Annotated in this window: 49 protein-coding genes and 1 pseudogene; 29 read left to right on the top strand and 21 right to left on the bottom strand. The window is 39.9% G+C overall.

The features are described 5' to 3' along the window. Nucleotides 1-1,126, top strand: a 1,126-nt coding sequence (locus F3H01_RS02585) for an MBL fold metallo-hydrolase (protein WP_223155333.1), incomplete at its 5' end; no start/stop codon positions are given. Nucleotides 1,127-1,170: 44 nt separating this feature from the next. Continuing rightward, nucleotides 1,171-1,458 (top strand): hypothetical protein, encoded by a 288-nt coding sequence (locus F3H01_RS02580; RefSeq protein WP_021091759.1) that lies wholly within the window; start codon nt 1,171-1,173, stop codon nt 1,456-1,458. Between the two features lie 705 nt (nt 1,459-2,163). On the opposite strand, the gene F3H01_RS02575 is transcribed toward F3H01_RS02580, so the two are convergent. From F3H01_RS02575 to mnmG, 4 genes are all read right to left on the bottom strand, one after another. Continuing rightward, entirely contained in the window at nt 2,164-3,207 is a 1,044-nt protein-coding gene (locus tag F3H01_RS02575) for a c-type cytochrome (protein ID WP_107709691.1), read from the bottom strand. A gap of 2 nt (nt 3,208-3,209) precedes the next feature. Beyond that, on the bottom strand, nt 3,210-4,454 hold the full coding sequence (locus F3H01_RS02570) for a cytochrome b (RefSeq protein WP_072594554.1): 1,245 nt from the start codon (nt 4,452-4,454) through the stop codon (nt 3,210-3,212). Between the two features lie 10 nt (nt 4,455-4,464). After that, nucleotides 4,465-4,968, bottom strand: a complete 504-nt coding sequence (gene petA / locus F3H01_RS02565; RefSeq protein ID WP_021091707.1) for a ubiquinol-cytochrome c reductase iron-sulfur subunit — start codon at nt 4,966-4,968, stop codon at nt 4,465-4,467. Between the two features lie 174 nt (nt 4,969-5,142). Then, a complete protein-coding gene (gene mnmG, locus F3H01_RS02560; RefSeq protein WP_149724733.1) occupies nt 5,143-7,008 on the bottom strand; it encodes a tRNA uridine-5-carboxymethylaminomethyl(34) synthesis enzyme MnmG in 1,866 nt (621 codons plus the stop codon). A 168-nt stretch (nt 7,009-7,176) separates the two neighbouring features. Here mnmG and F3H01_RS02555 point away from each other — a divergent pair, with 168 nt between their 5' ends. The 6 genes from F3H01_RS02555 to F3H01_RS02530 all read left to right on the top strand — a co-directional run bounded on the left by F3H01_RS02555 (nt 7,177) and on the right by F3H01_RS02530 (nt 13,965). Continuing rightward, the gene (locus tag F3H01_RS02555) at nt 7,177-10,629 is read left to right on the top strand and encodes an acyl-[ACP]--phospholipid O-acyltransferase (protein ID WP_149724732.1); all 3,453 of its coding nucleotides are present in this window, start codon (nt 7,177-7,179) and stop codon (nt 10,627-10,629) included. Nucleotides 10,630-10,880: 251 nt separating this feature from the next. Beyond that, nucleotides 10,881-11,012 carry a transporter substrate-binding domain-containing protein gene (locus F3H01_RS02550; RefSeq protein WP_223155332.1) on the top strand — a complete coding sequence of 44 codons (132 nt, stop codon included), beginning with the start codon at nt 10,881-10,883 and terminating at the stop codon, nt 11,010-11,012. Between the two features lie 9 nt (nt 11,013-11,021). Beyond that, complete coding sequence (locus tag F3H01_RS02545) at nt 11,022-11,774, top strand: amino acid ABC transporter substrate-binding protein (protein WP_084041921.1); 753 nt, start codon at nt 11,022-11,024, stop codon at nt 11,772-11,774. A gap of 9 nt (nt 11,775-11,783) precedes the next feature. Further along, a complete protein-coding gene (locus F3H01_RS02540; RefSeq protein ID WP_149724731.1) occupies nt 11,784-12,536 on the top strand; it encodes an amino acid ABC transporter substrate-binding protein in 753 nt (250 codons plus the stop codon). Between the two features lie 23 nt (nt 12,537-12,559). Further along, entirely contained in the window at nt 12,560-13,228 is a 669-nt protein-coding gene (locus F3H01_RS02535; RefSeq protein WP_149724730.1) for an amino acid ABC transporter permease, read from the top strand. Further along, on the top strand, nt 13,228-13,965 hold the full coding sequence (locus F3H01_RS02530; protein ID WP_149724729.1) for an amino acid ABC transporter ATP-binding protein: 738 nt from the start codon (nt 13,228-13,230) through the stop codon (nt 13,963-13,965). Before F3H01_RS02535 ends, F3H01_RS02530 begins: the two co-directional genes overlap by 1 nt. A 33-nt stretch (nt 13,966-13,998) precedes the next feature. On the opposite strand, the gene fldA is transcribed toward F3H01_RS02530, so the two are convergent. The 4 genes from fldA to F3H01_RS02510 all read right to left on the bottom strand — a co-directional run bounded on the left by fldA (nt 13,999) and on the right by F3H01_RS02510 (nt 16,826). After that, entirely contained in the window at nt 13,999-14,490 is a 492-nt protein-coding gene (gene fldA / locus F3H01_RS02525; protein WP_149724728.1) for a flavodoxin FldA, read from the bottom strand. Between the two features lie 11 nt (nt 14,491-14,501). Further along, a complete protein-coding gene (locus F3H01_RS02520) occupies nt 14,502-15,215 on the bottom strand; it encodes a UDP-N-acetylmuramate--alanine ligase (RefSeq protein WP_149724727.1) in 714 nt (237 codons plus the stop codon). Between the two features lie 3 nt (nt 15,216-15,218). After that, entirely contained in the window at nt 15,219-15,530 is a 312-nt protein-coding gene (locus F3H01_RS02515) for a DUF2325 domain-containing protein (protein WP_002939277.1), read from the bottom strand. A gap of 132 nt (nt 15,531-15,662) precedes the next feature. Continuing rightward, nucleotides 15,663-16,826 carry a sugar transporter gene (locus F3H01_RS02510; RefSeq protein ID WP_149724726.1) on the bottom strand — a complete coding sequence of 388 codons (1,164 nt, stop codon included), beginning with the start codon at nt 16,824-16,826 and terminating at the stop codon, nt 15,663-15,665. 169 nt (nt 16,827-16,995) lie between these two features. Here F3H01_RS02510 and nifJ point away from each other — a divergent pair, with 169 nt between their 5' ends. The 5 genes from nifJ (at nt 16,996) to F3H01_RS02485 (ending at nt 24,634) form a co-directional block, all read left to right on the top strand. After that, nucleotides 16,996-20,598 carry a pyruvate:ferredoxin (flavodoxin) oxidoreductase gene (nifJ, locus tag F3H01_RS02505; RefSeq protein WP_149724725.1) on the top strand — a complete coding sequence of 1,201 codons (3,603 nt, stop codon included), beginning with the start codon at nt 16,996-16,998 and terminating at the stop codon, nt 20,596-20,598. A 176-nt stretch (nt 20,599-20,774) separates the two neighbouring features. Further along, nucleotides 20,775-21,380, top strand: a complete 606-nt coding sequence (locus tag F3H01_RS02500; protein WP_103624140.1) for a LemA family protein — start codon at nt 20,775-20,777, stop codon at nt 21,378-21,380. 53 nt (nt 21,381-21,433) lie between these two features. Then, nucleotides 21,434-21,940 carry a DNA-deoxyinosine glycosylase gene (locus tag F3H01_RS02495; protein ID WP_149724724.1) on the top strand — a complete coding sequence of 169 codons (507 nt, stop codon included), beginning with the start codon at nt 21,434-21,436 and terminating at the stop codon, nt 21,938-21,940. 107 nt (nt 21,941-22,047) lie between these two features. Further along, a complete protein-coding gene (locus F3H01_RS02490; RefSeq protein ID WP_149724723.1) occupies nt 22,048-23,193 on the top strand; it encodes a toxin-antitoxin system YwqK family antitoxin in 1,146 nt (381 codons plus the stop codon). A gap of 730 nt (nt 23,194-23,923) precedes the next feature. Continuing rightward, nucleotides 23,924-24,634: an aspartate/glutamate racemase family protein gene (locus F3H01_RS02485; RefSeq protein WP_149724722.1), complete on the top strand. Its 711-nt coding sequence runs from the start codon at nt 23,924-23,926 to the stop codon at nt 24,632-24,634. A gap of 58 nt (nt 24,635-24,692) precedes the next feature. Here F3H01_RS02485 and F3H01_RS02480 read toward each other — a convergent pair whose 3' ends face one another. After that, nucleotides 24,693-25,118: an HAD family hydrolase gene (locus F3H01_RS02480; RefSeq protein WP_410470345.1), complete on the bottom strand. Its 426-nt coding sequence runs from the start codon at nt 25,116-25,118 to the stop codon at nt 24,693-24,695. Between the two features lie 308 nt (nt 25,119-25,426). On the opposite strand from F3H01_RS02480, the gene F3H01_RS02475 reads away from it, so the two are divergent. Beyond that, nucleotides 25,427-26,134, top strand: a complete 708-nt coding sequence (locus tag F3H01_RS02475) for a M3 family metallopeptidase (RefSeq protein ID WP_223155330.1) — start codon at nt 25,427-25,429, stop codon at nt 26,132-26,134. A 68-nt stretch (nt 26,135-26,202) separates the two neighbouring features. On the opposite strand, the gene F3H01_RS02470 is transcribed toward F3H01_RS02475, so the two are convergent. From F3H01_RS02470 to F3H01_RS02430, 9 genes are all read right to left on the bottom strand, one after another. Continuing rightward, on the bottom strand, nt 26,203-26,625 hold the full coding sequence (locus F3H01_RS02470) for a Sua5 YciO YrdC YwlC family protein (RefSeq protein WP_149724721.1): 423 nt from the start codon (nt 26,623-26,625) through the stop codon (nt 26,203-26,205). Then, the gene (locus tag F3H01_RS02465; RefSeq protein ID WP_149724720.1) at nt 26,622-27,509 is read right to left on the bottom strand and encodes a DMT family transporter; all 888 of its coding nucleotides are present in this window, start codon (nt 27,507-27,509) and stop codon (nt 26,622-26,624) included. Before F3H01_RS02465 ends, F3H01_RS02470 begins: the two co-directional genes overlap by 4 nt. A 5-nt stretch (nt 27,510-27,514) precedes the next feature. Further along, nucleotides 27,515-28,192, bottom strand: a complete 678-nt coding sequence (locus tag F3H01_RS02460) for a DUF799 domain-containing protein (RefSeq protein WP_149724719.1) — start codon at nt 28,190-28,192, stop codon at nt 27,515-27,517. Beyond that, a complete protein-coding gene (locus tag F3H01_RS02455; protein ID WP_103648689.1) occupies nt 28,182-28,586 on the bottom strand; it encodes a DUF4810 domain-containing protein in 405 nt (134 codons plus the stop codon). The genes F3H01_RS02460 and F3H01_RS02455 overlap by 11 nt, the downstream gene beginning before the upstream one ends. Beyond that, complete coding sequence (locus tag F3H01_RS02450; RefSeq protein WP_149724718.1) at nt 28,571-29,239, bottom strand: CsgG/HfaB family protein; 669 nt, start codon at nt 29,237-29,239, stop codon at nt 28,571-28,573. The genes F3H01_RS02455 and F3H01_RS02450 overlap by 16 nt, the downstream gene beginning before the upstream one ends. A gap of 47 nt (nt 29,240-29,286) precedes the next feature. Beyond that, on the bottom strand, nt 29,287-30,645 hold the full coding sequence (locus F3H01_RS02445; protein WP_149724717.1) for an MATE family efflux transporter: 1,359 nt from the start codon (nt 30,643-30,645) through the stop codon (nt 29,287-29,289). A gap of 77 nt (nt 30,646-30,722) precedes the next feature. Continuing rightward, nucleotides 30,723-32,054 (bottom strand): acetyl-CoA carboxylase biotin carboxylase subunit, encoded by a 1,332-nt coding sequence (locus tag F3H01_RS02440; RefSeq protein ID WP_072595397.1) that lies wholly within the window; start codon nt 32,052-32,054, stop codon nt 30,723-30,725. Further along, the gene (accB, locus tag F3H01_RS02435) at nt 32,054-32,500 is read right to left on the bottom strand and encodes an acetyl-CoA carboxylase biotin carboxyl carrier protein (RefSeq protein WP_084041901.1); all 447 of its coding nucleotides are present in this window, start codon (nt 32,498-32,500) and stop codon (nt 32,054-32,056) included. The genes F3H01_RS02440 and accB overlap by 1 nt, the downstream gene beginning before the upstream one ends. A gap of 109 nt (nt 32,501-32,609) precedes the next feature. After that, nucleotides 32,610-33,452, bottom strand: a complete 843-nt coding sequence (locus F3H01_RS02430) for a DUF3737 family protein (protein ID WP_103648686.1) — start codon at nt 33,450-33,452, stop codon at nt 32,610-32,612. Between the two features lie 118 nt (nt 33,453-33,570). Between F3H01_RS02430 and dcd the strand changes: the two genes are divergently transcribed. The 9 genes from dcd to F3H01_RS02385 all read left to right on the top strand — a co-directional run bounded on the left by dcd (nt 33,571) and on the right by F3H01_RS02385 (nt 42,062). Then, on the top strand, nt 33,571-34,131 hold the full coding sequence (dcd, locus tag F3H01_RS02425) for a dCTP deaminase (RefSeq protein WP_021091674.1): 561 nt from the start codon (nt 33,571-33,573) through the stop codon (nt 34,129-34,131). A gap of 4 nt (nt 34,132-34,135) precedes the next feature. Continuing rightward, entirely contained in the window at nt 34,136-34,723 is a 588-nt protein-coding gene (locus F3H01_RS02420; protein WP_103648685.1) for a formyltransferase family protein, read from the top strand. A 181-nt stretch (nt 34,724-34,904) separates the two neighbouring features. After that, the gene (gene pseB, locus F3H01_RS02415; protein WP_084041898.1) at nt 34,905-35,900 is read left to right on the top strand and encodes a UDP-N-acetylglucosamine 4,6-dehydratase (inverting); all 996 of its coding nucleotides are present in this window, start codon (nt 34,905-34,907) and stop codon (nt 35,898-35,900) included. Continuing rightward, nucleotides 35,897-37,009, top strand: a complete 1,113-nt coding sequence (gene pseC / locus F3H01_RS02410; RefSeq protein WP_149724716.1) for a UDP-4-amino-4,6-dideoxy-N-acetyl-beta-L-altrosamine transaminase — start codon at nt 35,897-35,899, stop codon at nt 37,007-37,009. The genes pseB and pseC overlap by 4 nt, the downstream gene beginning before the upstream one ends. Nucleotides 37,010-37,012: 3 nt before the next feature. Then, a complete protein-coding gene (pseF, locus tag F3H01_RS02405; RefSeq protein ID WP_103648682.1) occupies nt 37,013-37,693 on the top strand; it encodes a pseudaminic acid cytidylyltransferase in 681 nt (226 codons plus the stop codon). Beyond that, complete coding sequence (pseG, locus tag F3H01_RS02400; RefSeq protein WP_103648681.1) at nt 37,694-38,566, top strand: UDP-2,4-diacetamido-2,4,6-trideoxy-beta-L-altropyranose hydrolase; 873 nt, start codon at nt 37,694-37,696, stop codon at nt 38,564-38,566. It abuts the gene before it with no gap. After that, nucleotides 38,551-39,009, top strand: coding sequence for a UDP-4-amino-4,6-dideoxy-N-acetyl-beta-L-altrosamine N-acetyltransferase (gene pseH / locus F3H01_RS02395; protein WP_103648680.1), 459 nt, complete (start codon nt 38,551-38,553; stop codon nt 39,007-39,009). Before pseG ends, pseH begins: the two co-directional genes overlap by 16 nt. A gap of 3 nt (nt 39,010-39,012) precedes the next feature. Then, nucleotides 39,013-40,044, top strand: coding sequence for a pseudaminic acid synthase (gene pseI / locus F3H01_RS02390; RefSeq protein WP_103648679.1), 1,032 nt, complete (start codon nt 39,013-39,015; stop codon nt 40,042-40,044). Further along, a complete protein-coding gene (locus F3H01_RS02385; protein WP_103648678.1) occupies nt 40,041-42,062 on the top strand; it encodes a motility associated factor glycosyltransferase family protein in 2,022 nt (673 codons plus the stop codon). The genes pseI and F3H01_RS02385 overlap by 4 nt, the downstream gene beginning before the upstream one ends. Before the next feature lie 279 nt (nt 42,063-42,341). Here the strand turns inward: F3H01_RS02385 and F3H01_RS02380 are convergent, their stop codons facing one another. Then, a complete protein-coding gene (locus F3H01_RS02380; protein WP_149724715.1) occupies nt 42,342-43,835 on the bottom strand; it encodes a flagellin B in 1,494 nt (497 codons plus the stop codon). Nucleotides 43,836-44,023: 188 nt separating this feature from the next. Here F3H01_RS02380 and topA point away from each other — a divergent pair, with 188 nt between their 5' ends. From topA to crcB, 3 genes are all read left to right on the top strand, one after another. Beyond that, nucleotides 44,024-46,141, top strand: a complete 2,118-nt coding sequence (gene topA / locus F3H01_RS02375; RefSeq protein ID WP_188116340.1) for a type I DNA topoisomerase — start codon at nt 44,024-44,026, stop codon at nt 46,139-46,141. 693 nt (nt 46,142-46,834) lie between these two features. Further along, the gene (locus F3H01_RS02365) at nt 46,835-47,674 is read left to right on the top strand and encodes a biotin synthase (protein ID WP_149724713.1); all 840 of its coding nucleotides are present in this window, start codon (nt 46,835-46,837) and stop codon (nt 47,672-47,674) included. After that, nucleotides 47,674-48,027, top strand: coding sequence for a fluoride efflux transporter CrcB (gene crcB, locus F3H01_RS02360; protein WP_149724712.1), 354 nt, complete (start codon nt 47,674-47,676; stop codon nt 48,025-48,027). Before F3H01_RS02365 ends, crcB begins: the two co-directional genes overlap by 1 nt. 411 nt (nt 48,028-48,438) lie before the next feature. Here the strand turns inward: crcB and F3H01_RS02355 are convergent, their stop codons facing one another. Then, a complete protein-coding gene (locus F3H01_RS02355) occupies nt 48,439-48,921 on the bottom strand; it encodes a hypothetical protein (RefSeq protein WP_149724711.1) in 483 nt (160 codons plus the stop codon). A gap of 117 nt (nt 48,922-49,038) precedes the next feature. On the opposite strand from F3H01_RS02355, the gene F3H01_RS02350 reads away from it, so the two are divergent. From F3H01_RS02350 to F3H01_RS02340, 3 genes are read left to right on the top strand one after another with little or no spacing between them, the layout of a single operon-like run. Beyond that, nucleotides 49,039-50,202: a cation:proton antiporter gene (locus tag F3H01_RS02350; protein WP_107770581.1), complete on the top strand. Its 1,164-nt coding sequence runs from the start codon at nt 49,039-49,041 to the stop codon at nt 50,200-50,202. A 2-nt stretch (nt 50,203-50,204) separates the two neighbouring features. Beyond that, nucleotides 50,205-51,482, top strand: a complete 1,278-nt coding sequence (locus tag F3H01_RS02345) for a citrate synthase (protein WP_149724710.1) — start codon at nt 50,205-50,207, stop codon at nt 51,480-51,482. Beyond that, the gene (locus tag F3H01_RS02340; RefSeq protein ID WP_149724709.1) at nt 51,479-52,285 is read left to right on the top strand and encodes a 3'(2'),5'-bisphosphate nucleotidase CysQ family protein; all 807 of its coding nucleotides are present in this window, start codon (nt 51,479-51,481) and stop codon (nt 52,283-52,285) included. Before F3H01_RS02345 ends, F3H01_RS02340 begins: the two co-directional genes overlap by 4 nt. 3 nt (nt 52,286-52,288) lie before the next feature. Here F3H01_RS02340 and F3H01_RS09150 read toward each other — a convergent pair. Next, nucleotides 52,289-52,554, bottom strand: a pseudogene (locus F3H01_RS09150) (class I SAM-dependent methyltransferase); the annotation flags it as partial.

Here is a 52,554-nt window from a genome sequence, read left to right as displayed (position 1 = left end):
TCTAAAATATAATCCGACCTTTAAATTTAAAAGGCTTTTTATGGGAATTTTTATAGCTATAGTTTTGTTTATTGTTGTAGTTTTTATTTTTATAAAATTTGCCCCAGTTTTTGGTGGCACACCAGATGCTAAGAGTCAAAAGCTGATAGAATCTTCGCCAAATTTTAACGGCAAAGTTTTTATAAATTTAGAGCCAACGATTGATATGGTAAAAAATAATCCGCAAGCATCTATGCTAAATTTCGTCCGCCAAGCACTTTTTCCACCAAAAGGTAAGCTACCAACTAAGCCTTTACCAAATTTAAAATTTGACGCAAATGCCTTGAAAAACGGCGAGTTTATCTGGCTAGGGCACGTTAGCCTCATCTGTAAGCTTGATGACAAAACCATCGTCACAGATCCAGTTTTGCACCGAGCATTTCCACTGCCAATTGGCGGTAAGCCCTTTGCCTACGAGCATACTATCACCGCTAGTGATTACCCAGATGTGATCGACATCGCCCTCATCTCGCACGATCACTACGATCATCTTGATTACAAAACAATACTTGAGCTAAAGGATAGAATTTGCAAATTTCTAGTGCCGCTTGGCGTAAAAGCTCACCTTGTAAAATGGGGCGTTGATAAAGACAAAATTTATGAGTTTGACTGGTTTGGTGATCAAAAAATAGGAAATTTAAACTTCACGTTTTGTCCTTCAAGGCACTTTAGTGGGCGCACATTTAAAAGAAATACGACGCTTTGGGGTGGCTGGGCGGTTGAAGAGGCTGGCTTTAGCTTTTATTTTAGCGGAGATGGCGGATACGGCAAGCATTTTAAGATGATAAATGAGAAATTTGACGCCTTTGATCTAGTTTTTATAGAAAATGGTGCTTACGGCGATGGCTGGCCTTACGTGCATATGAAGCCAGAGGAGTCAGCGCAAGCACTAAAAGATCTTGGTGCAAAGCTTGGCGTACCAGTTCACTGGGGCAAATTTGATCTTTCTTATCACTCTTGGGATGAGCCAATCAAGCGTTTTGAAAAGGCAGCGACAAAGCTTGAGCTAAACTACGCAACGCCGATGATCGGGGAAGTTTTCACCACCCAAAATCCGCCTAGAAAAAAGTGGTGGGAGGAAATTTAGGAATAAAATTTGCTCTAAATTTTAAAATCCAAAAGGAAATGCAGATGAAAATTTCTGAAAATTTAGCAAATCTAAAAAATGTCATCGATAAAGCTGCAAAAAACGATCTTGATATGAGCGCAACTGGAAGCTTTTTACAAAATTTAGAAAAAGCAAATAAAGAGACTGAAAAAATTTATAAACAGCTAGAAAAAGAGCTAAAAAGCGATGCGCAAATGTTTAAACAATTTGACTTCATGCAGATGATAACAAAGCTTCAATACGGCAACCTAAAGCCAAATGAACGTGAAAAACTGCTCAATAAAATGAGCAAGATCGCCAAGGAAATTTAGTTTTAAATAGGCTTGATGCGGAGCTAAATTTTACTATTTTTGTAAAATTTGGTGGGTTTTAGTGAGTGATTTGCTTAAAATAAATTTATTTAAATAGCGACCGTTAAAACTCAGATATATTTCTATTTTCTACCGAAATGCTTGTGTATTCATAGCTTACATGGTGGCATAGGCATACTACTGCTTTAGGTTTTAGGCAAATTTTTAAAATTTCATAAACGAGTAATTTCTGCTTTGATTTTAGTGGCAAGCCTTGCGGGACCTAAAATCAATAGTCAAATTCTTACGAGAGAATTAAATTTTAAAATTTATAAAGCGTATAGACTATATCCTATTCTTTCATTAAGGGAGAATGGAGCTTAAATTACGGTCTGCTTGCAGTTGCGAGCTAGCAAAGCAAAAGAACTCCCTTCTCCCTTAACAATCCCTCTTCCCTGACACGTTCAAAGGGCATGCTCTAGTGCTAGAGCACTGCATGCAGTTTTGTTAATTTCAATCAAACTTTAATGAGTAATTTCGGTTCTAAAATTTGAGCTAAGCGGTAAGTGAAGCCAGATTTTAGTAGTCGGCTCTTACGAGTGAATGAAAGTTTAAAATTTACAAGACTGCTTGATTAAATTTTGTAAAAGAATAAATTTAAAGAATACCTATTTATATATGTAAATTTACCAGAGAGGATTTAAGAGCCAAAGAGGCTCTTAAATTTTAGTGTAGTTCGCTCCAAACTTTGCGTTTCCAAAGCCAAGCAAAAATTCCTAATATAAAGAAGTAGATCATGACATAAAGCCCTGTGCTCTCGCGCTCAGCCTTCTTCTTGTCGCCTACTTTTTGGATATAAGCTACCACGTCGTCTTCAGCAGCTTTATTTAAGCCAACTCTTGGCATTGCAGTACCTGGTAGCATCTTTTGAGTATCGTTTATAAATTTATGTAAATACTCATCGCCTTTTGAACGGATCATCATCGATAGATCAGGTGGATTTGAGCCCATATAAGCAGCAAGGCTTACTTTATTGCTAAATGCATATTTTTTGTCATATTTTATATCATGACATCTTTGACATGCATCAGCAAAAACCTTTTCTTCAGTGATCTTATTGTTTGTCTTTTCATAATCAGCAGATACCTTTTTCAAATAAGCTACTATATCGGCAGTCTCAGCATTTATATCACCACCAGCGCCCATAAATGCGGTCATCGGAAATGGATGCTCGTCGTTAAATTTATGAGTTAGCTTTAAAGCCATAGTTGGATTTTTAATGAGTGCGGCTAAGAATTTATCGTCATAAATTTTACCAGCGGTACTAAGATCTGGTGGCACTACACCAAAGCTTTGACTAGCTGTCTCAGCATCCATACCAGCTGGCATACCTGCTGCCTCTATACCGTGGCATCCTGTACATCCAGCTGCTACAAAAGTATCAGCACCCTTTGTAGCGTCACCTTTTGTAAGATCAATAGAGTTAATGTCATTCCAAAATGCTGTATAGTCGTCAAGAATTTTTTGTGCTACTTCTACATCTTTTGTAGCCGCGTCTATACTTGCCTTATTTCCGCTAGCCTTAGCAGTCTCAAGTGCTGTCTTTTTTTGCTCTAAAAAGTGCTTTGCATAGTCAGTATCTTCTTTTGAGAAGTTATACTCAGCATTTGCAGTATGAGGATGAAGCTTTGTGTGAGCATAAGGCTCGATACCCCAATATAAAACACCTGAAAGAATAACAACAATGGCAAAAATTTTAAGCTCTTTCATAATTAGCCCCTCTTTCTTTCAAGTATTGTTATAACTGGCAATGCAATTATAAATAAGAACAAGAATAGCAATGATGAATAAAATCCTATCCAGTCATTATAACCACCTGTTGGGAGCTTGCCATATATAGATAAAACGATAAGATCGATAACTAAGACCCAAAACCATATAAAAAATAGTGGTCTTTTGTGAGCTGGAGCTACAAGGTCGCTTCTATCAAGAAGAGGTATAAGCATGAATGCAACACCTGCAAACGCAAACGCGATAAGACCAATGTTATAAGCAGAAATTCCAGCTATATCAAAGAAGAAGCCACGTAAAATTTCATATTGCCACAAGAAATACCACTCTGGGTATATATGTGGTGGGGTTTTTAGTGGATTTGCTGGCTCAAAGTTGATAGGATCCATTGCAAAATTGAAGTGATAGCAAACAAGATAGATGACAAATATCATAAAGAATGATACATACATAAAGTCTTTTGCTAAAAATCCTGGCCAAAATGGTATAACTTTAGATTTTGCTCTATCGCCGTGTAGATACTCTTGTGCCTCTACTTCAAAGTCTATATCTTCGCTTGTTAGGTTATTAACATGCGGAACTCTTAAAGAGTAGAAGTGAATAACCAAAACAGCTATCGTTACAAGTGGCAATAGACAAACATGAAGCATAAAAAATCTAGTAAGTGTTGAGTCCCCAACTGCATAATCACCTCTAATCCACTCAACTAAAGCATCACCAATAACTGGCACACCGCCAAAAAGCTGAGTGATAACAGTTGCCGCCCAGTAGCTCATCTGTCCCCATGGGAGCATATAACCACTAAATGCTTCCGCTGAAAAACAGATAAATAGCACCATACCACTTATCCAAATGACTTCTCTGCCTCTTTTGTATGAACCATAGTAAAGTCCAGTAAGCAAGTGAATATACATAATAAGAAATATCGTAGAAGCTGAAACTGCGTGAATATGACGCCAAAGCCAGCCATACTCGACCTCTTGCATAATAGTATAATTTACACTATCAAATGCTAAATTTACATCTGGTTTGTAATACATTAAAAGTAAAAAACCAGTAACAATTAAGAGCATAAAAAGCGTTGTTAAAATAACGCCCATTGCCCAAAGGAAATTTATATTTTTTGGAATCCAGTATTCGCTAACTAGAACCTTTATAAGTTTTGTAAAAGCTAGGCGTTGATCAAGCCAGTCAATAACGCCAGTTGATTTATGAGCTAAAGACATTGCTATCCTCCTAAGCTTTTGCTACTAATTTTTCGTATTCTGGGCTTGTTTCGCCTAGAACTAGCTTGGTTCCATCAATCTTAAATGGTGGTATATCAAGTGGTCTTGGAGGAGGTCCGTATGTTTGCATTCCGTCGGCATTAAATTCGCCGCCATGACAGGCACATACAAACATTTGTTTGCTTGCTTTATACTCAGGTATACAACCAAGATGCGTGCAAAGTCCGATAAGAACTACGTATCTAGCATCCCCCACGACAACATCTCTTTTGTCATTTTTAGCCATATCAGGACTTTTTTTAAGGATGAAAATAGGCTTTTTACGCCACTCAACCTGCCTCATTTCTCCATCTTTGATCGGACTTAGATCAACTGTTGTGAAACCAGCAGCTTTTACACTTGGAAGCGGATCCCAAGTCTTTTTAACAGCCACTAGTGACATAGCGCCGCCGACAGCTGCCACAGCACCAAACGCAAGGCCGATAAAGCTACGTCTTTCTTGCTTTACTGACATTAAATTCCTTTCTATAAATAAATTCTTAACGATTATACTCTCAAAAAATTAAAAAAGTATAATTTCTAAATATAATCTGCAAAAATAATGTTAATTTTAGCTTAAACGTAAATCTTGATTTTAAGATGAAAATTTTAAGCTTTATGGCTTTTTGAACTAAATCTAAAATCAAAATCAGCCAAGCCTTTTCTCATTCATCTTTATATAAATATGTAAGATATCAATCGCAGCTGGCGTGATACCTGAGATTTCACTCGCAGCAAAAAGCGTAGGCGGTGCAAATTTCTCAAGCTTTTCGACCACTTCATTACTAAGACCACTCACACCTCTAAAGTCAAAATTTTCAGGAATTTTCACATCCATCATATCTTTCATTTTTTCTATTTGATTTTTTTGCTCATTTATGTAGTGCTGATACTTGCACTCGGTTAAAATTTGATCCACACTCGCATCATCTAAATTTGCAAATTTCTGATCAAGCTTTCTTAGTTTTTCAGCCGTAAAGCTCTTGCGTGCGACAATCTTTTGAAGGCTCACATTTTGGCTTATTGGCTCTTCATCAAGGCTGGCTAAAAGCTCTAAATTTTGCTTGCTCGGCGTAATTTGAGTATTGTTAAGGTAAGCAAGCCCATCTTTTAAATTTTGCCTGATAGCTTCAATTTCATTAAAAGTCTCATCATCAAGCAGTCCAAGCTCATGTCCATATCCGCCAAGCCTTAAAATGGCATTTTCCTCACGCAAAAGCAAGCGGTACTCTGCCCTACTCGTAAACATCCTATATGGCTCTTTTGTCCCTTTTGTGACAAGATCATCGATCAAAACGCCAATATACGCCTCATCGCGGCGCAAGATAAGCGGCTCTTTATTATCAAGTGAAAGCGCTGCATTTATACCAGCCATTAGTCCCTGAGCACCGGCCTCCTCATATCCAGTCGTGCCATTTATCTGCCCAGCTAGATAAAGACCTTTTACCTTTTTTGTCTCCAAACTATGTCTTAGCTGTGTTGGCTCGACGTAATCGTACTCGATGGCGTATCCGTGTCTTACGATTTTTGCGTTTTCAAAGCCCTTTACAGAGCGAAGCATCTGCACTTGCACCTCATAAGGCAAGCTAGTCGAAAAGCCGTTTATATAGTACTCTGTCGCTTCAAGCGTCTGAGGCTCGATGAAAAGATGGTGTCTGTCGCGGTCGCCAAAGCGGTTTATCTTATCCTCTATACTAGGGCAATATCTTGGTCCGATGCCCTCGATCTGACCTGTAAAAAGTGGTGCTTTGTCAAAATTTGAGCGAATTATCTCATGCGTGGTTTCGTTTGTATAGGCGATGTAGCATGGCAGCTGCATTGGTGAGAAATTTTTAGTTCTAAAGCTAAATGCAACTGGCTTTGCGTCGCCATCTTGCTTCTCTAAAATTTCAAAATTTATCGTTTTTGCATCGATCCTTGGACATGTTCCAGTCTTTAGCCTACCTAAATTTAACCCAAGCTCTCTTAGACTGCCGCTTAGATCCTTTGCACTTAGTTCGCCCACGCGGCCAGCTTCAAGTTTGTTAAATCCAACATGAATTAGCCCGTTTAAAAATGTACCAGTTGTAATTATCACCTTTTTTGCGTTATAGACGTTATTTAGGTGGGTTTTAACGCCCGTTACTTCGCCATTTTCGCTTAAAATTTCAGTGGCGATCTCTTGAGAAATTTCTAAATTTGGTGTGTTTAAAAGCAAATTTCTCATATAAACGCGGTATCTATCCATATCGATCTGAGCGCGGCTACCACGTACTGCTGGGCCTTTGCTCTCATTTAGCACGCGAAACTGGATGCCAACAGCATCAGTCGTAAGCCCCATTTGACCGCCAAGCGCGTCGATCTCTTTTACAAGATGTCCCTTCGCAAGGCCCCCAATGGCTGGATTACAGCTTGCGGCGCCTATTTGTTCAGCTAAGATCGTGATAAGTAAAGTTTGCTTGCCCATTCTGGCTGCTGCAAGACTTGCCTCAATACCTGCATGTCCGCCGCCAACGACGATTATTTCATAGTTCATGATAAATTTTTCCTATTTTTTGATTGCGTGATTTTATCCAAAAGCATATAAAATTTAAATTTTTTAAAAATTTTTATTACTAAATTTAATGTAGAGTTTTTTATTAATAATATTTTAAATATTTTGCTGTTAGATTTACAAAATTTTTAAAATCACAAAGGTCTTTCTATGATGAGTTTATTAAAAGTTGCTGGCTTTTTGCCCTACCTTGCAATCGCATTTTTAAATGCAAGCGTCGATCTAGCACACAAAATAACCATACAAAATGTTCTTTTAAAAACATACGATGGCGATATACTTTTTATTCTAACAGCCGTTATAAACGCAATGATCTTGCTACCATTTATTTTTTTATTTTCGCCCTCAAGCTTTATAAATGATAAATTCGCAAAAATAAAGGTCATAAGAATTTGTGCCATTTTTGGCGTTGTTATCAGTGTCGCGGTGCTTTTTAGCTATCTTGCAGGCGCTTTTGGCGTAGCTTTTGCTTTAACACTCATACTAGCCGCTCAAAGTGCGATCTACTCGCCTGCAAAATATGGCATCATCAAAGCCCTAGTCGGCCCTGAGCGCCTTGGCACAGCAAATGGCATCATCCAAGCGCTCACCATCGTTGCGATACTTTTTAGCTCATTTTTGTTTTCATTTATATTTGAAAATTTATACATCCAAGGCGAAAATTCAGAAGAGATCTTAAAAAGCGTCTATCCTATTGGCATCTTTTTAGTCGTATTTAGCGCACTTGAAGCATATTTCGCCTATAAGTTACCTTGCATCGATGAAAAGGACGAAACAAACGAAAATTTTGATATTAAAAAATATATTCGCCTTAGCTATTTAAGAGAAAATTTAAAAGAAGTAAGGTCAGATAAAAATATCTGGCTAAGCATCGCTGGACTTAGTATATTTTGGGGAATTTCTCAGATCATCATCGCAGCTTTCCCAGCTCATTACAAAGCCGTTTTTAACGACGACAGCTCGCTAGCGGTACAGGCGATACTTGCGGCAAGCGCCATAGGCATCGCATTTGGCTCATACGTGGCTGGCTCTATGTCAAAGCTTCACATCGAGCTTGGTATCGTGCCGATGGGCGCTATGGGCATATTTTTCTCACTTTTATTTTTCGCATTTGGCTCAAGCATCGGCGTAGTGAGCCTTAGCTCATTTGCATTTGGCTTTTTTGGTGGAATTTTTATAGTGCCGCTAAATGCGATGATCCAATACTTTGCCCCGCAAAAGACTACCGGCAAGATAATGGCGGCAAACAACTTCTTACAAAACGTCTCAATGTTGCTATTTCTAGCTATTGGCATAGGTTTAGTATATTTTAAAATTTCAACCACCGGACTTTTTGTCTTTACAGCGCTTGTTTGCTTAATTGGCAGCTTCTACGCCATTTTGCAGCTTCCACACCTTTTTACAAGGCTACTTTTGTTGCCATTTTTAAAAACAAAGTACCGCTTTTTTGTTGAAGGACTTCAAAATTTACCGCAAAGTGGCGGCGCACTACTTCTTGGCAATCACATCAGCTGGATCGACTGGCTCGTGCTGCAAGCTGCAAGCCCAAGGGGCATAAGATTTGTCATGTATAGAACGATCTATAACAAATGGTATCTAAAGCAAATTTTTAAATTTTTTAAAGTGATCCCAATAGGCGCAGGGGCTAGCAAAGAGTCGATCGAGCTAGTTAGAGAATGCCTAAAAAATGGCGAAGTGGTCGTACTTTTTCCGGAAGGCCACATCAGCTACAACGGCCAGATAAATGAATTTCAAAAGGGCTTTGAGCTTATCATTAAAGATCTAGAAGAAATTTGCATCGTGCCATTTTACCTTCGTGGCCTTTGGGGCTCAAGCTTTTCAAGAGCTAGTAAATTTTATAAAGACCTCACTTCTAAAAACGGCAGACGCGACATCATCGTCGCCTTTGGCAAGCCAATAACCACATTTATAAACGCTGCAAAGATGAAACAAAAGGTGCTTGAGCTTAGCTTTTCATCGTGGGAGAGCTTTATCTCAAGGCAAAAACCACTAACCGAGGAATGGCTAAACAACGCAAAAGAGGATAAATTTAAAGAGTGCGTGAGCGACAGCACTGGGCTAAATTTAAGCAACTTGAAATTTATAACAGCCGTTTTAGTCTTTATCAAAATTTTCAAACGAGAGCTAAAAGATGAGAAAAATATAGGCATCTTGCTGCCTAGCTCAAGCATCGCAGCTATCGTAAATATGGCACTTCTTGCCATGGGCAAAGTGAGCGTAAATTTAAACTATACGCTTAATGTTACCTCGCTAAATCACGCCTTAAGAAAGGCAGATATAAACACAGTCATCACCTCTAGCAAATTTCTTGAAAAGCTCGCACTTAAGGGCTTTGATCTAAAAGATGCGATGAGCGGCAAGGCTAAATTTGCAGAAGATCTCTCAGCTAGTGTCTCAAAAAAAGAGAAATTTTTAACGCTTTTAACTGCATTTTTTGCTCCAACTTGGCTCATTAAGCTTTGCTATTTTAAGCGTGTAAGCTTAGAAGATACGGCTACCATTTTATTTAGCAGTGGTAGCGAAGGCGAGCCAAAAGGCATCGAGCTAAGTCACAAAAATTTACTTGCAAACATTAAGCAAATAAGCGAACTTCTAAATTTCAAAAAAGATGACGTGATCTTAAACTCACTCCCAGTATTTCACTCATTTGGCCTAACAGTAACCACGCTCATGCCGCTTTGCGAGGGCATAAAAATGGTAAGTGTGCCTGACCCAACAGACGGAGCGACTATCGGCAAAATGGCTGCAAGACACAGCGCCAGCATCATCTTTGGTACCTCGACCTTCTTTAGGCTCTACACCAGAAACAAAAAGCTTCATCCACTGATGTTTCAAAGTGCCAGAATGGTCGTAGCTGGGGCTGAAAAGCTAAAACCTGAGATAAAAGACGAGTTTAGGCTCAAATTTGGCATAGAAATTTATGAAGGCTATGGCGCGACCGAAACGGCGCCAGTAGCTGCTGTAAATATGCCAAATATCCTAGAAAAAGAGAGTCTAAAAGAGCTTACATTTAATAGACCTGGCAGTGTTGGCATGCCTCTACCTGGCACTATCATCAAGATAATTGACCCAGAGACGCTTGAAGAGCTAGAAACTGGCACAGACGGCCTCATCGTTATCGGCGGATCGCAGGTGATGAAGGGCTATCTAAACGACGAAGCCAAAACAAGCGAGGTCATCACGCACATTGATGGCGTAAGATACTATAAAACTGGTGATAAAGGCCACATAGATGAAAACGGCTTTGTATTTATCGTAGATAGGTATTCGAGATTTGCCAAAATAGGCGGCGAGATGATAAGCCTTGGAAGCGTCGAAGAAGAGCTTACAAAGGTGCTTGGAAGCGACATTGTCTTCAGCAGTGCAAACGTGCCAGATAGCAAAAAAGGCGAAGCGATCGCGCTTTTAGTAAAAAGTGGCACAGAGCCTGAGAATATCGAGCAAATTTTAAAAGAGAGCAACCTAGCTCCGATCATGATGCCAAGCTATATCTTCATCGTTGATGATATCCCAACGCTTGCAAGCGGCAAGGTTGATTTTAAGGGCGTAAAAGCTCTAGCAGTCTCACTTCTAGCGGAGTGAGGCACCGCCCTCTTTCTTTGTGACAAAATACTACCCAGGTTGCAGTTGCGACTGATATTTGCATAAATCTTAAAAATTTTTCTTTTTTTTTGCAAATTCCATTATTGATTTTATTTTTAGAAAGAGTTTTGTATAAAAATTTCTATTGCTTTTTAAATTTGGTGCAATTCGTGCGATTATTTGCTAAATTCTGTCTTTACAAAATTTTACTGGCAGATCATAAAAGATGATGCCATACAAATAGTGAACAAATGGGCTATAACGTAGAAAAAGGTAACAAAGAGCTGCTAATTAAGATAAATTTTACCCTAAATGAGCTTAGCAAAGAAGGAGCTTTAAGCGAAATTTCGCTTAAATACTTCGGCAAAGACATTTCTAAATAAGGAGAATTAATGAATTTTAAGCCCATTTTTGGCTTGATCGCAGGTGCTTTTTTAGCTTTAAATTTAAATGCTTCAACTATCAAAAAAGGCGAACTTATCGTCGCAACTGAAGGTACTTACTCACCTTACTCATTTTATGATGAAAAGGGCGAGCTAGTAGGATATGACGTAGATATTGCAAGAGCAGTAGCGCAAAAGCTAAATTTAAAAGTTGAGTTTTTAACAGCTCCTTGGGATGCGATGCTAGCTGCATTTGACGCTGGTAAAGCTGATGTTGTGTTTAATCAAGTAAGTATAAACGAAGATAGAAAGAAAAAGTATGGTATGAGCGTGCCTTACACTATGCCATATCCGGTAATTGTCGTGCATAAAGACAATAACGACATCAAAAGTTTTGCTGATTTAAAAGGCAAAAAGAGTGTGCACTCTGCGACTAGCAACTGGGCAGCGATAGCCGAGAAAAATGGCGCAACAGTAGTCGTAGCTGATGGCTTTAGCAAAGGCGTGGAGCTTATCATCTCAAAAAGAGCTGACGATACGATAAACGATAACGTTACATTTTTTGACTACATCAAACAACGCCCAAATGCACCACTAAAAATCGCATACACAAGCAACGAGCCGATGCCAACAGCTGCAATCGTTAAAAAAGGCAACACTGAGCTACTAGAAGCGATAAACAAAGCGCTTGATGAACTAAAAGCCGAGGGCAAGATAAGCGAAATTTCGATGAAATATTTTGGAAAAGATATTTCAAAATAAAGGATCAAAATGAAATTTACAAATTTATTAAAAGTAGTAGCAGTGCTTGCGATGGCTTTAAATTTACAAGCAAAAACTATAAAAGATGGCGTGCTAACAGTAGCAACTGAAGGCACTTACGCGCCTTTTACATTTTATAATGACAAAAATGAGTTAGTGGGATACGATGTAGATATCGCAAGAGCAGTAGCGCAAAAGCTAAATTTAAAAATTGAGTTTCTAACAGCTCCTTGGGATGCGATGCTTGCGGCATTTGATGCTGGTAAGGCCGATGTTGTATTTAATCAAGTAAGTATAACTGATGAGAGAAAGAAAAAATATGCTTTTTCAGTACCTTACACTGTGACATTTGGTGCCATCATCACTAGAAAAGATAATAACGACATAAAAAGCTTTGCTGATCTAAAAGGCAAAAAAGATGCCGACTCAGCGACTAGCAACTGGGCGAAAGTCGCCGTAAAATACGGTGCTGAGCTAGTTGTGACTGATAGCTATGCTAAAAGTATGGAGCTTCTTATATCAAGACGTGTAGATGCTGTCGTAAGAGATAACATCGTATTTTACGACTTCATAAAAGAGCGCCCAAATGCACCTGTAAAGATAGCTGCCTCACTTGATGAAAAAGACTACACAGCAGCAGCTGTTAAAAAGGACAACGCCGAGCTTGCAGAGCAAATTTCAAATGCTCTAAACGAACTTTCAAAAGAGGGCAAACTAGAAGCCATCTCAAAAAGCTACTTTGGCAAAGACGTCTCAAAATAAATTTATAAACTAACAAGGCAAAAATGGAAAATTTAGATAGAGTGATCGAGCTTGTTTCAAGCTCGACGCTACCGATGATCATCGCACTTTTAAAGGTGACGATCCCACTTACTTTGCTCTCGTTTTCGCTAGGGCTTGTCATCGCTATTATCACAGCAGTAGCGAGGCTTTCAAATATAAAAATTTTAAAATTTATATTTGCTGCCTACGTTTGGATATTTCGCGGCACGCCACTTCTTGTGCAGCTTTTTATAGTATTTTATGGGCTTCCTAGCATCGGCGTCACGCTTGATACTTGGAGCGCGGCGACTATCGCATTTAGTCTAAATGTGGGTGCTTATGCGTCTGAGTCCGTAAGGGCTGCCATTCTTTCTGTGCCAAAAGGTCAGTGGGAGGCTGCCACATCGCTTGGCATGACGCACTATCAAATTTTAAAGCGTATCATCGCACCTCAAGCAGTGAGGATCTCGCTCCCACCGCTTTCAAACACATTTATAGGCCTTGTTAAGGACACTTCACTAGCAGCTTCTATAACGATGGTAGATATGTTTATGGTCGCTCAAAGGATCGCAGCAAGGACCTTTGAGCCACTCATCCTCTACATCCTAGCAGCGCTCATCTACCTGGTGGTTTGCACACTCTTAACCTATCTTCAATCAAGGCTTGAAAAAGCTGTCTCAAGGTATGTCTAATGGCTATAAATTTTAAAAATATAAGCAAATCTTACGGCGATCATTTGGTGCTAGATAATATAAACACAAGCTTCAAAGAAGGACAAACGACCGTGATAGTTGGCTCATCTGGTTGTGGCAAATCAACGCTTCTTAGATGCATAAATTTACTTGAGATCCCACAAAGTGGCATTTTAGAGGTAGATGATAGAGCTGTAAATTTTAAAGAGAAGCTTAGCTCAAAAGAGCTTTTAGAAATTCGCAAAAAAACAGGTATGGTCTTTCAAAGCTTTAACCTCTTTCCACACCTAACAGCGCTTCAAAATGTCACAGAAGCTCCGATCTACGTTCAAAAAAAGGATAAAAACGAAGCGGTAAAAGAGGCAAAAGAGCTTTTAGCTAAAGTGGGGCTTAGCCACAAAGAAGATACCTATCCAAACAGGCTCTCAGGCGGACAAGCACAGCGCGTGGCCATCGCTAGAGCCCTAGCTGTAAATCCATACTTTTTACTACTTGACGAGCCTACAAGCGCGCTTGATCCAGAGCTTGAGGCTGAAGTTTTAAAGGTTATTTTATCTCTTGCAAAAGAGAAAAAGTCTATGATCATCGTTACTCATAATATGAATTTTGCTAGAAAGATAGCTGATAGAATTTTATTTTTAGACAAAGGCATGATCGCGTTTGATGGCTTGGTAGATGAATTTTTCAATAGCCAAAATGAAAGAATAAAAAGCTTCATCTCGGCTATGGATATATGAAAATTTTAGCTAGAAAATCTAGCTAAAATTACATTAAGCAAAGTGAGGTTTTATCTGCTCGATCCAAGCTGAAATTCTACCCTCAGTTTTATCACTTTGGTTATCAGCATCAAGTGCTAGACCTACAAATTTTCCATTTCTTACAGCATCAGAGCCATCAAATGTATATCCATCAGTGCTAACCTCACCAACTACCTTTGCGCCAGCTTTTACGACCTCATCATAAAGCTTTGCCATGCCGTTACAGTACTCATCAGAGTAGCTCTCGCTATCACCCATGCCAAAAACAGCGACTGTTTTTCCGCTTAGATTTAATGCTTTAAAGTCAAACGCATCCCAGTCATCTTGAAGATCACCACTACCCCAGGTCGATGTGCCAAGGATAAGCTTATCAAAGCTATTTAGTTTTGCTACGTCTACATCAGCAACGTTTAAAAGCTCATTTTCAAGGCCTAGACCCTCACTTATAAGTTTTGCTGCATCTTCGGTATTTCCCATGCTGCTTCCATAAACTATACCTATCATTTTTATCCTTTTTAAAAAATTTTACTAATAATCGTATAAGGCACAAGCTTGATCAAACCTCTCGTACAACAGTGCCTAACCTCAACGTGTCGCCTAAATTCCTCATTTCTAGGAAAAACGATATAAACCATCTCGCACTCGTGACCAAGCACACCGACAGCTCTATCTATATCGTCGTTTAAATTTCTCATATCATCAAAGCTCACTTTTTTAAAGCTTGGCATGACGCTGAGCAAATTTTTACCATCTTTTTTGACCGAAATGACACCACCATTTAGCACGACCTCTTTATCTTGATGGCGGAGGCGTATTTTATCATAAACAAATTGACAAAACATCTGTGCCGCATCGATACAAAGCTCAAATTCTCCACTTGCATAAAGCATTTTTATCATCTTTGCAGCCGCCATTTTTGGCTCTTTTGCTATAAATTTGATCTTTGAAAAGTCGCCTTTTAAATAAGCATTTATGATGATATTTGATGAAAAACAAAAGCGATCTGCTGGCTTAAAATTTAGACATTTTTCACGAAGTAAGAAATTTATCCTAGCCTGAAAAATTTCTTTGAAATTTAGAAATTTAGCGTAAGAAAGCGGTATTTTTAGCTCACTTTCTACGCCAGAATTATAAAGTGCAATAAAAATTTTTGCACGTGAAAGCCTATCAAGCTTTGCAAAAATATTTGGAGTTATTTCGCCAATATCTGATAAAAGCCCGAATCTCATTGATTATTCTTTGCATCCAAATTCCTTATCTAGCCCAAAGACCTTGCAGTACTCGCAAAATACGCAACTAACGCTTCTTTTTGCACAAACAATTGGAATATTTCTCTTTTTTGCTTGAGTTTTAATCGTCTTCATCGTATTATGGTTTAAAAAGCTAGTTAGCATCACCACACACTCGGTATCTTGAGGGATTGGCTTGCGATTTACGCGGTTTTCATTTCTAGCATCCCAGTGTTCTATCTTCTCAGCTCCCAAATCATGTAAAACTGCCTTGATAGGCGTTATCTCATCTGCACCGATAACTAAAACTGACATAATAAGCTCCTAAAATTTATTCATTTTCTGATAATGATTATAAGGAAGCTTAACTAAAATTTTTCTTAGTTATGATATTTATTATCACTTATATGTAGAAATTTGTAACGTTTTACTTAGATATTTAAACATCTAAACTCTTTTAATCTTAGATACCGCAAACAAAAATATGATAAGTCCGCTTGTGGCAAAAAAGCTACCAATATTGCCGATATTTTGCTCGCCTAAATGAACTATCGTTTGATGCCCTATTAGCGCCCCTGCTCCGATACCTATGTTATAAATAGCCGAAAATATCGCCATTGCAGCGTCAGTAGCATTTGAGGCTAAATTTAGTACTTTTATTTGAAAACTCATATTTACACCAGCTATGCCAAGTCCCCAAACAAAGGCCAAGACTAGCATTAAAACTTCATTTTTAGCAATAAAATTTAACACAAGCAAGCAACATAAAATAAGCATAATAGAAATTGCAGAAAATGCATTTGGAATAAGCTTATAAAATTTAGAGAAAAGCAGGCTTGCAACTACACCAGCAACGCCAAATAAGAGCAAGAATATTGTGATAAATTTTCCATCAAAGCCACTGATATCTTTTGCAAATGGCTCAATGTAACTATAGGTGCTAAAATGCGCGCTTATGATAATTGCGGTTAGTAAAAATACGACCATTAAAAGGCCATTTCTTGCAAGTTCTGGCAAGCTTTTAAGCGAGCCCGAGTTCTTACTTGGCAGAAGTGGCAAAATTTTATATAGCCAAACTCCAACACCAACAGCAAAAATTCCGATCAGTCCAAAGGTCACACGCCAGCCAAGTGCGTCACCTAAAATTCTTCCAAGTGGCAGACCAAGTATCATCGCTAGCGATGTGCCAAGAGCTAGCAATCCAAGAGCTTGCGAGCTTTTATTTATCGGAGCTAACCTAACAGCAAGTGAAGCAGTGATAGCCCAAAAAATGGCATGGGCAATAGCTATCATCAACCGAGCAATAATTAAAATTTTAAAATTCCAAGCAAAGGCGCAAAGCGTATGAGCTACAACAAATACGATAAAAACCTTTAAAAGAAGAGATCTTCGTTCTAAATTTGCAGTCAAAAGCATAAGCGGTAAAGAGAGTATAGTGACGCTCCACGCATAAATCGTGATGATAAGACCGGTATCAGCCGTGCTCATATCAAAATCTTTTGCAATATCACTTAAAAGTGGCACTGGAACAAACTCAGTAGTGTTAAATATAAAAGCACAAAAAGCAAGAGCTATAACCCTTAAATAGGCTACCCTATGAACACTTATCAAATTTTATCCTTAATTTTTTTCATTAAGGTAATGGAATTTTGCTTAAAGTTAGTAATTTAAAAGGCAAAATTCTCAGAATTTATTAATGACATAGATTAATAGTAGATTTTGGAAACTATCTCTATAATAAAAGATTTTTAAAAATCGTAAGAAAATTTAAGGCGGAAAAATGGCTAAAATAATGAAAACTATGGACGGAAACGAGGCTGCGGCGCACGCGGCTTACGCATTTACGGAGGTTGCGGGCATCTACCCGATCACTCCTAGCTCGCCGATGGCTGACTACACCGATATGTGGGCGGCTCAGGGCAAGAAAAATCTATTCGGCATGCCGGTTAAGGTAGTCGAAATGCAAAGCGAGGGCGGGGCTGCGGGCACCGTGCACGGCTCGCTGCAAGTAGGCGCGCTAACTACGACGTATACGGCTTCGCAAGGCCTTTTGCTAAAAATCCCGAATATGTACAAGATCGCAGGCCAGCTGCTGCCGGGCGTTATCCACGTGAGCGCGCGCTCTATCGCGGCCCAGGCGCTTTCTATCTTTGGCGATCATCAGGATATTTATGCCTGTCGCCAGACGGGATTTGCGATGCTGGCAAGCGGCTCCGTGCAAGAGGTCATGGATATCGCCGGCGTCGCGCATCTAGCGGCGATCAAGGGTCGCGTGCCATTTTTGCACTTTTTCGACGGATTTCGCACGAGCCACGAGATACAAAAGATCGAGGTGCTTGACTACGCGCACTTTGATAGGCTTCTTGACCGCGAGGCTCTGCAAAAATTTAGAGACGAGGCGCTAAGCCCCGAAAGTCCGAAGACTCGCGGCACGGCTCAAAACGACGACATCTACTTCCAGACGCGCGAGCTAGCTAACCGCTACTACGACGCGGTGCCTGATATCGTGGCCGAGTATCTAAAAGAAATTTCAAAAATCACGGGACGCGATTATAGACCGTTTAATTATTACGGCGATCCGCATGCTACGCGCGTCGTGATCGCGATGGGCTCGGTCACGCAAACTCTAGAAGAAGTCGTCGATCACCTGCGCGCAAAGGGCGAAAAAGTAGGCGTGCTAAAGGTGCATCTATATCGTCCGTTTAGCCTAAAATACCTCTTTGACGTGATGCCTGAGACGGTAGAAAAGATCGCCGTGCTAGACCGCACGAAAGAGCCTGGAAGCCTGGGCGAGCCGCTATATCTGGACGTCAAGGCGGCATTTTACGGACGCAAAAATCAGCCCGTGATCGTAGGCGGCCGCTACGGCCTAAGCTCAAAAGACGTCGATCCTGCTCAGATGCTAGCGGTCTTTGAAAATTTAAATTTAGAGGGGCCTAAAAACGGCTTTACCGTCGGTATCGAGGACGACGTGACCTTCACCTCGCTAAAAGTCGGCGAGAAAATTTCGCTAAGCGACGCAAGCGTAAAAGAGTGCCTATTTTACGGTCTTGGCGCGGACGGTACCGTTGGGGCGAATAAAAACTCCATCAAAATCATCGGCGATAAAACCGATCTTTATGCACAAGCGTATTTTGCCTACGATAGTAAAAAATCAGGCGGTTACACGCGCTCGCACCTGCGTTTTGGCAAAAACCCGATCCGCTCGACCTACCTCGTCTCAAATCCGCACTTCGTAGCCTGCTCGGTCGCGGCGTATCTTGAAATTTACGACGTGATAGACGGTATCCGCGAGGGCGGGACGTTCCTGCTAAACTCGATCTGGGACGCCGAGCAGACGGTCGCTAAACTGCCGAATAAAGTAAAGAAAATTTTAGCCGCAAAAAAGGTAAATTTTTACATCATCAACGCTACCAAGCTAGCTCGCGAGATCGGGCTAAAAAACCGCACGAACACCATCATGCAGTCAGCGTTTTTTAAACTCGCAGACATCATACCGTTTGCCGACGCACAAAAATACATGAAAGAGTACGCGCACAAAGCCTATGCCAAAAAGGGCGAAGCGATCGTGGAGATGAACTACAAGGCCATCGATATGGGCGCGGACGGATTGGTTAAGGTCACGGTCGATCCTAGCTGGCTAAATTTGACGGATGATGCGAGCTCGGAGGAAAAATACGTCGGCGATGAATTTATAGAAAAAATCGTTAAACCTATCAACGCCGCCAGAGGCGATAGCTTGCCTGTTTCGGCGTTTGTCGGATATGAGGACGGACACTTTAAATCAGGTACGACGCAATACGAAAAACGCGGTATCGGCGTGATGGTGCCTAAGTGGATCGAGGGAAACTGCATCCAGTGCAACCAGTGCGCCTTCGTTTGCCCTCACGCTGTCATCAGACCGTTTCTGATCGATGAAAACGAGCTCGCCGCCGCACCGCAAACCGTGCAAGATCACATCCTAGACGCCAAGGGCAAAGAGGTAAAAGGGCTAAAATATAAAATCCAAGTAAGCCCGCTTGACTGCACCGGCTGCGAGCTGTGCGCTCAAATTTGCCCGAGCAAGGAAAAATCGCTCGTCATGGTGCCGCTAGCCGAGGAGATGGAGCGGCACGAGCAGGAAAACGCCGATTATTTATTTAAAAAGGTAACCTACAAAGACGACCTGATGAGCAAAGATAGTGTCAAGGGCGTTGGTTTTGCTCAGCCGCTATTTGAGTTTCACGGCGCATGCCCGGGATGCGGCGAGACGCCTTATATCGGGCTTGTTACGAGACTGTTCGGCGACCGTATGATCGTGGCAAACGCCACCGGATGTAGCTCGATCTACGGCGGTAGCGCGCCTTCGACGCCTTATACGACGAACAAAGAGGGCAAGGGCGTAGCGTGGGCAAATTCGCTCTTTGAGGATAACGCGGAGTTTGGCATGGGTATGAACGTCGCGGTAGAGACGCTGCGTCACCGTATCGAAGACGTCATGCTACGCACCAAAGACGGCGCGCCAAATGCCTTAGCCGCGCTATACTCCGACTGGATAACGCATAAAAACGACGGCGAGAAAACGACGCAAATCGCTAAAATTTTAACGCCGATTTTGGAGCAAAATTTAGACGTAGAGGGCGTAAAAGAAATTTTAGAGCTAAAAAGATACCTCGTCAAAAAATCCCAGTGGATCATCGGCGGCGACGGCTGGGCGTACGATATCGGCTTTGGCGGTCTTGATCACGTGCTAGCTAGCGGCGAGAACGTAAACGTGCTCGTGCTTGACACCGAGGTGTACTCAAACACCGGCGGCCAAAGCTCAAAATCAAGCCGCGCGGGTTCAATAGCGCAGTTTACCGCTAGCGGCAAGCCGATGCAGAAAAAGGATCTGGGCTATATCGCGATGACTTACGGAAATATTTTCGTAGCGCAGATCAACTCAAACGCGAGCCAGGCAAACACGATAAAAGCCATCGCCGCAGCCGAAGCCTACGACGGACCTAGTCTTGTGATCGCGTATTCGCCGTGCATCGCGCACGGTATAAAAGGCGGCATGGCCTACTCCGGAGGTCAAGGCGAGCTAGCGACCAAGTGCGGCTATTGGCCGACCTACGTCTACGATCCGCGCCTAATCAAAGAGGGCAAAAATCCGCTCAAAATGACTTCAAAAGAGCCCGACTGGTCGCTTTACGAGGAGTTTTTGCTAAACGAGGTTCGCTACAACTCGCTTAGAAAGACAAATCCTGAGCACGCGGACGAGCTGCTGGCTAAAAATAAGGCCGACGCGCAAAGACGCTACCGCCAGCTAAAACGCCTAAGCTTGGCTGATTTTAGCGACGAGATCGAGTCCGGCGCGCCTGGGAGCGCCGAGGATGTCTCTGCCGATACCGCAACCGAGTAAAGCGCAAATTCTCCCACTTAAATTTATCATGTGGGAGAATTTTGTTTTTAGATAATTTCACTTAAAAAATAAAATAACCCACAAACAAAAATAAGCAATTTTCTAAATCCTTAAAGTGAAATTAAGTCGTAAAAAGTCAAAATCGCATGTCTTAAAATAAGTAAAAAGGAGCAAAAATGCTTATTACTATAATCGTCGTTGTTATTGCCTTAGCGGCTTATATTATTAAAATATATAATAAACTACAATCAATGATGCAAAACATCAGAGAGAGCTTCGCAAATATCCAAGCTACGCTCAAAAAACGTTTAGATCTATCAAATCAAATAATAGATATAGCCAAAGATTATGCAAGTAGCGAACAAATGATTCAACTTGGCGTTTCTGGAAATGGAGTCGCAAAAGTAGCTGCTTTGGCTCAAGCCTTTCCGGAACTAAAGGCTAACGAAACATATCAAATGCTAATGTCGCAGTTAGAAAAAATTGAGAGCGAACTCCTAAATAAACGTGAAAGCTACAATGCTGAGGTAAAAAGTTATAATTCTTATAAAAATGCGTTCCCGCAAGTCCTAATAGCCTCAAAACTATCTTTTGAATCAGTCGCTTATTTTGACATTAATGATGAGGACTTTAGTGAAAATTTAAAAATATTTAAAAAAGATGATTCGGCTAGAATACAAGAAATTTTAAGTGACTCTAATAAGAAAATCACCGATATTGCAATGAATGCGAAAAAGATGATTAACGATAAAATTTCAAATAATCCAAATCAAAAAGAGTAACTTTTTATAAAAATAATAAATGGTTTAAATGGCTAAAATTTTAAAAGAGATAGATGAATCAAATTAGTCCATTTAAACCGATTTTTGATAAAAACTCTAAAATTTTAATCCTCGGCTCCTTCCCCTCCGTCGTTTCTCGTAAATTTGGCTTTTATTACGCAAATCCGCAAAATCGCTTCTGGCGAGTATTGGCCGGGATTTTAAATGCTCCGTTGCCTGCAAGCACGGACGAAAAGATAAATTTCCTGCTCGCTCACCGCATCGCCATCTACGACGCTGCGATATCCTGCGAGATAAAGGGATCGAGCGATGCTAAAATGACCGCCGTCGAGCCCGCAAATTTAGAGCCGATCTTCAAAACCGCAAATATCACGCAAGTCTACGCAAACGGCGGCAAGGCGTATGAAATCTGCGAAAAATATCTAAAAACTCAAATTTTAAACGCAACAGGCAAACCGCCCGTCAAACTACCCTCGACTAGCTCCGCAAACGCAAATTTTAGCTTTGAAAGGCTCGTGCAAGATTGGGCAGTCGTCGCAGAGGTGCTAAAAGACGGCTAAATTTGACGCGAATTCTAAAATTTAACTCATCCGAAATAATCGCGCCTTCACCTTAAATTTAATTTCAAATTTTAAAATTACCCAAATCAAACAAAGCAGGAAAAACCATGAAAATCCTAAAATTTCTATTTTTACTCCCGCTTCTAGCGATCGGCGCGCAGGCGCTGGAGCCAAAAATTGTAATGAAGCCCGAAGCGAGCCTAAAAAACGGGCTTTACTACGTAAAAGGCAAGCTCTACAACGGCACGCTAAAGATGCTTCGATACAGCGTCGAAGACCTATACGGCGTAAATGCGATGGGCATGGTCTATCCGAGGCTAAAACCGCTGCCGCCCACTCTCATCCGCGAGATAGACGTGCAGGGCGGCACGGCGGTGCGATATCGAGACTATTTTGACGGCAGAGACAAACCCTCAAACGAATACCCCCTAAAAAACGGCGTTCGCGAGGGCACGGCGAAGCACTATCACGCAGATAGCGGTGCTCTGATGGGCGAGAGCGAATACAAAAATAACGTCCGCGACGGGCGCTACCGCCGCTACTATTTTGACGAGGGTGGCGCGTTAAAGCAGGAGGGCACCTACAAGGCAGACAAGCGAGAGGGCGTGTTTACCGACTATTACGTTAGCGGAGAGGTTAGCGCGCGTAGCCCGTACGCGGGCGGGCTTCGAAACGGCGAGAACGTCGACTACTACAAAAGCGGCAAGATCCGCGGCAAGCGAACGTATAAAGAGGGCAAGCGAGAAGGCGTGGAAAAATGGTACTACGAAAGCGGCGCCGTGGAGGAGACGGGCGAATACAAAAATGACCGCAAAAACGGCGTTTGGAAGCGATTTTATGAAAATGGTAAAACGCGCGTGGTAGAAAATTATAAAGACGGCGAAAAGGACGGCGTCGCGCGCGAGTACTACCCAAGCGGCAAGCTTAGAGGCGAATACGAGTACAAAGACGGCCGCCAAATAGGCGCGGGGCTGGACTACTACGAGAGCGGAGCGCTGGCCGCAAAGGTAATGTTTAAAAACGGGCGCTATCACGGACTGTACGAGGAGTATCACGAAAACGGCAAGCTAAAAGCCAGAGTGATGTTTGAGGACGGGCTGGAGGTCGGCGAGGCGCACCACTACTACGCAAACGGCAAACTAGAGGCCCATGGCGAGTTTGAGCGCGGCAGGCTCATCCGCGCCAAAAAATACGACGAAGCGGGCAAGCTAATCAGCGACAAGTCTGATAAAAACGGACTTCCGAGGGAGTAAATTTAGCTAAATTTATGCCTTTGCGGTTTAAATTCGCTCTTTAAATTTTAGCTTTTAGCCGTAAATTTAACGTTTATATCGCTTTGGCGGGAAATCTGGCGCGCAAAGCTTAAAAAGCGCGAAGCGATGACAAAAGGCCAAGTAAAATCTGTGAAATTTTATAAATTTTACCGCGCGAAACGGCTACGCGCAAACGGCGCTTAAATTTCACGGCGCGAGATTAAAGCGCTAAAACGTAAAGCGGCGATGTCTGCGCGGCAAGGGGCGGGGTCTAGGCGAAATTTTGACGGCAAAACGCGGGTTTTGGCATTTGCTGGCGTAAAATAGAGGCGGTTTGGGCGTCAAGCTAGCATTTAAAAGACGCCGAAGCGACTCTGGCAAAGTGTGCCAAAAACGTAGGCGCAAGACTTGCAGACGCGAACGGGTAAAATTTGCAGGCGATTTTACCTTGCAAAAAATAAAACTTTGCCAAACCGAAAAGCCGTAAATTTAATTCGCCCGCGCGAAGTAATCAAAATGCCGCTTTTAGCCGATAAAATTTACACGCAAATTTAGGCCGCTAGCGCGCTAAAATTTGACCACATTTTCGTCGCAGGCTAAAAAATTTATGCGGTTAATTTATGCTCGTTATTTTAGGCGGTTGCAGCCGAATTTAATGCGGTGGACGAAATTTAAATTTATAGCAAATTTAATTTAAAACCGTAAAATCGCCGAAATTTAAGGAGAAAATATGAAAAAAATCGGCCTAATCGGCGGGATGAGTTTTGAGTCTACGATAACGTATTACGAGCAAATAAATCGCAAAATAAACGAGCGCTTGGGCGGCCTTAGCAGCGCGGAGATACTGCTAAGCAGTGTAAATTTCGAGGAGATCGAGGCCTGCCAGCGCGAAAACAGATGGGAGGACGCGGGCGAAATTTTGGCGCGTCACGCGAGGATTTTGCAAGGCGGCGGGGCTGATTTTATCTTCATCTGCACAAACACGATGCACAGGTGCTTTGACGCCGTACAGGGCGCCGTTAGCGTGCCTGTGGTGCATATCGCGGATGCTACGCTAAAAGCGCTAAAAAACGCAGGCGTCGCCAAAGTAGGGCTGCTCGGCACCGTCTATACGATGACGCAGGATTTTTATAAAAGTCGGTTGATAGAGGGCGGCGCGGAGGTGCTTTTGCCAAGCGCGGGCGATATGGCGGAAGTAAATCGCGTCATCTTTGAGGAGCTTTGCTACGGCAAAATCGCGCCTAGCTCAAAGGCGAATTTCTTGCGCATCATCGAGGATTTTAGGTCGCGCGGCGCGCAAGGAGCGATACTTAGCTGCACCGAGATAGGCATGCTGGTATCGCAGGCGGATACGGATATGCGGCTTTTTGATACGGCGCAGATACACATCGATGCGGCGGTTGAGGCGGCGCTGTCTATGCTTAATCAAAACGGTCGCTAGACGAAGAAAACAATTTAGCCGAGCGGCAAGTAAAGTCGCTTAATAAGATCCACTAATTTTAGTTGCTTGCTAAAAATTTTACCGCTTCATAAGCGTTTTGAAAGATTAAATCCGAATACTCTTTTAGACTTTGCGCATCCGCGTATCCGCAAGTTAGGCCGATACCTTTGATGCCGGCGTTCTTTGCCGCCATTAGATCCATCTGCGTATCGCCTATCATAAATGCGTTTCGCTTATCTTTTCCAAGTCTTGCGAGAGCTAAATTTACGGGCTCCGCGTTAGGTTTTGGATTTAGCACGTCATCGCGGCCTACCACCACTTTTATAAAATTTAAGACCCCTAAATTTTCAAGCAAAATCTCCGAAAATTTCGACGTTTTCGTAGTAACTACGCCGACGTCGGCAATGCTAGACGCCAAACCTACGGCATCTTTTGCAAACGGCAAACTCGAAGCCGAAGGGGAGTTTGTGCGCGGCAGGCTCATTCGCGCCAAAAAATACGACGAATCGGGTAAGCTAATCAGCGACAAGTCTGATAAAAACGGACTTCCGAGGGAGTAAATACCAAAATAAGTTGCTACTGACATCATTTGAATATTTACCAAACCAAATATTTACGTCCTTTTATATTTTGCATATTTTAATTGGATTTAAATAACACTACAATAGTCGCACTTAATATTAAAATTTTTATATTTATCTTTTGCATCTTAGTCATAAAAGCAGCAATCTCATTTATAAAATCATCAAAAAAGCATTAAAACCACTGGGTGAAGATAGCTTTATAAAGCTTATGATAGACAAACACTGGATAGAAAGCGATGTGCGAGAAAATAAAGCTGGTGGGGCTTTTTTTGTAAGTTTGCCAAAATTTAAGCAACCAAGAATTTTTACCACCTACATGAACACTCTTTCACACTTAATCCAGCAAGCTCATGAGCTGGGGCATGCTTGGCACTACTACTTGATGCGTGATCTTCCGGTTTTAAGCGCAAATTTTCCAATGAGCTTAGCTGAGAGTGCAAGCACATTTAATGAAACTCTTTTACGAAATGAGCTAAAAAAAGACGACTCACTTAGGGTAGAAATTTTATGGCAGGAGCTAAAAAGTACTGTAAATTTTTTACTTCATATAAGCGTTAGATACGAGTTTGAGACTGGTTTTATAAAGCTGCGACAAAAAGGTCAAGTCAGCAAAAAAGATGCAAATGATCTTTTAAAACAAGCTTGGGATAAATTTTATAAAGACAGCACGAGCGATGTTGAAGAATTTTTGCCATATTTCAAGCCACATTTTTATAAAACAGATAACTACATTTACAACTATCCTTATAGCGTTGGCTATCTGCTATCACAATTTTTTCTAAGTGAGTTTAAAAAAGATGAAGCAAAATTTTGCAAAATTTATAAACAATTTTTAATAGAGTGCGGCACAAAAAGCGTGGAAGAGCTAATAAAAAACACTTTAAAAAAGATACGACAAAGTGCGAATTTTGGCTAATTGGCATAGATGAAGTGCTAAAAAATTTAGATGAGTTTAAAAAGGTAGTGGCTGTATAAATTTACTAGTTATCTTAAACGTTTTATTTTTTTTCGAGAAATTTTATAAATTTTTGATGGAGTATCTTCAAAAAAATGATCATCTACTATTTCATCAGCCACGCTCATAGCCCAAGCTTCGTTAAAATTTTGTCCATTTTTGTTTGCACTGCTTGAATAAAGCCAGTCAAATTTAGCTAAAAATTTTTCGTGCTTGCACTCTTTTACGACTCTAATAGCCTTTAAATTTGGATACAAAAATGTGGCTTTTCTTGAACGGCGTATGAAATTTTTATACTTTTTTGGCACTCTAACAAGCTCATTTAAAATGCTAAATTTCGCTGTCGTGATAAGGCAAGGTTTATTTTCATCACGCATTTTGGCTCTATTTATCTCTTTATAATCTTTACTCAAAAAGCCAGCTGTCGTATCAGTTTGTGCTAGAAATATCATAATTTTTCTCTTTTTGATAGTAAAAATATACAAGAGATTATTAGAGCAAATCCTAAAAAGTCCCAAAATACAAATTTTGTCCCAAGCCAAAAGTAGCCAAAAAATGCTGCGCTTAGTGGTTCTATGCAGGCTAATAAACTAGCTTTTGCTGCGCCTATGAGCTTAACACCTATCATATAAAAGCTAAATGCAAAAATGGTGCCAAGCGTAATAACAGCAATAAATGCAAGCCATTGATTTATACCATTAAGCCCAGCAAAATCCCAAACTCTCATATAGCAAGCAAGCACTACCCCGCCCATAACCATACCCCAGCCAAGTGTGAGAGTGACTGAATATTTCGCATTTAGCCTTGCTGGAGCAAGATTATAAACACAAACGCAAATAGCGCTAACTAAGCACCAAAACAAGGCCTTTAGCGAAATGACAAGAGATGAAATTCGCGCATGTGTGCTTAGGAAAAATACGCCAAGCATCGCGCAAAGCAGAGCTAAAATTTCAAGTGGTCTTGGTGCTCGCTTCTCTTTTAGGCAGATGACGGCTAGGATGAGAACTGGCGCAGTGTATTGAATAACAGTCGCAACTGCGGCATTTGAAAGCTCAATGGAGTAAAAATAAGCGTACTGCGTCATCATAAGCCCAAGCAGGGCATAGACTAAAAACTCGCCAAGGAGCTTTATATCTTTAATCGGAGCAAAAACGGTACTTGGTTCTTTAAAAGCATAAAAAATCACAATAACAATGCCAGCTAGCATCAGTCTATATGGCACCAAAAAATCAGAATTTATACCAAGTGAAAATAGATACTGCCCACAAACCCCACTAAATCCCCAAAGGATACCGCCAACTAAAGTAAGGAGTATCCCAAGACGATGAGTATTCATTAAATTTATCTATCTTTATGAAGCTGTGCATCTTTGCCATAATATGGCGAATATGGTCCATAAAGTATGCAGTTATGGCAATCTCTTGAAAATAAATAAGCATCTGCCATCACTGCTAGATCGTATGATCTATCTGAGATGGTATTTGCCACCTGTGAGATGACGGCTGAGACTAACATGCCAAGTAGGCTACTTTGACCGCTGCTGCTATCTTCTGCTGCCATAGCACTGCCTTGCCAAAGAGTAGCGCCGCTTTTTATATCGATAAGCTTTGCTTCAAGGACGACCTTTGTTGAGCTTGAGATGACTGCATAGCTCGTACCATAATCTTTTATATTGATGTAAAGCACACTATCAGCATGGAAAATTTTATCAAGCTTATTTAGTGGCACGGCTGCGATCTCGCTTGGCTCGGTTATGCCATTTAGTTTAAAGGTATCATTTACAAGAGCCACTGGAAATACATAGTATCCTGCTTCACTTAGTGGCGCGACTGCATTTGCCAAAACAGCAGCTGGACCTGAAATTTCTGTGCTATCGTTTGTTGGCATAAGCACTAAGATAGAGTGAGGTCTTTTTTGTAAAAATTCTGAGTAGTCGTATGGCTCAGGCTCTTTTATAGAGCAGCCCGTAAAAAATACTGCTAAAAATGCAAAGGTTATAAATTTCAGGCTATTTTTCATTATTTGCCCCCTCTTTTTGCTCTACTTTTTTTGGAGTCAAATTTTTAGAGCCTTTGATGAAATTTATATACTCCCTTGACTCTGGGAAATTCTCTACTTCTTTGTCAAAATTTGCATTTGCAGCGCCTAAATTTCCGTTATTTAAGTATAAAAGTCCAAGGTGTGCATATACGCCAGGAGCGATCTTATAGCCCTTTTGTATTGATATCTGCACCAAATTTTCTAAGCGTGAAATTTGCTCGTTTGTATCGCCCTCTTCATTTAGATAACTATATAGCGAGCTACTATATGATCCGTCCCAATAATAAAGTGATCTTGGGCCGTTTGAATGACCGCAACCCGCTAAAAATAGTGCAAAAAGCGCGAGGCCGGCAAGCTTTATTTTACTTGCCATGCTCCACTTTCTATGCCATTTACTAGATTATTTACCGCTTCAATAATAGCTAGACTCAAAACCTTGCCATTTAGCGTAGAGTCGTATCCTGCTGTACCGCCAAAACCGATGATCTCTCTGTTTGAAAGGGTGTATTCGCCAGCGCCGCTAACTGAATAGACAACCTCAGCTGTTTTGGTATCAACGATATTTAAATTTACCTTTGAATAGGCAGTTTGTTGCTTGCCTTTGCCAAGTATGCCAAATAGCTGATGATCGCCCGTAGTTTTTCGTCCAAACTCGGTCACATCACCAGTTATCACGTATCTTGCGCCTTTTAGATTTTGAGCGGTTTTGCTTAGCTCGCTCTCTTGTTTGATCACTTTCATATTTGATCTATCAAGCACCAAAAATCTACCACTTTGCTGTAAATTTGTGATCAAAATGCTTTGAGCTTGGTTGCCAAGCCTATCCTCGCCATCAGCAAATACACCATTTTGGTAAGCTGATTGATTATTAAATCGACCTATCGAAACCGAAATTTTTTGACCATTGTAAACTGTGCCGTAGCTTGCTACTTTTGGAGTCTCAACAACCCTTGAACTCTCACTCGCGCATCCAGCAAAAAGAGCTACCATAAGCAAAACTGCACCAAATTTAAATATATTTTTCATTTTTTATCCTTTGCGACAAAATCGCTTGTATATTACTAAATTTCTTTTTAAATAGCTTTAAAATTCATCCATGTGCCTTTTAGGTATCTAATCGTAAAAAGCACCGCCTTTACAGCCCAGTCAGCAAACATTGCAAACCAAGTACCTATCATGCCAAGATCAAATGTGAGTGCAAAGACATAGGCCAAGATGACTCTACAAGCAAACATACAAACTAAATTTACAATCATCGGATATTTAGCATCCCCTGCTGCTCGAAAAACGGTTGGATATGTGTAGGCAAGTGGCCAGATAAGACACATAGCGATACCGTGATACCAGACGATCTGCCTTGTTAAATTTATGGCTTCGCTTGAGAGATTATAAACCCTAAGCAGTGGCTCAAGAAGTAGTAAAATCACAGCTGTGCTAAAAAGCTGGACAATATAGATGCTTATCATCGACTTTCTTACGTAAAATTTAGCCTGAGCAAAGTCGTTTGCGCCAACACACCTTGAGATAACCACACTAAGCCCTGTTCCTATCGCCATACCAGGAAGTACTTGAAACATCACGATCGTCCCGCCCACGGCATTTGCAGCGATACTTGCCGTACCAAAGAGAGAAACTAAACTTAAAACAATAATGCGACCCACATAAAACATCGAATTTTCAAAACCATAAGGCACTCCGATATTTAAAATTTTCTTGATGATCTTGTAGTCAAATTTATAGATAAAGCTCTTTCTTATGTGAAGTTTTAGCCTTATATCAAGAAGCAAATAGACTATGACAAAGCAAGCAAGTATCTTGGCTATAAGCGTACTGATGGCGATACCTAAAATGCCTGTATGAAATGTATAAATACTAATGGCAGTTAGAAGTACATTTAATAAATTTGCAGCCGCCATAATATACATAGGTAGCTTTGCGTTTGACATCGTGCGAAAGATCGCCGCAGCTGCTGCATAGACAGCCAAAAATGGTGCAGAAATAGCTGAGAAAACAAGATAGTGACTAGCATCATGCCTTACTTGCTCACCAATATCGCCAAAGACATAATCTAGAATAATATCTTTTAAAACTATGATGACCGCTGCGATAAAAAGGGCAAAGATAAAACTAAACCAAACGAGCTGATTTGCTGTGATTTTGGCGTTGCCACTTTGTTTATTACCAAGATACTGGCTAGCAACCACTGAGCCGCCAGTAGCGATAGCAGTAAATATGCTAATAAATAGCGCCATAACAAATTCCACAAGACTAATCGCACTTACAGCACTTTCGCTAACACTTGCTGCCATTAGCGAGTTTGCAAGCCCTAAGCTATACTCTAAAAACTGCTCAACCGCAATAGGGAAAAATAGCTTCGCAAGATCAGCATTTGAGAAAAATTTTGTATTTTGATCTTTGATTTTGTTTACCATGCTTCCCCTAAGATAAACTTAAAAATTTTAATATATTTAAGCCAAGATCTGCTTTTTGCAAATCCTGACTTAAAAATTTAGTGTCTTGAAAGATAATTTGTATCGTAGTTATTGCTTAAAAAGTCTTTGTTTTCCATCATAGCGATGTGAAAATCTTTTGTTGTTTTTATGCCATTTATTATGAGCTGATCAAGAGCTACTTTCATCTTGTGGATTGCTCTGTTTCTATCAGTGTCCCAAACTACGAGCTTACCGATCATACTGTCGTAATACGGTGGTATAGAGTAGTCTTGATAGATATGGCTATCCATTCTAACATTGCGGCCACCTGGGCAGACATATTTTGTGATCTTTCCAGGACACGGAGTAAAAGTATTTGGATCTTCAGCTGTTATCCTGCACTCAATCGCATGACCTTTTAGCTCAATGCTCTCTTGTGATGGTAGTGCCTCGCCTTCAGCCACTTTTATCATAAGCTCGATGATATCGAGTCCGCTTACCATTTCGCTCACTGTGTGCTCAACTTGAAGTCTTGTATTCATCTCAATGAAGTAAAAGTCTAAATTTTTATCAACCAAAAACTCAAACGTACCAGCCCCCTCGTAGCCGATCGCTTTTGCCGCTTTTATGGCAGTTTCGTGAAGTCTCTCTCTTGTCTTTTCATCAAGCAAAATAGCTGGGCTTTCTTCGATCAGCTTTTGGTGGCGACGTTGCATAGAGCAGTCACGCTCGCCGATGTGAAGCACATTGCCATGGCTATCGCCAATTACTTGAACTTCGATGTGGCGTGGGTTTAGGATATATTTTTCCATATACATTGTTCCATCACCAAATGCACTCATAGCTTCGCTCTCAGCAGACCAAAACGCTTTTTCTAAATCAGCCTCTTTTTCAACCACACGCATACCGCGTCCGCCACCACCTGCAGCAGCTTTTAAAATGACTGGATAGCCTATCTTTTTGGCTAGCTCTTTTGCTGCTTTTGTGTCAGCCACAGCACCGTCTGAGCCAGGTATGACTGGTACACCAGCTCTTTGCATGACTTGCTTTGCCTTACTTTTATCACTCATCAAAGCCATCGCAGCGACACTTGGTCCTATAAATTTGATCTTGTGATGTGAGCAAATTTCAACAAAATTTTGATTTTCGCTTAAAAAGCCATATCCAGGAAAAATAGCGTCTGCTTCGCTGATCTCAGCCGCACTTATGATAGCTGGGATATTTAGATAGCTATCGCTTGAACGCTCTTTGCCGATGCAAATGGCCACGTCGGCATATTTTACGTAAAGTGCGTCTTTATCAGCGGTTGAATAGACTACAACGGCTTCTTTACCCATCTCCTTTATCGTTCGCAAAGCACGAAGAGCGATTTCGCCTCGGTTTGCGATTAAAATTCTTTTTAATTCCATTAATTTTTCTCCACGCCAAATAAAGGCAATCCAAACTCAACTGGCTGTCCGTCAGAGACTAGCATCTCAGTGATCTGGCAGTCAAACTCAGCCTCGATCTCGTTCATGATCTTCATAGCCTCGATGATACCTACTACATCGCCTTTTCTTACTCTTTGGCCTACTTTTACAAACGGAGCAGCGCCTGGGCTTGGAGCGGCATAGAAAGTACCTACCATAGGAGATTTTATGCTATCTTTTGGCGAGTTTGCAGCTGGTTTTACCTCTGAATTAACGACTACATTTACAGGTGCTGGAGCTGGTGCTTGTGCTGCTGGTTTAGCAGGCGCGCAATAATCTGAAAATTTTTCAAGCTCTACCTCAAAATCACCACTTTTTATTTTGATATGATTCATCTCCATATCATTAAAAAATTCGATAAGCTCTTTTATATCTTCTTTTTTCATAGAAATTTCTCCTAAATTTTTATATAAGCGTCTAATTGTAGCGAAAATTAGATAAAAATTTTTTTTATGAAGCAAAAACAACAACTCAAAGTTACTCTTTTTTACTAAGTTATTTTTCAGTAATAATTATCTTAATACCTTTAGTATCAACTAAATTTTCATCGATGATGATCTCGTCTATCTTTGCTACCCTTATTGCGCCACTTTTTGGATTTTTTATGCTTTTTATCGCTCCGCTTATGCTCACATCGACACTTGAATATTCAAACGCAAGACTCGTATCCATAAAAATGCAATCTTTTACGACTAAATTTTCCACGTAACAAAGTGCTTGCAAGCTCTTTATCGTGCAGTTTATAAGCGTCACATTTTTTGAGTTCCAAGCCAGATATTCGCCTGAGATGAGGCAATTTTGCGCGGTCACGTTTTCGCAGTTCCAAAACGCATCTTTTGAGATGAGTTTTGAGTTTGAGATATGGACATTTTTACAACCATCAAAGCAGTAGTTTCCGTCTAAATTTAGCCCATCAATCTCTAAATTTTCACTATTTGCTCCAAAATAATCACCTCTCACAAAAATATTTTTTATCTTCACACCCTCACATCCCCAAAGTGTTTCACTAGCATCTGAGAAATTTACATTTTCTAGCGAAATTTGCGAGCTTTTTCTAAAGCTTTTTGGAGCGTTGATAACCATATCTTTAAAGCTTAAATTTGTACTGTACCACATGCCAGCCCTTGCTAGAGGCTCGAAGTATCCGCCATTTAGCGTGACATCGCTTGCGTACCAAAGTGGGTATTTGTAGGCAAAAACGCACTCATTTAGCTTTAAAATTGAACTATGCTTTAGTGGCGACTCGCCATCTTCAAAGATACAATTTGTGAAATTTACACTTTTTGCCCCAAACATCGCACGCTCGCCAGTAAAAATTTCTGCATTTTTCTCTTGCATTTTTGTCCTTTATTAATTTTTGCTGTTAAAATTATACTAATTTTCATCTAATTTATTCGCTTTATTAAATTTACTTTAAAGATGCAAATCGTTATAATCGCCCAAAAAAGGAGCAAAAATGGGTTTAAAGTCAGATTCTTGGATAAGAAAAATGTCGGTTGAGAAAAATATGATAGTGCCGTTTGCTGAGGAACAAGTGGGTCGTGGCGTCGTTAGTTACGGCGTTTCTAGCTACGGCTACGATATCCGCGTTGGTGATGAGTTTAAAATTTTTACAAACATCGGCGGAACCGTAGTTGATCCTAAAAATTTCGACGAAAAAAACGTGGTCGATTTTAAGGGCGATGTCTGCATAGTGCCACCAAATTCTTTTGCTTTGGCGCGCACGATCGAGTACTTTAACATGCCTGATAATGTTCTAGCGATCTGCCTTGGCAAGAGTACATACGCAAGGTGTGGCATCATCGTAAATGTGACACCTTTTGAGCCGGGATTTAAGGGGCATATCACGATAGAAATTTCAAACACGACGCCACTTCCTGCAAAAATTTATGCGAACGAAGGCATCGCGCAGGTGCTATTTATCGAGGGCGATGAGCCTTGCGAGGTGACTTATGCTGACAAAAACGGCAAATACCAAGCCCAAGAGGGCATCACACTGCCAAGAATTTTGAAGTAGAAAAATGAAAATTTTGTTTCTTAGTGAGGATGAAAAACTAGCTAAATTTTTAGAAGAAGATTCAAATACGCTAGTAAAAACAATAGAAAAAATAGATGAAGAATTTGTGTTAAAAAATAAGATAGATTTTATTGTGAGTTATGGCTATAGATATATTTTGCCTTATGAAGTATTAAGACATTTTTATGGAAGAGCAATTAATTTACATATTTCGCTGTTGCCATATAATAGAGGAGCAGACCCTAATTTCTGGTCTTTTGTAGATGATACGCCAAAAGGTGTTAGTATCCATTATATGGATACTGGGCTAGATACTGGCAAAGTCATAACTCAAAAAAAGATAAGTTTTGATGCATCGAAGGAGAGTTTTGCCACCAGCTATAATACTTTGCAAGTAGAGATTCGGAAATTATTTAAGTCGTGCTGGCAGGAGATTAAGACATTAAAGTCAATTGACAACTCTAGCTGTCAAGCCATTACTAACAATGGTACTTACCATAGGGCAGCGGATAAAGAGAAGTATGTACATCTTTTGGAGGATGGCTGGAATACCAACATTGCATATTTCCTAAATAAAATAAAAAATATTTAAATTTAAAATAATTTTTATAAATCCTAAACAATAACGAAATTTTGACGAAATAGAATCTAGAAAGATAAAAATTTTTTTAATAAATTTTAAAAATTTGGCATAGCTTTTGCTTAAATTTTTATAAAATACAATTTAGATTTAGCTATTTATACCCCAAAAATAGTTAGTAAAGGGTGCAATAATGTTTAATGATAAATCAATACTAATCACCGGCGGAACAGGAAGTTTTGGTAAAAAGTACACCGAAATTTTGTTAAAAAAATACAAGCCAAAAAGGCTAGTTATCTACTCACGCGATGAGCTAAAACAATACGAAATGGCACAAGTCTTTAAAGACAAGGCGATGCGTTTTTTTATAGGCGATGTGAGGGACTATAAGCGCTTAAGAACCGCGATGAACGGTATAGACTACGTCATCCACGCAGCTGCGATGAAACACGTACCAATCGCAGAATATAATCCAATGGAGTGCATCAAAACAAATATTGACGGCGCTCAAAACGTTATCGATGCCTCTTTGGAGTGTGGCGTTAGCAAGGTAATCGCTCTCTCGACTGACAAAGCATGCAACCCTGTAAATTTATACGGAGCTACAAAGCTAGCGAGCGATAAGCTCTTTGTCGCTGCAAATAACATCGTTGGAGACAAAAAAACAAGATTTAGCGTCGTAAGATATGGAAATGTCGTTGGTTCTCGTGGATCAGTCGTGCCGCTCTTTAAAAAGCTGATCGCACAAGGAGAAAAAGAGCTTCCTATAACTCACGAGAAGATGACAAGATTTTGGATCACGCTTGAACAAGGTGTAAATTTCGTCCTTAAAAACTTTGAGAGGATGAAAGGCGGCGAAATTTTCATACCAAAGATCCCGTCAATGACGATGGTCGATCTTGCAAAAGCCCTTGCACCAGACCTTGGCGTCAAGATCATAGGCATTCGCCCAGGAGAAAAGATGCATGAGATGATGATCTCAAGAGACGACGCGCATCTTACATACGAATTTGATGATTACTACGTTATTAGTCCGTCTATCCAGTTTTTAACAGCGCAAGACTTCTCGACAAATGCTCTTCATCAAAAGGGCAAACCAGTTAGCGAGGACTTTGAATATAGCTCAAATACAAATAAAATTTGGCTCGATAGAGCAGGTCTTCTTGAGATGATAGGAGATGCTAAATGATCCCTTACAGCCGCCAGCAGATCACAGAAGAGGATATCAAAGTAGTAGCGGATGCACTAAGGGACGACATCTTAACAGGTGGCCAAAAGGTCAGTAAATTTGAAGAGGAGCTAGCAAGCTATGTTGGCGTAAAGCATGTTGTCGTCATGAACTCAGCCACTTCGGCTCTGCACGTAGCCTATCTAAGCCTAGGCGTAAAGGATGGCGATGAAGTGATCACGACGCCTATAACCTTTGCAGCCACTGCAAATGCGGCTTTGATGGCAGGAGCGCAGGTCAAATTTTGCGATGTAAAAACAAATGGCAATATCGATGAAGAGAAAATTCCAGCTCTTATCACACCAAGAACGAAGGTGATAGCCGCGGTTGATTACGGCGGTAACCCCGTGGAGCTAGATAAGATCATAAATTTAGCCAAAAAATACGGCATAAAAGTGATAGATGACGCCTCTCATGCCCTTGGTAGCGTGCAAAACGGCGTAAAAGTGGGCGTTAAGGCTGATATTAGTATATTTAGCTTTCACCCTGTAAAGCCTATCACCACGCTTGAGGGCGGCGCGCTTGCTACAAACGACAATGAGCTAGCAAGGCTAGCAAGGCTATATAGAAGCCACGGCATCACCAAAACAAAGCTTTGGGATAGCGACATGAGCCTACTTGGATATAACTACAGGATAACAGACGTGGCCTGCGCTTTAGGGCTTAGTCAGCTAAAAAAACTGGACGACTTTATCGCTAAAAGAAACGAAATAGCTAAATTTTATGATGAGAAATTTAGTGGGTGCGAGTATTTTAAAACTATAACAATCCCAGCAAATACAACCAGCTCAAGGCACCTATATCCAGTGCTTTTGGATGAGAAATTTTGGGATAAAAAAGAGCAAATTTTTGAAGCACTCTTGCAAAAGGGCGTTGGCGTGCAGGTGCACTATAAGCCAACATATAAATTTAGCTTTTATAAAGCACTTCTTGGTGAAATTTCACTGCCAAATGCGGAGAAATTTTATAGCTCCGAGCTTAGCCTACCGTGCCACCACGGCATGAGCGTGGGTGATGCCAAATTTGTTGCAAGCACGCTTTTTGACGTGCTAAAAAGCTTTAGCGAGTAAAAAATGATCTGCATAATCCCAGCAAGAGGCGGCAGCAAGAGAATACCTGGCAAAAACATAAAAGACTTCTTAGGCAAGCCTTTGATCGCTTATAGCATCAAGGCTGCGTTAAATTCTAAAGTTTTTAGCGAAGTGATCGTAAGTACCGATGATGAGGCGATAGCAAATGTGGCTAGAGAATTTGGAGCTAGCGTGCCATTTTTTAGAGATGCAAACCTAAGCGATGACTATGCAACCAGCACCGACGTGATAAAAGACGTGATAAGACGCGTAAATTCTAGCTTTAGTGACGTCTGCTGCCTTTATGCTACAGCACCGCTTGTAACGGCTGAAATTTTAAAAGAGGCTGCTGGCGAGTTTAAAAAAGATGAGTGTAAATTTCTATTTTCGGCAACGGCGTTTGATTTTCCTATACAAAGGGCGATAAAGCTTGATGAAAGCGCTAGAGTTAGTATGTTTTATCCGCAGTTTGAAAAGACGCGCTCGCAAGATCTAGAGCCTGCGTTTCATGACGCTGGGGCATTTTACTTTGGCAAAAAAGAGGCTTGGCTGGAGTGTAGCGCTATCTTTGCACCACACTCAAAGGCATATTTATTGCCAAGAAATTTAGTCTGTGACATCGATACGATAGAGGATTTTGAGTTTGCTAAAAAGCTTTATTTGATAAATAATGGAAAGATTTGATTGAAAGAATTTAAAGGACTCTCGCACCTAAAAACGCTCGTGCGTGCTGATAGCAGCAGCAAGATAGGGCATGGGCACATTAGGCGAGACCTTTTGCTTGCTAAAAAATTTAACGACATCTCATTTGCGTCTTTGAGGCTAGATGGTGACATTTTTGATGAGATAAACTACCCTAAATTTAGCTTAATAAGTGACGAGATAGATGAGCTTTGCAAGCCTATAAATGTTAATAAATTTGAACTTCTTATTATTGATCACTACGGCTTTAGCTTTGAAGACGAAAGAGCTATAAAAGAAAAAACTGGCGTTAAAATTTTATCATTTGACGATACTTATGAAAAACATTTTGCAGACTATATTTTAAATGTAAATTTATATGCGCAAAAGGCAAGATATGAGGAGCTGGTAGAAAAAGGCTGCGAGGTCTTTTGCGGAAGCGAGTTTTTGCTAGTTAGAGATGAGTTTTATAAAGAAGCTAGGATAAAACGAGAGAAAATTTACGACTACGCTATTATCCTTGGAGGCACTGATATCTCTGGACTAAGCGCTAAAATATCAGAAAAACTGCTTCTAAAAGGGCTAAAAACAGCCGTCATAACTACAAGTGGAAATAAAAATTTAAGCGCACTAAAAGAGCTATCAAGTAAAAACGAAAATTTTAGCCTCTTTATAGATAGCAAAAGTGTAGCAAAGCTGATGAACGAAGCCAAAATGCTCATCATAACAGCAAGCTCGCTTGTAAATGAGGCTTATGTTTTAGGAGCTAAATTTAAAGCCATTTGCGTAGCGGATAACCAAAAAGAGATCTTTGCTTGGCTCAAAGAAAATGGATATGAAGCTTACTGGGGAGATAAAATTTGCTTGAGCTTATAAATTTTATCTCGCTTAGTGGCGAGCAAAAGTTGATGGTCTTAAAGTGGCGAAACGACGAGCGTATAGCTAAATTTATGAAAAATAAAAGCGTTGGCAAAGCGGAGCATTTTGCTTTTTTAGAGAGATTAAAGAGCATTAAAGATAAGATCTATTTTCTAGTAAAGGACGAAAGCGAATTTATTGGAGTGATAAGCTTTGTTGATATCACAAAGCAAAGCTGTGAATTTGGTGTTTATAAAAATCCGGAGCTAAAAGGTGTGGGCAAAAAGCTGCTTGATCTCATAAAAAGACTACGCTTTTTTACGCTAAAAGTTGGCTCGCTAAAGGCAAAAGCTTATAATAACAATGAAAAAGCACTCGCACTTTATGAAAATTTCGGCTTTAGGATCTACACAAAAGATAATGAATTTAGCTATCTTGAGCTTAAAAATGAAACGGACTAACGGATGAAAATAGGAAATTTTGATACAGAAAAAAAGGTCTTTATAATAGCAGAACTCTCTGCTAATCACAGCGGTAGCCTAAAAACGGCGGTAGATACAATAAAGGCAGCCAAACGTGCTGGAGCTGATGCGATAAAGCTTCAGACATATACACCTGATAGTTTGACTCTAAATTCGTGCCTAGACGACTTCGTCATAAAGGGCGGACTTTGGGATGGGAGAAATTTTTACGAGCTTTACCAAGAGGCATTAACGCCAAGAGAGTGGCATGCTGAGCTTTTTAAAGTGGCAAAAGAGGAAGGGCTTGTCTGCTTTTCAAGTCCATTTTGCAAGGATGACGCCAACTTTTTAGAGCAGCTTAACCCACCAGCTTATAAGATCGCAAGCTTTGAGGTAACGGACTATGATTTTGTAGAGTTTGTAGCCAAAAAAGGCAAGCCCATCATCATCTCAACTGGCATAGCCTATGAAGAAGAGATAAGAGATGTGGTACAAATTTGTAAAAATGCAGATAATAGTGACATCGCCCTTTTAAAATGCACTTCAAGCTACCCAGCACCGCTAAACGGCATGAATTTACAAACGATAGCTGATATGAAAGAGAAATTTGGCGTAGAGGTTGGCTTTTCTGATCACACATTAGGTGTGACAGCTCCAGTTGTTGCGGTTAGTTTGGGTGCTAGGATAATTGAAAAGCATTTTATACTTGATAAAAGCGTAAAGAGCGTTGATAGCGCATTTAGTCTTGATGAGAGCGAATTTGCTCTTATGACAAAATGCGTTAGAGAGGCCGAGGAGCTTTTAGGCAAAGTAAACTACGAGCTAGATGAAAAAGCGGTTTTAAACAGGAGATTTTCACGCTCACTTTATGCAAGCGCAGATATAAAAAAGGGTGAAATTTTTAGCGAGCAAAATATAAGGAGTGTGCGCCCAGGATATGGCTTGCACCCTAAATTTCTAAAAGAGCTGATCGGCAAAAAAGCAAAAAGAGATATAAATTTTAGCGAGAGATTAACAAAGGAGGATTTGATATGAATAATAAAAACGATAAGGCATCTAATAAAAAGGCGAAACCATCTAAAGACAATGTATCAAATATCCAAAATCCTATCTTTCAAAAAAATCTTCAAGCACTTTTTCAACAAGATGAAATTCTAGCAGCCAGGCTTTGGTCTATAACTGGCAATGAAAATTATGAAATTTTTATAGGAAAAGACCCGATTGATATAAATTTAATAAACAAGCATACTTTTAAATATATCTATGAAAATCCTGGAGCAGACATTTTAAAGCTACTTGAAGATATAGAAAGTGACTACAAACGTTATCCGATACTGTTTTTTTATGGACTAGGCAATGGCGTACTCTATAAAGCATTAGCAAAAAATGAAACGCACCAAAAAATAGTAGTTATAGAGCCAGAGATCGAGATCATATATCTTGTTTTAAATGTCATTGATCTATCAAATGAACTAGAAAGTGGGCAAATAATACTTTTTTATTCAAAATTTGCAACCTATACACATTTTTATTATCTGGTTACGGAAGCGAAACTAAACTCATATGCAAAAACCTATGATAATCTTATGATTCATATGCCTTTTTATGATCAATTTGAAGAAGACTACATAAGAATAAACAAAGAGATTACAAGAGCATTTTCTCAAATAGTAGTTGCTCACGGCAATAGCATAGATGATCTTTTATTAGGCACAAGACAAAATTGTGAAAATTTAGTGCCTATGATTAGCAATTACTGCTACACAAGTCTTGTTAAAAAAAGATATGGTCTTATGGATACGGCTATAATTGTATCAACTGGCCCAAGCCTAGATAAACAGCTTAATACACTTAAGAAATTTGCTCCATATGTTAGCATTATAAGCGTTGATGCCTCTTACCCAATCCTTGCAAGGCATGATATCAAGCCTGATTATGTAATGTCGATTGAAAGAATAGAACCAACTTCTAGTTTTTTTGAAAAAAAACATCCAAATATTGATGACAATATACACTTTATCGTTGCCTCAGTTACACACAAGCAAACTATTAAAAATATCTTGCCAAGAAAACTAGTACTAACCATGAGACCTCAACAAGAGGAGTATATGTTTGGCCTAAAAAGATATGGATATTTGGGTGTGGGGCATAGTTGTGCAAACATGGCCTACCAACTAGCCTATGTCTTAGGACATAAAAATATCGTTTTCATAGGACAGGATCTAGCTTTTGGTAAAGATGGAGCAAGCCATGCAAAAGGTCACGCTTTTGCACAAGCGGATGAAAATATATTTGTTAAAGCTTATGGCGGAGAGGGAGAGGTTAAAACAACGTATGTTTGGACTCTATTTAAAAACCAGTTTGAAAATGACATCGCCCAATCAAGCTTAGAGAATATAAAATCATATAACTGTACCGAAGGTGGTGCTAGAATAGAAGGAACTATAGAAAGGCCGTTTTTAGAAGTAATGCATGAGCTTTGCAAAGACAAAGAGATTAAAAAACTGCCTAATATAAAAAAAGATAGTGAAACGACGGTAAATAAAAACCTTTTAAAAGCCTATAAAGTCATACTTGCAAAAATAAAAGCTCAAAGTGAAGTCAAACAACAAATAGAAAAAGTCTTTTTAGAAGTAGTGCCTAGTATAGATAAGTTACTTGAGCTTAACAAAGAAAACAAAATAGCAAAAAAGCACTTTAGCGAACTTCTTAAAATAACAAAAAAAATAGATAAGCTAAAAGATGTAATTGCAAAACGTAATTATCAAAAATATGTAGATAATATATTGCAAATTTCAGTCTACTATCAAGAACTTGAGCTTGCAAAAATTTCTGTAGCACCAAGTGACACAACCATCCAAAAGACTAACAAACTTCTTATGTGGGTAAATATGCACAAATACTGGATGTTCTCTGCAGCTGGAGGTCTAAATGCTGATATTGAAGTTACTAAAAAAGCTTCAAAAACTCTTGTTGCTGAGCTTAAAAAAAGAAAAATAATAACTAAAAACGAGATAGAAAATGCGAAAGAAAATTTTATACTGAGTATATAAACCAACTTGTAAGTAAAATTATTTTACTTACAAGTTGGTTTACTAGTTTTAGTAAGTCTCTATCATGTTTAAAACCCTAGATCAAAGAAGATAAAATAGATACATTAATTATATTATTTTAGTATATAAAACCCCAAAGCTTAGCTTTGGGGCGTGGGTTTGCGTATTGTAAAAGCATTAACACTCTAAGGCTTTGACTACAACAAAGCCTCACTAAAACCTTAATTAACTACTGTAGTAGCTTCATTACGTTTTCGAGGAAACTTCACTCAGCTCCTACTATTGTAGAAGCTTCATTACGTTTTGTTGTACGCTGTTTGCTTGACTCATAGCATAAGCACCTGATTGAGCTAGTATGTTATGTTTTGAGAAGTTAGCAGACTCGCTAGCAAAGTCAACATCTCTAATTTGAGATTCTGCTGATTTTACGTTAACTTGAGTTACAGTAATGTTATTAACTGTAGCTTGAAGTTGGTTTTGAACTGAACCAAGATCTGAACGAATTTGATCTAGTGTTTTTTGAGCAGACTCAGCAATACTCATAACAGCCATCGCACCGCGAAGTGTCATAACGCCAGCAGATTGAGGTTTTGTTAAAGCTGTACTCATTCTTTGGAAACCCATAGCAGTTGCTAGGTTTTTATCTATTTGACCCCTTACATCTCTTAGAGACACTGATTGTTGAGCACCACCATCAGTAGAGAATGCTACTGATAGTTTAAATGTAGCCTCTGCAGACATCTTTATGTCTCTACCATCAAGACGAACCAAATTTAGTCTTCCAACAAAGCCTTTTGTTAAATTGTTACCTTTTCCGCCAAGTCCTTTATCAATGTCTGTACCAGTTGCAACTATAGCACGACCATCACGACTTGTTAGTACCATTTTACCTGTTTCAGCATCAACAGAAGCTTCAACGCCAGTTTGATCTTTTACAGAATTTATAGCATTTACAAGTGCACCATTTGAATCATTTGCTTTAACTTCTAGGTCGCCGATTTTAACACCATTAATCGTTAAAGATTTAATTAAACCGCCAGCGATAGCAGCACTTGCTTTCCAAGTAACATCAGCTGTAGCTCTAACACCAGTTCTATCAGCAACTTTGTTGATATTCTCAGCAAGAGCACCAAGACCTTCACCGATGCCTGTTCCAACAGTAGCAGCTGTAACACCAACATCATTTACACCATCAACGTTTAAGAATTTAAGATTTATTTTACCCATTGCGGTAAGTAATTTTGAACTCTCAAAACGTGTAAGGCCTATCTTATCAGACGTAGTCGCACCAATACTTGCTTTAACAGTTTGGTTTGAGTAAGCACCTATTTGGAATTCTTTATTAGAGAATGTTCCGTTTAGTAGTTGCTGACCGTTAAATGAAGTAGTGTTACCGATATTGTCAAGCTCTTCCATTAGACGAACGATATCAGCTTGCAATGCTTGGCGTGATTGAGTTGTTTGGCCGTCTTGAGCTGATTGAGTAGCTTTTGTCTTGATAGTATCAAGAATTTTTAGCTGCTCGTCCATAGCTTTATCGGCAACTTGAATGATACCAATAGCATCATTACCGTTTGCAATAGCTTGACCTAAAGCTGAAGCTTGACTTCTTAAGCTATCTGCAATAGATAGACCTGAAGCATCGTCTGCAGCTGTTTGAATCCTAAGACCTGAGCTAAGTTTGTTAAGTGACTTAGATAGGTCAGTGTTGTTGCTAACTGCGTTAGCGTGTGTGTTAAGTGCGTTTACGTTTGTGTTAATACGAAAACTCATTGTAAATCCTTTTAATTTTTTAGTTACGACTTCTTGTCGCACAAAAACTATATCGTGAAATTTTCTAAAAACTTTATAGGCATGAATGAAAAAATTTTTAAAAAATTAATATGGATTTGATTTTTTATGCCTTGATACTTTAAAAATTATTTTTGCTACAATTACGCCAAAAAAATTAAAGGCTATATATAATGAAAAGCTTAATCATCGTGGAATCTCCCGCAAAAGCAAAGACTATCAAAAATTTTCTAGATAAAAGCTACAACGTCATCGCCTCAAAAGGCCATATCAGAGACCTGCCAAAAACAAGCTTTGGTATCAAGATAGAAGATAGCAAATTTACCCCAGAGTATCGCATCAGCAGTGATCACTCCGCCATCGTAAAAGAGATAAAAGAACTTGCCAAGGGCGCAGATGAAATTTACCTCGCAACCGATGAGGATAGAGAGGGTGAGGCGATCGCGTTTCACATCGCAAACGCTATCGGCAAGGAGCCAACCAGCCTGCCTCGCATCGTCTTTCACGAGATCACAAAAAGCGCCATACAAAACGCTCTAAAAAGCCCAAGACACGTCGATATGAATAGCGTCAATGCCCAGCAAACAAGGCGTTTGCTCGACCGCATAGTTGGCTACAAGTTAAGTCCGCTTTTAAATTTAAAGATACAAAAAGGCTTAAGCGCTGGCCGTGTGCAAAGTGCAGCACTAAAAATAATAGTCGACCGTGAGCGTGAAATTCAGGCATTTAAGCCAGTTGAATACTACACCATTGACACCGTTTTTAAAAAAGACCTAGACGCCGAGCTAATTAAATTTGAAAACCAAAAGATCGAAAAGCTCACTATCCAAAATCCAGACCGTGCAAAATATATCATCGAAAATTTACAAAATGAGAAATTTAGTGTCCGTGAGATCGAGAGCAAGGATAGAAAGATCCAGCCAAGCCCGCCATTTATGACTTCAACACTTCAGCAAAGTGCGAGCAACCGCCTTGGCTTTAGCCCTAAAAAGACGATGATGATAGCGCAAAGCCTCTATGAAGGAGTACAAACTCACGAAGGTTTCATGGGTGCGATCACTTATATGAGAACAGATAGCTTAAATTTAGCCAAAGAGGCCGTCGCAGCCGCTAGAGAGTACATCCTTCAAAACTACGGCAAAGAGTATCTGCCGGCCAAAGCGATAAGCTACACGACAAGCTCAAAAGGCGCGCAAGAAGCCCACGAAGCGATCCGCCCTACAAATTTAAACTTCACACCACAAATAGCGGCTAAATTTCTAGAAAAGGATGCGCTAAAACTCTACACGCTCATCTACAATAGATTTTTAGCCTGCCAAATGAGCGCATGTGTGAGCCAAACGCAAAATGTCTATGTCGCAAGCGAGAAAGGCGAGTTTAAGATAAGTGGCAGAAAAGTGCTATTTGACGGCTTTTATAAGGTTTATGGCGAGCTTGATAAAGATAAAATTTTGCCAAATTTAAAAAAAGGCGACGAGATGAGTTTGCAGAGCATAAAAAGCACGCAAAATTTCACCGAGCCACCGGCTAGATACTCTGAAGCTGGACTTGTTAAGAAGTTAGAGAGTCTAGGCATCGGCCGCCCAAGTACCTACGCACCGACTATCACACTGCTAACTTCAAGAGACTACGTGAGAGTCGAGAAAAAGCAGCTCATACCAAACGAGATCGCATTTAGCATGATAGGCGTTTTGGAGGAGCACTTTAGCAATATCGTTGATAGCGAATTTACCTCACATCTTGAAGAAAAGCTCGATGAAATCGCACTTGACAAGGCCGACTGGCAAAAGGTGTTAAGCGACTTTTACTATCCATTTATGGAAAAAATTAGCGCTGGCAAAACTGGCATAAAAAGCCTAAAAACAGCCACTCCGATTGGCGAGAAGTGCCCAGAGTGCGAAAGTGAGCTAGTGCTTAGAAAGGGCAGATACGGCGAATTTATCGCTTGCTCAAATTTCCCAAAATGCAAATACTCAAGAAACATCACAAAAGATAATGAAAAGAGCGCAGAGGCCGGCACTACTGCGGCAGCTAAGCCAAAACGTGAGCTTAAAAAGCTTGATGTGCCATGTCCAAAATGTGGCGGCGAGATCGTCGAGAGATTTAGTAGGCGCGGTAAATTTTATGGATGTGCCAACTATCCAAAATGCGACTTCATCTCAAACTACGAGCCAGTTGAGCAAAAATGCGACGAATGTGGCGGCGATATGATTAAAAAAGAGCTTAAAAAAGGTACATTTATAGAGTGCACAAAATGTAAGAAAAAGACCCTTATCTCTGAAAACTAAAAACTTCTAGCCAAATTTGAGCCCTTGAGCCTAAATTTGGCTTTTATAAATTTGGAATTTAAATGCCTGACACCACCACTAAGCTTAGCTAGCATAAAAGGGCAAAAACCTCGTCACCAACTACACTCGGTTAGAGGGCAGCTTCACACAGTAGCACCCACTTTTTGGACTTTTTGGCGAGCTTAGCGCTTTGCCAAATTTAAAAACTGGTCTTTTAAAAAAGAGAGCGGAAATTTATAAGAAAAAGTAATGTCATAAAATTTAAGCTTTTCGCATAGTTTTTAATAAGTTTATATCGTGGAGCAATTTTAAAATTTCACTCACTTGCAAGAATTGACTGCTAAAATTTAGCTTCGCTTACCGCTTAACTCAAATTTTAGAGCCGAAATTACTCGTTCTTGAAATTTTAAAATTTACTTGACACTTGCTATATATACGAACGCATGCAGTGCAAAATCGCTATCACATGCACTTCTAACGTGCAAAGAGCTTAGATGATTTAAAGGGGGATAAGGGGACGACTTTGCTTCGTTAGCTCACAGCTACAAGCAAACCGTAACTCAAGCCCATTTATCTCCCTTTGAATAAAAATAATTTTATACATTTCATCAAACTATTTTTGCAAATTTATAAACCATCCTACTTAAATTTTAAACCTATCAAAGCTATAATACGCCCCAAAAAGGATGAAAAATGAAAACAATTATGCTCTGTGCGATATGCTCAGTCACTCAAGGAAACTGCGCCGAGGACTGCGCTTATTGCACGCAAAGTGCCAAAGCTGGCGCTGATATCACGAAATTTAAAGAAAAAAGCGTGCAGCAGGTGGTGGACGAAGCCAAAATGGCTTATAAAAACCACGCTCTTGGCTTTTGTTTAGTCACAAGTGGTGCTAGGCTGAATGACAAAAAGACCGACTATATCGCATCTTTAGCAAGAGCCGTGAGCAAAGAAGTGCCAAATTTGATGCTCATCGCATGTAACGGCATGGCAACCTACGAGCAGCTTAGTGAGCTTAAAAAAGCTGGCATTTTTAGCTACAACCACAACCTTGAAACAAGCCGAGAATTTTTCCCAAAAATTTGTAAAACGCACACTTGGGACGAGAGATATCAGACAAATTTAGATGCAAAAAGAGCAGGTCTTATGCTTTGCACTGGTGGTATTTACGGCGTTGACGAGAGCGAAGCTGATAGGGTGAGCTTTAGAGCTAGTTTAAAAGAGCTTGAGCCGTTTTCGTCACCGATAAATTTTTTCATTAAAAATGAAGCGCTGAGTCTTGATCTGCCTCCTCTTAGTGCGGATGAAGCCCTAAAGATCGTACGTGACACCAAAAGTGCTCTACCAGAAACTAGAGTCATGATAGCTGGCGGTAGGGAGAAAATTTTAGGCGAGAGACAATACGAGATCTTTGAAAATGGTGCCGATGCAATCGTGATAGGCGACTACCTCACCGCAAAAGGCGAGAAAGCTAGCAAGGATATCGAGGAGCTTACTAAGCGTGGTTTTAGCTTCGCTAGTATCTGCCACTAATGCTTGCAAATTTACTTTTTGCAGGGCTTGGAGGCTTTATAGGAGCTGGATGCCGGTTTTTAGCTGGTGAGCTCCTAAAATTTAGCCACTTTCCGCTAACCATACTTGGCGTAAATGTGCTTGGCAGCTTCATTATCGGCATTTTGTTTTGTCTAAATTTAAGCCAAAGTGCGAGAGTATTTTTGGTCGTTGGTGTACTTGGCGGATTTACAACATTTTCAAGCTTTAGCCTTGATAGTGTGAAATTTTTACTAGAAGGCGAGCTGGTAAAAGGCTTTTTAAATATCTTTTTAAACCTTGTCCTTTGCCTGATCGCAAGCTTTTTTGGTATTTTGCTTGGCAAGAGTTTGTGAGGTTTTTAAGGCGTGTAGTAAAATAGCTTTGTTTGTGCCATTTTACAAATTTTAAAACTTTACTAGCTTGCCCTAGTAGACTACTAGATTTAGGCTTCACTTCGTTTAGCACTAAATTTAGAGCCGTGATATGCTCGCTCATAAATTTTAAATTTGATAGGGTTTTAACTGCATTCAGTGCGCCAGCACTATTGCATGCACTTTGAGCGTGTTAAGGGATTGGGGGATATAAAGGGGGCGACTTCGTGTCTGCCATGCAGTTGCGAGCTTGCGAAGCAAAATTCAAGCCCCTTTGCCCCACCTTAAGTAAATTTCATCAATCTATGTGCAAATTTTAAATTTCATTCACTCGCAAGAATTGACTACTAAAATTTGCTGACGCTCGCCCGATATAAAACCACATCCACCTTTCTATCTAGCTTCTACCTTTGGCATCTGAAGCATAAAATTTCTAGCTTCACTTAAAAGTACAGGCTTAAGCCCATCTACCAGAGTTTTTGGATCATAAATTCTTTCATATGAAAGTATTAAGACTCCATCTTTTTTAAGTAAAAAGTGGATTATTTCTATATTTTTACTGCTAGTTTCATCTTTTATGAGAGCTAAAATTTGATCATTCTCTTCACTATAAAGCACCTCTTTAGCCTCTTTTATCTTTCTTTTTAGCTCAGCAAGCATACTTTCACTTTTTATATTTTTGTCAAATTTCACTCTAAAGCTTACAAAATGCTCATCAAAATTTTCATTTTTTAAAAAGTAAAAGCTCTCATCTTTGGCTGTATTTTTCTTATAAAAAACGCTTCCATCAAATTTAAAACTTTGAACCAAACTTAGCTCGTCTGCAAAGCCAAAAATTCCAAAAAACATCAAGACAAAAAATAGAAATTTATGCATAAATTTGCACTCCAAATTTTTAAAAATTTGTCGCCATTTTGCCTAAAAATCGCTTAGCTTAATCAAAAAATAACAAAGCTTTTTATACAATCAAACATTTTTATTTTAAGGATCTTTTTGCAGTTACATCAAGCTAGCGAGCTTAGCATTCTTGTCGTTTTGGCATTTATCGTCTTTGCTTCGCCTTATATTTCTAAAATTTTACGCATTCCTGTCGCTCCTGCTGAGATAATACTTGGAGCACTAGCTAGCTACATCGGACTTGTCGGCGAGAATGAGATGTTTAAGCTAATTAGCGAAGTTGGCTTTTTCTTTTTGATGTTTCTAGCTGGCATGGAGATCGATCTTAGAATGCTTATAAACATTGACCGTAAAATTTTACGCCTGGGGCTTATCTATCTTGCGCTCATTTACTCGCTAGCAACTGCACTTACATTTAGTTTTGATCTTAGTTTGCTCTATATCATCATTATCCCGATAATGGCCGTTGGCATGATATTTACGCTATTTAAAGAGTATGGTAGAGATGTAAAATGGCTAAATTTAAGCATGCTTATTGCAACTATTGGTGAGCTTATAAGCATTACGCTTTTGACATTTATAGCAGCCTATTTGCAGTTTGGAGCTAGTATAAATTTATGGCTAACGATTGGCTATTTGATCTTATTTTTGGCCATCAGCGTACTTAGCTTTAAAATTTTAGATGTGCTTTTTTGGTGGTATCCTGGGCTTAAAGTGATCCTTATGCCACACTACGATAAGGACGAAAAAGATATTAGGCTAAGCATTGCTGTATTTTTTTCGATGATTGCACTTATGCTTTATTTAAATTTAGAGGTCGCCTTTGGCGCGTTTATCGCAGGTATGTTTATAACGACATTTTTTGATCATAAAAAAGACTTACCACACAAGCTTTCAAGCTTTGGATTTGGATTTTTGGTGCCGATATTTTTTATACACATAGGCTCAACCTTCAAGCTCTCAAGCCTAAGCTCAAATGAAGTGATAAAAGATGCTATTTTTATATTTTGTGCGATGCTTGCCACAAGGCTTTTTTCAAGTGTGTTATTTGTAGGAAAATTAGGCTTTAAGGGGATATTTTTGTTTTCTCTCTCACAATCCATGCCGCTAACACTTCTAGTAGCAGTTGCTACTATCGCACACAGATCAGGTGAGATAAGTGATTATTCTTACTCATCTTTTATCCTAGCAAGCCTGGCTCAAGCTATAATAGGGACAATAATTATAAAATTTCTAATGCAATCAAGAAGTAAGGAGTAAAAATGTCATCAAATACAGCTACGCTAACTGATAACAGAACTGGCAAGAGTTACGAGTTTCCTATACTAAAAGGCACTATGGGGCCTGATGTGATAGACATTTCGACATTTTTTAGTGATACTGGAATGTTTACTTTTGACAGAGGTTATACTTCAACTGCGATGTGTCGCTCAGCGATAACTTATATAGACGGCTTAAAAGGCGAGCTAATGTATAGAGGTTATGATATCGCGTATTTGGCTGAAAATAAGACATTTTTAGACGTGGCATATTTACTCTTAAACAAAGAGCTTCCAACAAATGATCAGTATATAAATTTTAAAACCGAGCTTAAAAAAAGAAGCTTTATACATGAAGGCATGATGAAGCTATTTGACGCATTTCCAGATAAAGCGCACCCTATGGCGATCTTGCAAGCAGCGGTATCAGCGCTAAGTGCCTTTTACTCAGATCACCTAAATATGGACAAGCCTGAAGAGTATCACGAGATGGCTATGCGTATCATCGCCAAGATCCCAACGATAGCGGCCTTTAGCTACCGCTACTCACGCGGCCTTCCTATCATCTATCCAAATTTAGATCGTGGCTTTACTGAAAATTTTCTCTACATGATGAGGGGCTATCCATACGAGCACGTCGATCTTAAGCCTATCGAGATAAAGGCGCTTGATACGGTCTTTATGCTCCACGCTGACCACGAGCAAAACGCCTCAACGACTACCGTTAGGACAGTTGGCTCTACGCACGCGCACCCATACGCATGTATAAGTGCAGGTATCGGCGCACTTTGGGGCTGGGCTCATGGTGGGGCAAACGAGGGTGTCATCCGCCAGCTTGAAGAGATCGGCTCGGTCGCAAATGTCGATAGATACATCGCTAGAGCAAAGGATAAGAACGATCCATTTAGACTAATGGGCTTTGGTCACAGGGTCTATAAAAACTTCGATCCGCGCGCAAAGGTGCTTAAAAAGATGAGGGATCAACTCATGGATGAGATCGGCATTAGCTCAGAGCTCATAAAGATCGCCAACCGCATCGAAGAGATCGCGCTAAATGACGACTACTTTGTAAGTAGAAATTTATATCCAAATGTTGATTTTCACTCAGGGCTCATCTTAAAAGCACTTGGCATACCAAACAATATGTTTGCCGTTATCTTTGTGATCGGCAGGACGCCAGGCTGGATCAGCCAGTGGATCGAGCTAAAAGAGCAAGATACGATAAAGATCGTCCGCCCAAGGCAGCTTTATGTTGGAGAGACAAACAGAACACCAAAATGAGCGAGCTTCTAAATTTAGCTAAAAAAGCAGCCGTTAATGCTGGAGCGCAAATAATGAAATTTTACTCTGCAGATAATACGGCTCTTAAAGTCTGCCTAAAAGATGACAGCTCGCCACTAACTAGCGCTGATCTAGCCGCAAATGAAACAATACTAAAAGTTCTAAGTGAAAGCGGGATAAAAATTTGCTCTGAAGAGAGCATCTTGCAAGAAAGCGATAAAGATGAGTTTTGGCTAGTTGATCCCCTTGATGGCACGAAAGAATTTCTAGCTAGAAACGGCGAATTTTGCGTTTGCATAGCGCTTATAAAAAAAGCTAGACCGGTGCTTGGCGTGATATTTATCCCAGTTAGCAAAGAGCTTTTTTATGCTGATGAAAATGGCGCTTTTAAAGAAATTTTAGGTGACAATAATGAAATCATAAAGAGGATCGATCTAAACAAAAAAGATAAAAATTTAGACAATCTAATCTTTTCAAGTAGAAGAGGCGACGCCAAAGAGATAGAATTTATAGGGCAGAGCCTAAATTTTGAGCAAAGATGCATCGGATCTGCCATAAAATTTTGTCGTTTGGTTGAATTTGGTGGAGCTTATTTGAGATTTGCCCCAAGCTACCTTTGGGACAATGCAGCAGGAGAAGCGCTCGTAAATTTTTGTGGTGGAAAAGTATTTGACGCTAATAGCAGCAAAGAGATGAGCTACGAGCTTGCTGATTTAAAAAGTCCATTTTTCATAGCTCTCTCAAAAAATACACTAAATCTAAAAGATAAAATCACACAACTATATAAGCAAAGTAAAATTTAAACCTTAAATTTCTTCTAGTAGATAAAGCAGACTAGCTATTTTTGCTGTACCTAGCACGTAGCTCATTATATTTGCTGCGACCTTGTCTTTTTTAAGCACTTTGCCATTTATGTCAAATATATCTTCGTTGTTCTCTTTGATAAATTTTAAGGTTTTTGCTGCGATATCTTCTAAGCTATTTTTACCATCAAGCAATAAAAGTATGTAATAATCGATATTGTTAAGCTTCCTTGAGATGCTAAATTTATTAGCAAAAACAACATCGGCAT

The sequence above is a fragment of the Campylobacter concisus genome (assembly GCF_902460875.1).
In the GTDB taxonomy this organism is placed as follows: Bacteria; Campylobacterota; Campylobacteria; order Campylobacterales; family Campylobacteraceae; genus Campylobacter_A; species Campylobacter_A concisus_AA.
The sequence above is the reverse complement of the archived record's forward strand: the minus strand, read 5'-3'. Positions and strand labels throughout refer to the sequence as shown.

What these genes read in the sequence shown, in the direction of transcription:
- nifJ (WP_149724725.1), top strand. Translation starts at nt 16,996, where the DNA reads ATGGCTAAAATAATGAAAACTATGGACGGAAACGAGGCTGCGGCGCAC.
- F3H01_RS02535 (WP_149724730.1), top strand. Translation starts at nt 12,560, where the DNA reads ATGGAAAATTTAGATAGAGTGATCGAGCTTGTTTCAAGCTCGACGCTA.
- F3H01_RS02345 (WP_149724710.1), top strand. Translation starts at nt 50,205, where the DNA reads ATGTCATCAAATACAGCTACGCTAACTGATAACAGAACTGGCAAGAGT.
- mnmG (WP_149724733.1), bottom strand. Translation starts at nt 7,008, where the DNA reads ATGAACTATGAAATAATCGTCGTTGGCGGCGGACATGCAGGTATTGAG.
- F3H01_RS02540 (WP_149724731.1), top strand. Translation starts at nt 11,784, where the DNA reads ATGAAATTTACAAATTTATTAAAAGTAGTAGCAGTGCTTGCGATGGCT.
- F3H01_RS02485 (WP_149724722.1), top strand. Translation starts at nt 23,924, where the DNA reads ATGAAAAAAATCGGCCTAATCGGCGGGATGAGTTTTGAGTCTACGATA.
- F3H01_RS02445 (WP_149724717.1), bottom strand. Translation starts at nt 30,645, where the DNA reads ATGGTAAACAAAATCAAAGATCAAAATACAAAATTTTTCTCAAATGCT.
- F3H01_RS02490 (WP_149724723.1), top strand. Translation starts at nt 22,048, where the DNA reads ATGAAAATCCTAAAATTTCTATTTTTACTCCCGCTTCTAGCGATCGGC.
- petA (WP_021091707.1), bottom strand. Translation starts at nt 4,968, where the DNA reads ATGTCAGTAAAGCAAGAAAGACGTAGCTTTATCGGCCTTGCGTTTGGT.
- F3H01_RS02515 (WP_002939277.1), bottom strand. Translation starts at nt 15,530, where the DNA reads ATGTCAGTTTTAGTTATCGGTGCAGATGAGATAACGCCTATCAAGGCA.
- F3H01_RS02555 (WP_149724732.1), top strand. Translation starts at nt 7,177, where the DNA reads ATGATGAGTTTATTAAAAGTTGCTGGCTTTTTGCCCTACCTTGCAATC.
- F3H01_RS02460 (WP_149724719.1), bottom strand. Translation starts at nt 28,192, where the DNA reads ATGAAAAATAGCCTGAAATTTATAACCTTTGCATTTTTAGCAGTATTT.
- accB (WP_084041901.1), bottom strand. Translation starts at nt 32,500, where the DNA reads ATGAAAAAAGAAGATATAAAAGAGCTTATCGAATTTTTTAATGATATG.
- F3H01_RS02545 (WP_084041921.1), top strand. Translation starts at nt 11,022, where the DNA reads ATGAATTTTAAGCCCATTTTTGGCTTGATCGCAGGTGCTTTTTTAGCT.
- F3H01_RS02385 (WP_103648678.1), top strand. Translation starts at nt 40,041, where the DNA reads ATGAATAATAAAAACGATAAGGCATCTAATAAAAAGGCGAAACCATCT.
- F3H01_RS02570 (WP_072594554.1), bottom strand. Translation starts at nt 4,454, where the DNA reads ATGTCTTTAGCTCATAAATCAACTGGCGTTATTGACTGGCTTGATCAA.
- F3H01_RS02495 (WP_149724724.1), top strand. Translation starts at nt 21,434, where the DNA reads ATGAATCAAATTAGTCCATTTAAACCGATTTTTGATAAAAACTCTAAA.
- F3H01_RS02480 (WP_410470345.1), bottom strand. Translation starts at nt 25,118, where the DNA reads ATGAGCCTGCCGCGCACAAACTCCCCTTCGGCTTCGAGTTTGCCGTTT.
- crcB (WP_149724712.1), top strand. Translation starts at nt 47,674, where the DNA reads ATGCTTGCAAATTTACTTTTTGCAGGGCTTGGAGGCTTTATAGGAGCT.
- pseC (WP_149724716.1), top strand. Translation starts at nt 35,897, where the DNA reads ATGATCCCTTACAGCCGCCAGCAGATCACAGAAGAGGATATCAAAGTA.
- F3H01_RS02530 (WP_149724729.1), top strand. Translation starts at nt 13,228, where the DNA reads ATGGCTATAAATTTTAAAAATATAAGCAAATCTTACGGCGATCATTTG.
- F3H01_RS02380 (WP_149724715.1), bottom strand. Translation starts at nt 43,835, where the DNA reads ATGAGTTTTCGTATTAACACAAACGTAAACGCACTTAACACACACGCT.
- F3H01_RS02475 (WP_223155330.1), top strand. Translation starts at nt 25,427, where the DNA reads ATGATAGACAAACACTGGATAGAAAGCGATGTGCGAGAAAATAAAGCT.
- pseB (WP_084041898.1), top strand. Translation starts at nt 34,905, where the DNA reads ATGTTTAATGATAAATCAATACTAATCACCGGCGGAACAGGAAGTTTT.
- F3H01_RS02580 (WP_021091759.1), top strand. Translation starts at nt 1,171, where the DNA reads ATGAAAATTTCTGAAAATTTAGCAAATCTAAAAAATGTCATCGATAAA.
- fldA (WP_149724728.1), bottom strand. Translation starts at nt 14,490, where the DNA reads ATGATAGGTATAGTTTATGGAAGCAGCATGGGAAATACCGAAGATGCA.
- F3H01_RS02550 (WP_223155332.1), top strand. Translation starts at nt 10,881, where the DNA reads ATGGGCTATAACGTAGAAAAAGGTAACAAAGAGCTGCTAATTAAGATA.
- F3H01_RS02440 (WP_072595397.1), bottom strand. Translation starts at nt 32,054, where the DNA reads ATGGAATTAAAAAGAATTTTAATCGCAAACCGAGGCGAAATCGCTCTT.
- pseI (WP_103648679.1), top strand. Translation starts at nt 39,013, where the DNA reads ATGAAAATAGGAAATTTTGATACAGAAAAAAAGGTCTTTATAATAGCA.
- dcd (WP_021091674.1), top strand. Translation starts at nt 33,571, where the DNA reads ATGGGTTTAAAGTCAGATTCTTGGATAAGAAAAATGTCGGTTGAGAAA.
- F3H01_RS02420 (WP_103648685.1), top strand. Translation starts at nt 34,136, where the DNA reads ATGAAAATTTTGTTTCTTAGTGAGGATGAAAAACTAGCTAAATTTTTA.
- F3H01_RS02470 (WP_149724721.1), bottom strand. Translation starts at nt 26,625, where the DNA reads ATGATATTTCTAGCACAAACTGATACGACAGCTGGCTTTTTGAGTAAA.
- F3H01_RS02430 (WP_103648686.1), bottom strand. Translation starts at nt 33,452, where the DNA reads ATGCAAGAGAAAAATGCAGAAATTTTTACTGGCGAGCGTGCGATGTTT.
- F3H01_RS02355 (WP_149724711.1), bottom strand. Translation starts at nt 48,921, where the DNA reads ATGCATAAATTTCTATTTTTTGTCTTGATGTTTTTTGGAATTTTTGGC.
- F3H01_RS02450 (WP_149724718.1), bottom strand. Translation starts at nt 29,239, where the DNA reads ATGAAAAATATATTTAAATTTGGTGCAGTTTTGCTTATGGTAGCTCTT.
- F3H01_RS02520 (WP_149724727.1), bottom strand. Translation starts at nt 15,215, where the DNA reads ATGAGATTCGGGCTTTTATCAGATATTGGCGAAATAACTCCAAATATT.
- F3H01_RS02455 (WP_103648689.1), bottom strand. Translation starts at nt 28,586, where the DNA reads ATGGCAAGTAAAATAAAGCTTGCCGGCCTCGCGCTTTTTGCACTATTT.
- F3H01_RS02340 (WP_149724709.1), top strand. Translation starts at nt 51,479, where the DNA reads ATGAGCGAGCTTCTAAATTTAGCTAAAAAAGCAGCCGTTAATGCTGGA.
- F3H01_RS02365 (WP_149724713.1), top strand. Translation starts at nt 46,835, where the DNA reads ATGAAAACAATTATGCTCTGTGCGATATGCTCAGTCACTCAAGGAAAC.
- pseF (WP_103648682.1), top strand. Translation starts at nt 37,013, where the DNA reads ATGATCTGCATAATCCCAGCAAGAGGCGGCAGCAAGAGAATACCTGGC.
- F3H01_RS02500 (WP_103624140.1), top strand. Translation starts at nt 20,775, where the DNA reads ATGCTTATTACTATAATCGTCGTTGTTATTGCCTTAGCGGCTTATATT.
- F3H01_RS02465 (WP_149724720.1), bottom strand. Translation starts at nt 27,509, where the DNA reads ATGAATACTCATCGTCTTGGGATACTCCTTACTTTAGTTGGCGGTATC.
- F3H01_RS02575 (WP_107709691.1), bottom strand. Translation starts at nt 3,207, where the DNA reads ATGAAAGAGCTTAAAATTTTTGCCATTGTTGTTATTCTTTCAGGTGTT.